Below are 57,671 nucleotides of genomic sequence, written 5' to 3'. Positions count from 1 at the left end.
GTGGTGTGGGCGATAAAATCAGCTTACCATTAGCCGCAGTCGTAGCCGCCACTGGTATTCCAGTGCCTATGATCTCTGGACGCGGTTTAGGCCATACTGGTGGAACATTAGATAAGTTGGAAGCGATCCCGGGCTACAAAGTAGAAATCAGCGAACAAGACTTTATCAAGCAAGTCGCTGCCGAAAAGTTAGCCATTATTGGCGCCACCGGTAACATTGCTCCGGCTGATAAGAAAATTTATGCTTTGCGGGATGTAACCGATACCGTTGATTCAATTCCGCTCATTGCCAGTTCCATTATGAGTAAAAAGATTGCCTCTGGTACTGATGCCTTAGTTATTGATGTCAAAACAGGATCAGGCGCTTTTATGAAGACCTTAGACGACTCCATTGCTTTAGCTAAAGCTTTAGTTTCTATTGGCAAAGGTGTGGGCATGCAATGTATGGCTGTAATTTCCGACATGAATCAACCACTCGGTTACAAAATTGGTAATTCTTTGGAAATCGAAGAATCTATTGATGTCTTAAAGGGCCAAGGCCCCGCAGATGTTACTGAATTAATGCTAACTTTAGGTAGTTACATGGTTGTTTTAGGCGGCAAAGCCAAAGATGCTGCTGAAGCCCGGAAATTACTCGAAGATGCTATTAGTTCCGGCAAAGCTTTAGAGCGCTTTAAAGCAATGATTAAAGCTCAAGGTGGCGATGAGCGCGTTGTTGATGACTATTCCATCATGCCCCAAGCGCAATATAAGATTGAATTACCAGCCCAACAAAGCGGTGTTGTGGCTCAAATAAAAGCCGACGAAGTTGGCATTGCTAGCATGATGCTCGGTGGTGGTCGCCAAAAAGCAGAAGATCAATTAGATTACAGTGTCGGTATTGAACTACACAAAAAAGTCGGTGACGCTATTCAAGCAGGTGAATCATTGTTAACTATTTACAGTAATCGGGAAAATGTCGATGATATCAAAGATTTATTGTATCAAAACATCACCGTGGCCGATCATGCTGATAAGAACCCAATGATTTACAAAATTATTGATTAAATACTGCGACAAGTAACGTTCAGCAGTGGAATATAGCCTAGATAAAGGACTTAAGTTTTGGTCTTTAAACTTGAGATCTTTAGCGTAGCTAGACGCAAACTGTTGCTACTTGGAGCGCTTAACCACTGCGACAAAGGCCGATTTAAAGCTGAGGATTAACCTAGACTAAGGACTTAAGTCGGGCTTTGACTTGAGTTCTTAGTTGTAGTTAAACGTAAGCTTTTAGCTTTTGGAGCGCAAGATCACACTGCGACCAGTAGCCATCTTAGTTAAGGATGCAAGTATTACTTATAAATTTAAAATCTTAACTATTGAGTGTGATTTTACAATCTTTATACAGATCAGATCCATTACCATATTCACAATTCAGAAAGGTGAAAATTATGCGATTTGTTTTCTTGTTAACCGGAATTTTACTCGTTTTGATAGTTGGTTGGTTAGTCAGTAGTGACCGCAAACATATCAAATTCAAAAAAATGGGAATTATGTTTGCCCTCCAATTAATCATTTCTTTCCTATGTTTAAATACTTCAGGTGGTATTAAAACAATGGGAGCCATTTCCAGTTTCTTCAACTGGTTAATGGTTCAAGCCGCCGGCGGAATCAATTTTGTTTTCGGTGGTTTAGTTATCAAAAAAGGCGCTTCCGTCTTCTTCTTAAATGTTTTAATGCCGATTGTCTTTATTTCCGCTTTAGTAGGAATTTTAAATTATCTAAAAATCTTACCCTTTATTATTAAATGGACCGGTTTTATTTTGAATAAATTAGCTGGCATGGGTGAACTGGAAAGTTATTTTGCCGTTTCCACTGCTATTTTAGGACAACCGGAAGTCTTCTTAACCATTAAAGATGTCATCCCCAAGCTTGACGAAAAGCGGCTGTATACCATTTGTGCTTCGGCCATGAGTGCGGTCTCGGCTGCGGTCTTAGCTTCTTACATGCAGTTAGTTCCTGGTAAATTTGTGGTAACTGCGGTTTTCTTGAACATTTTATCGGCGTTGATTGTTTCTTGCATCGTCAATCCCTATGATGTTTCTGATGAAGAAAACAAAGCCATTAATGCCGACTCCGCGACAACTAATCTTTCCCATGAACCTTTCTTTCAAGTTGTCGGTAATTATATTCAAGATGGTTTTAATCTAGCTATTACCGTTGCGGCCATGTTGATTGGTTTTGTCGCTTTAGTAACTTTCTTAAATAGTACTTGTTCAGTTATCTTCCATATCAGTTTTACCAAGATTTTGGGTTATATCTTCTCGCCAATTGCGTACTTAATGGGTGTTCCGAGCAAAGATATCCAACAAGTTGGTAGCTTAATGGCCACCAAACTCTTGACGAATGAATTTGTGGCCCTAGGTCAATTGCATAAGATTGTGCATGTCTTAAGTCCCAAGGCTGTCGCCATTATTTCTTCCTATTTAATTTCCTTCGCAAACTTTAGCGTAATCGGTATTATTACCGGGGCAATTAAATCCATTAGTGCTAAGCAAGGATCATTCGTGGCTAAATTTTCCATGAAGTTATTATTAGGTGCTACATTGGCTTCTATCTTAACCGGAACGATCGTTGGTCTTTACTTCTAAGACTACCAATACACTAACATTAAAAACTCGCTTCGAACTGACAAGCGAGTTTTTTGTTGTCTTATAAATAAAATTTGGTGGTTTGATAATTATAGACATTTTGGGAATAATCAAAAATCCGCCCACTAGTTGAATAAAACACTTCTTGAACGACTAAGCCAAAACTAGTTTTAGCCAAAGCTAATTTTTGCGCTTCTAATTCTGTTAAGGGCCGTACAGCAAAATACTTATCCGAAAAACCCACTTTAATCTGATGAACTTGTTGCAAATAATGAAAGATAGACCCGGTCGCAATGGCAACATTTAAAAACGGTACCTCTTCAGTACTATAATATGAAGTTTCCCAACACGAAATCACGCCTTGTGCTAGCTTGATTCTTTGGACTTGATACACGGGCGTTTTCTGTGAACAATGTAAATATTGGGCGATCTCTACTGTGGGATAGATTTTTTTGACAGTCACATCCGCATTCGTTAATTGATTGTCTTCCAAGTCATTGGTCCAACCATGATTGGTCTTAGAAAAGTTCAGATAACCAGCTTTAGGCGGTTTACGCACAAACGTCCCACTACCTTGCACTTGATAAATTAAGCCCGCTCGTTCTAATTCTGTTAAGGCTTTGAGAATTGTAGTCTTACTCGTCTGATAAGTAGCTTTTAACTCATTTAAGCTCGGCAATTTAGCACCTTGTGGCAACGAATTTTGTTGCATCATTGCAATTAGTTGTTGGGCTAACTGTTGATATTTAAGCATAGAAACCTCCTTAATAATCTAATCATCATTTTAAAAAGCGCTTGCAAAAATTAATTTAGCGTTTTAAACTGTACGTGTACAGTTGTGAAAGCCCTTACTGCTAGTTTAACAGAAAATTGGTATTGATTAAGTCTTGATCTTACTTTGACAATAATGGAGGTTGTTACATATGAAAGACTTTATTAACAAAAAGTTACTACCACCGGTAATGAAATTCGTCAATACTAGGCCCCTCAAAGCGATTAAAGATGGAATGATTTATCCCATTCCCTTTATCATCATCGGCGCTATTTTTTTAATCCTAGGGCAACCACCAATTCAGGCCTTACAAAATTATTTTAATAAAATTGGTATTGCTGCTGTGTTCATGCAAGCAAGTGATGCTTCCTTCGGCATCATGGCTTTGTTTGCCGTCTTCGGCATTGCCTATTCTTGGGTCAAAGATGAAGGCTTTGATGCTGCACCTGCTGGACTCTTAGCGGTCACGGTCGATATCATTTTACAACCTAGTACCATCACTAAAGTCACTAGTATCGCCCATCCCGATAAAACATCCACCGCTTGGCAAGTTTCCGGGATCATTGACAAAAACTGGCTCGGCGGGCAAGGGATGATTATCGCTATCTTAGTTGGACTCTTTGTTGGTTGGCTTTACTCCTGGTTTTTGAAGAAAAATATTACTATTAAAATGCCGGAACAAGTTCCCCCTAATGTGGCAGGTTCTTTTACTGCTTTGATTCCGGCGGCCGTCATTGTTTCGTTAGCGGCTGTTGTGTATGGCATCTTCAAATTAGGCTTCAATACTACCTTAGCCGAATGGATTTATAAGGTTATTCAGATTCCACTGCAACACGCTACTGATGGCTTGTTAGGCGTCATTGTCATTTCTCTATTACCAGTCTTTTTATGGTTCTTTGGTGTACATGGCTCCACGATTGTTGGCGGGATTATGGGACCATTATTATTATCAAATAATGCCGATAATTTGGCTTTGTATAAAGCTGGTAAATTATCTTTAGCTCATGGTGCCCACATTGTCACTCAATCTTTTATGGATCAATGTTTAACAGTCACTGGTGCCGGTATGACCATTGGTTTAGTAGTTTTCATGTTTGTTTTTGCCAAATCAGCCCAGATGAAAGCTTTAGGCAAATTGGAGATTGTCCCAGCTTTATTTAACATCAATGAACCAATCTTGTTTGGTTTACCGATTGTTTTAAATCCCATGCTAGCAATTCCCTTTATTTTAACACCGGTCATCTCAGGACTATTAACCTATGCTGTCATTGCCCTCGGCATTATTCCACCTTTCAACGGAGTCTACGTTCCTTGGACCACACCAGCAATAATTTCCGGCTTAATTGTCGGCGGTTGGCAAGGAGCTGTTTGGCAAACCTTAATGTTAATTATGAGCTTCTTTATTTACTATCCATTCGCCAAAAAGTATGACAGCATTTTATTAGCACAAGAACAAAAATCCGTTGCTGAAGACTAAAATTAATTTAGCTTATAAAAAAAAGAGCCCCGAACGGCTCTTTTTTTATTGGCTTACTCAACTGAACAACAACTATTTGAATCCCCACGATAAAATTATTTATTTTCAGCTGCCGCACTGGGCAAAAAGAATGAGGCCAGTAAGCCAATGACGGCAAACACAATCATTAAAATAAAACTCCATTGATAACCAATTTCGGTAGCCTGAACTTGACCGACACTAGTCTTTAACGTAGCTGACAAAGCCACCAGCAACATTGCTAAAGCTGTTCCCAGTGAACCCCCGATTTGACGTACCGTCGATGAAGCAGCATTGGCATGAGCCGTTAACTGCGGTTCAATCATATTGATACCGGCAGTAAAAGTCGTCATCATTGTAAAGGAAATACCCACCATCCGAACAGCATAGCACAGTCCAATCAAGACTAAACTTGTCTGAGTATTGAACCACAGCATGGGCAAAGTACCTAACAACAACATGGCAAAGCCAAAGAACGCTAACTTCTTAATTCCAAGTTTATCATAGAGTGTTCCCGAAATAGGATTACAGATAATCATCACAATAGCCCCCGGCATCATGACTAAGCCCGCAATCAAGGCCGATTCTTGCCGTGTCGTCTGTAAATACAACGGCAGAACTAATTCAATGCCCACCATTGCAATATTACTAATCGTACTTAACATAGTACATAAGTCAAAACGCCAATTTTTAAAGACGTGAATATCTAATAGTGGTTCCTGCATTTTTAATTGGCGCCAACAGAATAAATAAATGACTAAAATTCCAATAAGGAAAATAACTGCTAAACTCACCGTAATTTTACCCGTATTGCCTATTTCGGATAAAGCATATAGCAATAAACCAAAGCCAATAATTGATTCGATAAAGGATAAAAGATCAGTTGTCTGCAACTTAGGCGTAGTTAGATTTTGAATCGTAAACAACGCTAAAATGGCCACTAAAGCACTCGTCACACTCAAAATAATAAATAACATTTGCCAATCAGCGTATTTCAAGATTAAACCGGATATTGTCGGCCCGACCGCCGGACCAAAGCCAATTACGAATCCCGTAATCCCCATGGCGAAGCCGCGTTTTTCGGGGGGAAACATCATCAAGATAACATTTTGAATAAATGGCATTAACCCCCCGGCCGCCACGGCTTCAATAATGCGTCCAGTCAATAAAACCCAAAAGTTGGGTGCCATTAGACAGACAATGGAACCGACAAAGAAGATTACCATCATTGTCAAAAAATTTTGTTTCAAATTAAAAGAATCAAAAATCCACGCCGAAATGGGAATCATTAAGCCCACCACTAACAAGTATGCAGTCGTTAACCATTGCGCAGTGGCTTGATTGACCTGAAACGCACGCATAATAGTGGGCAAAGCATTATTTAAGAACGTTTCAGCTAACAAGGCCACAAAAGAGCCAAACAATAACACGGCCATCATTAAAGCTCGTTTTTTTCCAGAAATACTTTTAACTGTCGTTTGCAATTTTGCTATCTCCTTTTTGTAGCAAGCTACACTTTTACGTAAAATTTAGAAATTTTGAATGATCTGCGTCAAAATTTTCGCTAATTGAGCCTGCTGCTTCTCCGTTAAGCCGGCAATAATTTGATCATTAACACGACTCATTGTCACGCGAATATCCACAATATGCCGATCTAATAAAGCACTCCCTTGCTGCGTCAACGACAAACTAACTTGACGGCGATCATTCGACAAATGCCCCGTATTAATTAACTGGGCCTGTTCCAAACGTTTGACGATGCTCCGCATTGTTGGGTGACTCAAAGCAAACTTTTGTGCCACTTCGCGTTGCGTAATCGTGCGACCGTTAGATTCATATAAATAAACCAGCAATGTAATCTGCGGACCGGTCAAGTTTTGTTCTGGAATGAGTTTAGCGATTTGATTATTTAATTCTTTTTCAATTAAAGTATTAGCTACTTTAATCTGCGGACCCAATTGCCGTAATAAATCAGCAGTCATTCAACCACAACTCCTTTTCAAAAAGGTAGTTTACTACATTTTTTTAAAAAAGCAAAATTTTTTTGAGCATTAATTTACTGCCTACCAAAGTGCTAAACTAGTACTGGGCAAGTTATGAGGGGGATTAAAAATGAAATTCACTTTTGAAACTGCATTTGGAATTTTTCTATTGTTATTAGGACTATGGGAATTTGTTGCTGTGCATAATCACTTCAAAAGTGTTCAAAAGTATGCCACTGCCAGTACATCACATTTTGTGGCATTAGCCTTATACTCAGGAACCTACTTTGGAGTTTGCTGTTTAATTTTCAGTATATTATTCATTCTGAATCTTGCCTAAAAAATTCGTTTACTGAATCAACTGCCGCTAGGCCCGTTGTTCAATAAACGAATTTTTAATTACTATTTGTGGAGTAAACTTGGAGCATCAATCACTTCTTCAAACGTAAATTGGTGCTGGTTATAAGTAAATTTTAAAATATTACAATTTTTCAATAATGGCATTTGGGCAATATCCTGAGCTTGCGGCCAATGCTTCAATAAAAAGGCATGGCAGGCGCCACCGTGACTAACTGCCAAAACTCGATGATGATCAGGTTGCTCCATAATGTGGGTCAAGGTCTGATCCATCCGTGCTTGGACCTGCGCCACTGATTCACCACCATAATAAACAAAGTAGTCACCATAAGAGTGTTCTTGCGGATCAATTGGTGGATTTAATCGTTCACTTTCACCTTCGTACAAGCCAAAGTTCCACTCTTTAATTCCCTTTAATCGCTGATATGGTTGGCTGGTGACACACTCCAAAGTATCACTGGCCCGTTCTTGTGTAGACGAATAAGCATGATCAAACGTAATTCCTGCTTGTTTGAAATATTGCCCCACCTCTTTGGCTTGGCTAATACCTTGCTGAGTTAATGGCGAATCGCAAGCCCCTTGAATTCGATGAGTTTGATTAAATAAAGTTTCGCCGTGACGCATAAGATATAATTCTGACATAATTAACAATTTCCTTTCCTCAAAAGTTGGAAACGATTAATTAAATTATACCGCTTATTTAAGGAAACTCTGTATTAAATTAACAACATGTAGAATCATTTTTATCAGTCGTCATAGCATCATAGACGGCTTCTAAAGTTTGGTAAACAGTCGTTGCATCTAAATCATGTTGCGCAAACAGTTGTTGCCACCAATCATTCATCACTTGCCGTAATTGGCAAACTTGATTTTGCCCACGCTTAGTCAGATTAATGCGCTTAGCACGGCGATCATCCGCGTCGCATTGGCGTTTAATATAATTCTTTTGGGCTAGAGTTCGCAAATCACGGGCCAACAAGCTCGGATCCATGACCATTTTTTGGGCAATTTCTTGTTGCCTGTAATTAGGATGTTCATCAATAAACAATAGTAGATCGGTTTCGGTCGCCCGCATTTTTAAACAATCCAATTGTTTATTGCACTCATTTTTCGAACCACGATAAATTCCGGCAATAAACTTGCTCAAGTTATAATAGTCCAATCATTTCCCCTTTCTGTTCGCCAACACACTACCACCCACTTTTGGTCACAACTTATTTATTGTTGCCGCTTTAACAATTTTTTAGTAACCCACCGAATGTATTTTTTATATTGATTAGTTGGTAAATCTTCAATCAAAGTCAAGGCTTTTTGGGAATAGTTTTGGGCTAACTGTTGTGCTGCTTTTAAACCGCCCGAAGTCCGAACCCGGTCCGCCACAGCCGTAATTTCCGCTGGCGTTAACTGCTTTTTATCCATTAAAAATTGTTTCAATTCATTATCGAACTGCAAAGCGTAAATCAATGGAATGGAATAGACACCATTTTTTAAATCCTCTAATTGGGGTTTGCCAGTTTGCTTATGACCTTGGTAATCTAAAATATCATCTTCAATTTGAAAAGCCATGCCAATATTGTGGCCGATAAAACGGGCATGATGAATAATTGTCGGATCATCTGTCGCCAAAACAGCGCCAAATTGTGCACTTAGTTCAATTAACTGCGCCGTTTTACCTGCAATTTCGCGCAAATACATTTTCACAGTGGCTTGCGGGTTATAATTAATCCGTAACTGATCTAGTTCACCTTTTAAAATTTTTTTCATACCGCGCGCATTTAATTGTACTTCTTGTTGATTAGTTGCTACCTGGCTGATTAAATCAAAATAGACGGTCATCAAATAATCGCCGGCATAAATCGCATTGCGATCTCCCAAGTGAACTTGGATAGTTTCCACATTGCGCCGTAACTTAGAATCATCAATGACGTCATCATGGATCAAAGTGGCAATATGCAAAACTTCCATGGCCGCAGCTGCTTGAATCTTTGTTTGGTACGCCACATCGCCAAAATCACTAAAAATTAATAGGCAAGCGGGGCGAATCATTTTACCACCGCTAATCACTTGTTCGCGAATTGGTTGAGCAATTGCTTGATCTAGTGGATCAATTTGTTTTAAAATAAAATTTTGAACGTCCTGCAATTGCTGTTTCAATTCAGGAATTGCAGACCACATCGGGTTAATCATTGACAGGCACCTTTTCATGTATAATCTTTATATAGTATATCAAAAATTAAGTGAGGTTTATTGAAAGTTTGAAACCAAAAGTTTTTTTAGAATTAGTTGAAATTAAAGCCAAAACGGCGAGTGTGTTTCCTTTTTTATTAGGTGTGTTTTATACCATTTACCATTATCAGCAGCTGAACTGGCTCAATACCATTCTCTTTTTTGTGGCCATGTTGTTATTTAATATGGCGGTTGATATTAACGACAACTATTGGGATTACAAAAATGCTGATCATGATCAAGGCCAAAACTTCCGCCAAAAAACCAATGTCATTGGAGTTAATCATTTAAATATTCATAAAATTGGTTGGCTCAACTATTCCTTGATGGTTGTGGCAGCTTTAATTGGCTTATTGTTAGTAGTCAGAGTTGGCTGGTTATTACTAGTTATGGGACTCTTTTGTTTTGCCGTCGGATTTTTTTATGCTGGTGGCCCGTGGCCGTTAAACTCCTTACCCTTAGGCGAATTATTTGCGGGCTTTACGATGGGCTTTATGATCTTTTTCATCACGGTCTGGCTCAACGTACACCAATTAGTCAGCCTTAACTGGTCTTTTATTTTACCAATATTATTGGCCTCAAGTCTAGCAATGTGCGCGATTGCTTCCCTACTTTTAGCTAATAACATTTGTGATTATCAAGAAGATTTAGATTTAAAACGTCATACCATTGTCCGTTATCTAGGAGTTAATAGCAGTCTCTGGTTATATGCACTGTTATTAATTGCTGGTTATTTATTGTTATTACTCGCTGTGATTAAGAATTATTTGCCCTGGTTTGTCATGCTGACTTGGCTAACCATTCCGGTCGTCTACCAAAATACCCGACAATTCTTTGTAGTTCATGTCAAACAACAAACCTTTAAACTAGCAGTGCAAAACTTATTTATCATGACTTTCACCCAAGTCGTCACTTTAGGAATCGGTTTAATTATTCCTTAGTTTTTTGTAATCGCGATTAATTTCTTGGGCGCACCGCATAATACACAAAGTAAAAATGGTATCGACAGTTATATCAATTGTCAATACCATTTTTTGATTATTTAATTAATTGATAAGTGTCCCGCACGATCATCAATTCTTCATTGGTTGGAATCACGAAAACTTTAATGGGTGAAGCACTTTGACTAATTAAAGCAGTTTTGCCACGCACCTGATTGGCTTTCGGATCTAACAGCACTCCTAAATGTTGTAATTGTTGACAAACACCCGCACGCACTCCAGCATCATTTTCACCAATCCCCGCCGTAAAGACCAAAGCGTCTGGCTGTTCATTTAGTAAAGCTAAATAAGATCCTACATATTTAACAATCCGATTAATAAACATTTGTTGCGCCAATTGCGCTTGTTGATTACCTTGTGCAGCCGCTTCATCAATATCCCGTTTATCATTAGACAATCCGGAAACACCGAGCAAACCCGAATGATGATTTAAAATATCTAACACTTCCGAGATATCAGAAATCTGTTCTTTTTTCATCAAGTACTCTAAGATCGAGGGGTCAATATCACCACTTCTCGTCCCCATCATTACACCGGCTAAAGGCGTAAAGCCCATCGAAGTATCAATGGCTTGCCCATTTTCAATGGCCGTCACCGAAGCACCACTACCTAAATGCAACGTAATTAAATTGGTTTGCGCAACTGGTTTTTGTAATAATTGGGCGGCTTGCTCTAAGACATAGCGGTGACTAGTACCATGCGCACCATATTTTCGGATGTGATCTTGACGATAATATTTCATTTCTAAGGGATATAAATAATTGACGGGTGCTAGAGTTGTGTAAAATGATGTATCAAACACTGCCACTTGTGTAGCTTGCGGTAATAATTTGGCAAAAACTTGAATATAATAAGCCTCCGTCGCGTTATGTAGCGGCGCTAATTCGGCTAAATTAGCAATTTCTTGGGCAACATACGGGGTTATTTTAGTTGAACGCTTAAATTTTTCACCGCCTGACACAATCCGGTGCCCGACACCTTTAATATCTTCTAAGTGCTCCACAATCCCCAAGCTTTTGAGACGTGTTAAAATTAAGGTAGCAGCAATTTGTTGATTAGTAATCGCTTCTTGTTGTTTAAACTTGTGGCCCTGATATTCTGCTTCAAACACTGCATCAACTTTACCTAGACGATCGATCATTCCTTGTGCTACTTTTTTTTCACTCGGTAAATCATAAATCTGCCATTTCAAACTCGAACTACCTGCATTGACCGCCATTATTAACATAAAATCCAGCCTCCAATTTCTTAGTTGGCTTAATTATACTTCAAAGAAACCGGTTGCACAAAAGTTGTTAATAAAGCCTAGCTAGCGAACAAAATCGCAAACAGCCAGCTAAGAACGCTAAATTATGATTTTTTATCTTTAAGAAATACCGTTTTGGGAATTTGTGGCACACTCTCATTTATACGCATTTCCATTTATCTCAACAACTTCAGAAAACTTTAAAATAAATACAGTATATCGGTTTTCAGAACTTCAGAAAAAGTTTATAATAATTGTTAGAATTACATACAAAGAAAGGATTGGGTTTATGGCTCACATTGTAATTTTAGGAGCAGGCTATGCTGGCTTAGGTACCGCCAGAAAATTAGCAAAAATTGCTCCTGCAGACACACAAATTGATTTAATTGACCGTAACACTAAGCATGTTGAATCAATCGAACTTTATCAAGTTGCTGCGGGTACCGCCAACGCAGACAAAATCAGTTTTGATATTCGCGGAGTATTACCGGATAATGTTAACTTTATTCAAGCGAATGTTTCAAAAATTGATTATGAAAACAAAACGGTTGAATTTGCTGATCATGATGACTTAACTTACGATTATGTTGTTCTTGGTTTAGGTTTCCGTTCTGAAAACTTTGGTATGGAAGGTGCTGATCAATACTCTTACAAACTGCAAGATATTCCTTCCGCCGAAAAGATTTATGAAGTTATCAACTCTAACATTCGTAATTATAAGCAATCCCAAGACCCGAACGACTTAAATATCGTAGTTTGTGGTGCTGGTTTTACTGGTATCGAATTATTGGGTGAATTAATTGACACCGCTAAGATCTTAAAAGCTAAGTATGGTGTTCCCGAAATTAACATTACTAGTGTGGAAATGGCACCGCAAATTTTGCCAATGTTTGACTCTGAGTTGGCACAATATGCTGTTGATTTCTTAAGCAAGAACGGCATTAAAATCATGACCAGTGCGAAAATTAAGAAGATTGAGCCAAATGCTGTTGTTTATACAAAGGGCGACAGTGATGAAGAACAACGCATCTACGCTAATTCTATTATCTGGACAGTTGGTGTTAGTGGTAGTGATGTCATCAAAGACTCCGGCTTCAATGCTCGGCGCAACCGGATTACAGTTACCGACTATCTAAACATTGAAGATCATCCTGAAATTTATGTGGCTGGTGATGATTCTGCTTCCATGGATCCTAAATCCGAACGACCATTACCAACTACCGGCCAATTAGCTTTGGCACAAGCAATTGTTGCTGCAGAAAATATTGTTGCTGACATTCAAGATACTCCAAAGAAGAAGTTTGTTTACCAATCTAAAGGAACAATTGCTTCCTTAGGACCTTCTCATGGTATTGCTGAAATTACCAAACCACACTTGAAATTAAAGGGTGCTGTTGCTGCTATGGCTAAACGCTTCTCCTTTGAACAAGTTTTATATGAAGTTGGTGGCGTTAAGGGTCTCCAAAAGAAATAATTTATCAATCACAATCAGATTTAACAAAAAATTCTAGTTATTTTTCCAATGAGGAAAAGTAGCTAGAATTTTTTATTATAATTTTTTAAAATAGATTCAATAAAACAGTCAATGTTATGACGCTTAGCAACGTGCTCATTAATGTACAGCTCGAAACTAAATCTGGCTCCGTTTTAAATTGAATCGCATATAGTGTAGTATTGGCCGCACTCGGCATTGCCGACATTAACACAACAATCTGTGTCAAAAGCGTGGAAACGCCGACCCAACGACAAATCAATAGTGCCAGCACAGGGGATAAGACCAAGCGCACCAGCACTGCTACACTAATTGTTTTTAACGCTACTGTTTTTGTAGTTACGTCAGCCAATTGCATCCCCAAAATCAACATAATTAACGGAATGGCAATGTTGCCAATCATATTAACACTCTTCATTAAGTTAGCTGGTAATTGGATTTGATAAAAATGTAGTAGAATAGCTGGTAAAATCACGTAATTCATTGGCTGTTTCAAGACGGCCATACCAGCAGCTTTAAATCCAGCTAGGCCGCGTTCATGAGCCGAAGCAGCAATATAGACCCCCACAAAGCCCATCAAAATATTATGAAAAACCATAATCATCATCGCTAGACTAGTTCCTTTAGCTCCAAAAGCAAATAAAACCAAAGGTACCCCGTAATTACCACTATTGGGAAAAACCGTCGCTAACAAAAAGGCATTCACCTGACTCCGCGAAAATTTTAAAATGCGCCCGATTACTACGCCAACTACAATCAAACTCAACATAATTAATGTTGAAGTAATAATAATATTTAAAAAATTTTGATTGAGTGTCTGTTTATAAAAAGTTTGAAAAACCAAAAATGGCAGGAGCAAATAAATTGATAGCGTGGACAATGGTTTAACATCTAAGCGAAAAATTTTTTGAAAAAGATAGCCCGCTAAAAAAATTAATAATACTGGTAGCATTACTTGATTAAAAGCTGTCATTAACTTGATCCTTTCAGGACTTACTTGGTAATTTTTTCAATACTCGCGCTGGTGAACCAGCAAGGACGACGTTACTGCCAAACGATTTGGTCACTGTCGCGTTAGCGCCGACAATTACATTATCACCCAGGCTAACTCCCGGCAAAATTACCGCATTCCCACCGACCCAGACATTGTCGCCGAGCGTAATCGCCTGTCCTAAGCCAATGCCTGCACTGCGCTGAATAGGATCCTGCGGATGCGTGGCCGCATATAGTTGTACCTTCGGCGCCAATAAACAGTTATCACCGATCATCACGGGCGCAATATCTAGAATCGTACAATCATAATTACACAAAAAGTTATCACCAACGTGAATATTATAACCAAAATCACAGCGAAAATTTGGTTGAATGTACGGATTAGTCCCCACTGAGCCCAACAGTTGCCGAATCACCTGATCTTTTTGTTGCGTAGCTTGATCATCCAATTCATTTAACATTTTACATAAGCGCCGTGCCCTGGTTTCATCGGCCGCCAATTCTGGGTCAAAAATATAATACGGTTTTCCAGCTAAAAATTTTTCTTTTTCTGTCTGTGCCATCAAATAATCTCCTCAATCAAAAAACGAGCGGGTAAATCCAGGCCTCATAGCACCGCTAAGCTTGAATTTTCCATCTCGTTTTTATGGTTTTATTCAATTAATTTTATTTTAAAAATTTAGGATTAGCAGTAACATGAAAAGCATCTGCCAAATCATGCAATTGGGCATCAGTAATTTCTTGTTTAATTTGACCGCCCTGCGCACCAATTTGTGAGTAAATCGTAGCTGCTTTTTCAACCGTTTCAATTAAACCAAAAGCTTCATCTAATGTCGTACCCGTACCAAAAATCCCGTGGTGGGGCCACATAACTACCCGAAAGTCCTGCATCTTGGCAGCTGTGGCTTGCCCAATTTCATTCGTCCCTGGTGTCATGTAAGGAATGACTCCCACACCTTCAGGGAACACAACTAATGATTCTGCCTGCATCTTCCATAACAACAAAGAAATGCTCTTTTCATCCAATTCGTGCGTAAAAGACAACGCAATCAAATTCGTTGGATGACAGTGCATCACCACGCGGTGGTTAGGATCAACTTTCAACCGTTCAATATGTGACATTAAATGACTCGGAAATTCAGAAGTTGGGGCCGCACCATCTTCATAACCCCATAATAAATCAGCATGTTGCCCATCAGCAGTGATTTTAACCAAACCTAAATCAAGGTTAGGTTGATGAATAACATTCCGGAAATAACGCCCCGTAGCCGTTACCAAAAAGTAACTCCCTACTAACGCACTAGCATCAAAACCCAGGTCAATAGTCCGCTTAACTACAGCAACATCATCAAATGGCGCCACATCTTCAGCCGTCAAACGTAAGGACACATTACCACCATTACGCTCATCCCAGCCTTCTTGATAAGAGGCTTGTGTTATTTCACAAACTTTTTGTACATATTTAGAATCACCAAAACTTGTCATGCTTACAATTCTCCCTTATTAAGTCCATTAATATTTTTAAAAATGCCAAAATTTACGCTGAACCACGAATAAACAATCGAGTCATTGTGATGACTTAATTGTTTATTCCGAGTTAAAACTCAGTTATTGAGTATCATTCAGTTTTATCTTAGCGCTTAAATTGAACGTCTTTTTCATATTGCCGAATTTCTTTGAGCCAATCCATCCCGACTGGAACATTATTCCGCAAACAAAATTCATCCCAAACTGCACCAAATGGATAAGATTTTAATTCTTCAGTTTCTACTAAGCGTTGCGTAAAGTCATAGTGCAACTCGTCTTCTTTTAATTGAGCTAAAGGTGCCAACATTGCTTGTAATAAAGCCTTTTGGGTTGCCCGGGCACCAATGACCCAAGCAGAAACCCGATTAATCGTAGCATCAAAGAAGTCTAAACCAATATTCGTCTTATCTAATTCGTTATCCCGAACTAGCGAGCGAGTAATCCGTTGCAAAGCTTCATCAAAGATGACTACGTGGTCACTATCCCAACGAACTGGACGCGAAACATGTAACATCAAGCCGCGACCAAATGGCAAAAAGGCAGAAAACTTGTCGGAAACATCTTCAGTTGGATGCCAGTGACCTGCATCAATCGTCCATAATTTGTTACGAGTAATCGCATAGTTGTTGTAGAACAAATGAGAACCTACCGTGTAAGACTCAATACCTGTACCAAATAATTTACCTTCAAAGGATTCAATCGTATTCTTTTCATCATATTTGTCTTTAATAATTTCGTCTAAGGACTCAATCATCCGCAAACGCGGTGTCGCTTTATCAATTGGATTATCTTTAAAACCATCAGGCATCCAGAAATTATTAATTGATTGTTGACCCAATTCTTGACCAAAGTAATTTGAAATTTTCCGTGATTGTTTCCCTACTTGAATCCAAAAATCACGAATATCTTTTTCTGGACTAGCTAAGGTAAAATTATTTTTGACTTTGGGATGAGAGAAGAAAGTAGGGTTCATATCCAAACCAATTTTTTCTTCCTTAGCCCAATCAACCCAATACTTAAAGTCTTCTGGACCAATTTCATCAAAGTCTTTTTTGCGATCTGTGACCGCATATAAAGTATGCAGCTGCACTTTATGATGACCAGGAATTAATGATAATGCTTCATGTAAATCACCCGTTAATTCATCAGGCGTTGTAGCAATCCCCGGATAATCACCGCTGACGCCAATGCCACCGGTTAATTCTTGTTCCGGATTCACAAAGCCATGAATGTCGTCACCTTGCCAACAATGCACAGATAATTTAACTTTTTTCAATTGTTCCATGGCAGCTTCTGTATCTACGCCAATTTCAGCATACCGTTCCTTGGCGGTTTGATAAGCATTTTCAACAGTTTCAGATTTAGTCATAATCACACATCTCCTTAAAAATTTAATTCAAATGAAAAACCTCATGTAAGTCAGTCGTCACTGGACTTTGATCCGGATTCGTATCCATAATCGGTTCCATATATGCCCACCACTTTTTGCAGGCATCAGACTCGGAAATCTGATTATATTTATCAAGGTCATCAACTTCTAAATAAGCAAACAAATTGCCCGTGGCTTTATCCAGAAAAATTGAGTAATTATGCGCACCAGCAGCTTTCAAAGCTTGGCGCATTTCCGGAAACAAATTATTGTGTCTCTTTTCATACTCAGCATATTGATCTGGATAAACATGCATTAATTGTCCCAAACGGACTGTCACTTTTGGTCACTTCCTTTTTATCTAAATTTGCTACGCCAAGTTTTTAAATGTTCTTGCATATCTTGTTGCGGTTGATATTGCTTTAAATCAAAGGAATCAGCTATGATCCGCCGTGCCAAATAAACATTTAAAATATCACCTTGCGCAATCATCTGCACAATCAAATTGCCAATGGCCGTGGCTTCAGTGGGGCCAGCAAACACATTCACACCAGCAATATTAGCTGTTAACTGGTTCATTAAAGCTACATTGGCACCACCACCAACAATATTCAACGTGTCAATTTGATAACCTAAAATTTGGCCCAAAATATCTAATTCATTAGCGTAATACAGTGACAAATTCGAATAAGCAGCCATCGCAATTTCACCAGGAGTTTGCGGGACTTTTTGGTGCGTTTCACGACAGTAAGCTTGAATTTCTGGAATCATCGCTGGTGGATTTTGAAAGCGCTGATCATTGACATCAATATATTGTTGAAATGGCGTTTCTTGTTGTGCTAACTGAGCTAATTGCGCAAAACTATATTGATCATGTAATTCTTTTTTAATATTTTGCACAATCCACAAGCCCATAATATTTTTCAAAAACCGATACGTGCCATACGCACCCCATTCATTGGTGTAGTTGTGTTTAAATGCTAACTGGCCGTTCTCTGGAACATTTAATTCGGCTCCAATCAAAGACCAGGTTCCTGAGCTCAAGTAAGCCCAACGTTGCCCGAGTCCGGGAGTTCCTACGACGGCCGAGGCCGTATCATGAGTCGCTACCGTAATTACTTGAGCTCGGGGTAAATCGTAATCGGGGAATTTATCCGTTTGTAATTCACCCAGCATGGTCCCAGGGTCAACTAACTTAGGAAATTGATCGGCACTGACATTAACCTTTTGCAACAAATGTTCATCAAACAAACCTTCGCGTAAACTTAACATTTGCGTCGTGGATGCATTAGTAACTTCCGTTACTGCTTGGCCCGTTAGCACATAACCCAAGTAATCGGGAATCATTAAAATTTTGTCGGTGTGTGCTAATAAATCTTTGTCTTCTTCAAACAATTGGTATAACGTGTTAAAGTCTAAAAATTGAATCCCGGTTTTCTGATAAATATATTCTTTGGATAAATCAGAGGTTAAATCGTGAATCGCATTTTTAGTCCGCGCATCCCGATAAGAAACCGGATCTTTCAAACGTTGACCATCTGAACCGACCAAAACGTAATCAACAGCCCACGTATCAATTCCCACTGTTACTTCCGCATAACCAGCTTGTTTGACTTTTTGCAGTCCCAGTAAAATTTCTTGAATAATATGATCAATGTCCCAACAATCAGCACCATTTTTGGAGGTAAATCCATTGGTAAAACGGTGCATTTCTTTCAATTGCAATTGGCCATCAATTAATTGACCCAGCATCAAACGCCCACTGGAAGCGCCAATATCAATTGCTACATAAGTTTTACTCACTAACTGCACCTTCTATTCTTCTTTGGTACCATAACGTTCCAAAGTGATTTCATCTAAAGATTTACCTTGAGTTTGTGGCGTCCAAATAACACCAATAATCAAAGATACTAACAGCAAAATAATCATGACCGTCCCAGCAACCTTAAAACCAAGATCTGCTAAAATCATTGGGAAAATGATCGACCAAATCCCAGAGCTACCACGGACAATAAAGAACATAAACCCTTGGGAGCCAGCACGATACTTTGTAGGAAACAGCTCCACTGCCCATAAAGCATACCAAGCTTGGGCACCAATTCCGGCAGATAGTCCCCAAATAATTACAAAAGCAATTAAAGCGGCCCAGCCGAAGCCAATATAAGTTAAAATTACCCAAGAAATAACAGCCATTAAAGCCCCTACAAAGAAGAAGCCCCGGGGATTAAGCCGATCGCCAAATAAGGCAAAACCGAAGTAACCAGATAAAGCGGTACATAACCACAAAACTGCTTGTAAAATATTTGCCTGCAAGGTATTTAAGCCACCGACAGTTTCATATACAAATGGCATAAAGAAGCCCATCGCCCCCGCAACTAAATTCCAGAGAGCATAAACACCGCATAAGAAGAGAATACTTTTAATGGAAACCATATTCGAAAATAATTCTTTATATGGATGCGGCTTAATTCCTGATTGCCGTTCTTTTTCCTTTTGTTGCAACCAATCCTGAGATTCCGGTAAGTTTCTTTGCAATAACCACGCAATAAATGCCACAATTGTTAAAAAGACAAATAATAAGCGGTTACCTAATAAACCAAGTGGTGCAAATAATGATGCTGCCACAAAAACTAACGTCGGTCCCATGGACCAGGAAAATTGGGAAATTCCAATATCATGGGCCCGATTTTTTCCATCAGATGTTTCACCAATATACGTCCAAGAAGCAGGAACCCCCGCACCTACAGCCATACCTGTCACTAAAAAACCAATTAGTAACATCGGAAAATTAATAGAAAACACAATTAAAAGTGTTCCGACCATGTAGACCAACATATCATAGGTATAAATCATTTTGCGGCCGTATTTATCAGACAAATGCCCGCCAATGATGGCTCCCAATGCCGAACCAAAAGCATTAGCACTCAATGCCCCTAATAAACCGACGGCAAAGCTACTCAAACCAAAGTGCTTTTGCCACATTGTTAAACCTGCACCGCCCGCAACGATTGAGCCTGAGTCTAAAAAATTGGTTAAGGATACTGCCCACGTTGAAGCGTGCGAACTTTTAGCCATAACTTCAGATCTCCATTCATAATTCTTAATCGTAAACGTTTACTGTATAGATTGTAAGCGTAATCGCTAGACTAGCGCAATGGCATAATTCTTGATAATCAGTATCATATTAATACATTTTTTAATTTAATGATTTTAGATTCTGGAAATCAACCAGGGGCACAGTTCGTAATTTTTATCTATAAAAGCACTTTTTAGATTATTTTTTTGTAAAAATAAAATATTTAAACCATTCATCGCAAAACTTTATGAATAAAATCACAAGTTTTTATTGAAATCGTTTTTTGATAGTGACATAATCATTGTTGAAAAGGGTGAATTTCAAGAAAGGGGTTTTATTAATGAAAATTACTGCCGCTGTTGTCAAAGAACAAGGAGCACCATTTACCTTAGAAGATGACATTGAACTGCACGAAGTTGGTCCGACTGATCTCCAAATTCACATGGTGGCCAGCGGGATTTGCCATTCTGATGAAGCGATTCGCAAAGGCGATGCTTCGGTAGGCTATCCAGCAATTTTAGGTCATGAAGGGGCCGGTATCGTTGAAAAAATTGGTTCCGAAGTGAAAAACTTTCAAGTCGGTGATCATGTTATTTTATCTTTTTACGCTGATGGAACCTGCGATAATTGTTTAAAAGGGGTGCCCACACAGTGTCGTAATTATGGTGATTACAATTTGTCTGGGGTCCGGGCCGATGGTGAAGATCAATTTACTCAGAACGGTCAGCACATCTCTAATATGTTTAATCAATCCTCGTTTACAACGACTACCGTTGTTGACCAACGTAATGCTGTCAAAGTTGATAAAAGTTTAGATTTACGGAAATTAGGACCATTAGGTTGTGGTTATGTAACTGGTTCCGGTACTGTCTTTAATACTTTGCAACCGAAACCTGGTGATACGATCGCTGTCTTTGGTACTGGTGCCGTCGGTCTAGCTGCTATGATGGCCGGACGCATTTCTGGTTGTATTAAAGTTATTGCCGTGGACGTAGTTCCTCAAAGATTGGCCTTAGCCAAAGAATTAGGAGCTACAGATACGATTAATAGTAATGATGAGGATGCCGTGGCTAAAATTCAACAATTAACTAATGGCTATGGCGTTGATTGGACGGTTGACACTACTGGTATTCCTGCAGTAATCAAAAACAGCGTTTTAGCATTAGCTCAAGGCGGAACGTGTGCTGCGATCGCCGTGACACCAAAATTATTAGAAATTTCTACTTGGAATGATCTCTGCGTTGATGATCGCAAAGTCGTTGGTGTCAACATGGGCGATTCCATTCCTCAAGTTGATATTACCCGCTTGATTGAATTTTATAAGTTAGGTTGGTTTGACTTTGATAAAACTGAAAAGTTCTATGATTTCAAGGATATTAATCAAGCCAATGCCGATTCTGTTTCGGGGAAAACGATTAAACCGGTTTTGATTATTGATCCCGACTACCAACCAGATAAATAATCGTCGTTACTCGACAGTAACTTGGGAATTTAAGAGTATTATAAAAGGAAATGTTTGGCTCAATCTTAATCATTGACCAACATTTCCTTTTTGTTCCGTTATTGATTGCTAATCAGCTTGCGAAAGGATTTTATTATGAACGCACAAGTTATCCAAATGCTCCAACAAAAAACCAGTTTAGAACAACAACAAGAAGCAACTCATCATTTTATTGCCGATTTACCACAAAGTGCAGTCGCTACTTCTGTCGATCATCAAGCACTCCTCACTTTAACTAACGATTACTTTTTTAAGTACCATTCTGTCTATATCAGTAAACATAACCGCTTTGCCCCCTACCCTAAACACACGCATAAATTTTTAGAATTAAATTATATGTTAACTGGCAGTTGCTCTGAAGTCGTCGATGGGCAACTAGTCAAATTACATGAAGGTGATATTCTAATGATGAATGTTGGTTGCAGCCACTCTATCAAAGCACTCGGGACCAACGATTTACTCATCAATGTTTTGTTTCGCGACAGTAGTATTACTTTCAATCTATTAAACAGTATTCACAAAAATAATAGTATTACTTATAGTTTTTTATCTGATATTTCTCTTGGCAAGCATCCTACCCGCAATTATATTTTATTTCCGCAAAACCAAGACATCAAAGAAACCATGGACGAAATTATTGAAGAATATTTTCTTGAAAAATCGTACTCGAGTCGGATCATTGAATCTTATTTAGATATTCTTTTAGCCAAAATCCTCCGTCACCATCCTTTGCCGACAGTAAAAACCACCAATCGCCAACAAGATTTAATCATTCAATGCTTAAACGAAATTGATCAAAACTATGCCACCATTACTTTGGAACAGCTAGCTAATAAATATGGCTATAACAAAGATTACCTGGGTAATTTAATTAAAAAACACACGCATAATACTTTTTCCCAACTAAAAACCAAACAACGGCTCATTCAAGCTAACAGCCTATTACAATCCAGTACTTTACCGATTAATAAGATTATCACTAAAGTCGGGATTAAAAACAAAAACTTTTTTTATCAAAAATACCATGAATTTTACGGCATGTCGCCCGCCCAAAAACGCGCTGACTTTCAAAAGCGCCATCAAGCTTTATAATGCCTATGCAATTGTTAATTGGATTTTAGCTTGTATTATTTGCTGGGCAATATCTGCTGACGGACGTTGATCACAAATGATTTCTGCTATGTTCGTTTGCTGAAAAGAGGACATCAAAATATAATCATGACGTCCAAACTTTGAATGATCCACTAACAACACAACTTTCCGTGCGGTTTGCAACAACATCTGTTTCAAAGCATTTTGTTCTTCATTCGCCATATAAATCCCATGTTCATCTAACGAATTACACGACATAAAAGCAATATCTGGACGGTAATTTTGATCTAAATCACGTAACGCCCGATAACCTAAAATTGAATTTGATTGGTAAGGGACTTCCCCACCTAAGATAGACAGCTTAATATTTTGCAATTGATTAACTTCAGTGGCAATGTGCAAGTTATTCGTAATAATATGCAGTTGGCGTTTGCCAGCAAAATACTTCGGCAAAAAAGCTAAGGTCGAGGAACCGTCCAAGAAAATTGCTTGATTATTGTGAATCCGTTTTGCAGCTAAGGAGCACAGCTTTTTTTTCGCAGCTTCATTCTCACTACGCCTAATAGCATAGGTCATTTCCACATTGGAGTTTTTGAGCAAACTGACATAACCCTGGTCACGTTTGACGGTATTTGTGAGCTCTAAGCCAATGAGATCACGTCGTAAAGTCGAAGTGCTGATGCCCAGCTTTTGTTGTAAAATACTAGTCTTTACTTTTTTGTGATTCGATAAAATCTCAATAATACTTTGAAGTCGTTCTGCTTGTGTCATCTGACAATTCAATTCTTTCAGGTTACTTTTTAATTATTATACAATAATTATTTTAAAAAAATCAGTGAACATTTATGAACATTAACCGTTTTACCAAGCAAAGATTATCTTGTTAAAGCCTTTACTTTAAACTAAAATAAAACTGTAGTCTAATATCAGATGTTTATATTTGTTCATTGAGATGAACGGACGCAGGTGATAATAATGACAGAATACGCCGACCTTTTTAGTAATCAACTGATTTTTTTAAATTCTGAAATATCTGACTTTGCTGCGCTATGCCATCACATTTCACAGAAGTTATTAAAATTAGATTTGGTTACTACTAACTATGAACAAGCCTTGTGGCAACGTGAACAAAAGTTTTCCACCGGCATTAAGACCCCTTATATTACTATTTCTTTACCTCATACTAAACCACAGCACATTAACCATTCGTTTATTACTTTAGTGCGTACGAACAATCCTATTTTAATGCAACAAATGGATCAACAGTTTATCATCCCCGTCCAAAACTTTTTCTTTTTAGGAATTTCGGACAAAACGCCTTCTTTACATAGCCAATTATTAAAGCGCTTTCTGCAACTGTCTAATAGTCCTGATTTTGTGAACGACTTTCTTTATATTAATAACATTAATGATTTATATGATTACTTACTCAACACTTTTTAACTAATGGACAATAATAAGTAGGCCTAGCGGTTCATTTCTCGATATTCTTGCGGGGAATGGCCTTCTTTTTTCTTGAAAAGTTTATAAAAATAACTAGTACTTTGATAGCCAACCTCGCGCGCTATTTCCTCAATTGTGGCCTCCGTTTTTAACAGGCGTTCTTTCGCTTGCTCCAGTTTAGTAGTAACAATCAATTCTGATATATTCCAGCCCGTATGTTGCTTAACATATCTTGATAAATAACTCGCACTAAAATTAAACTGTCGGGCCAATTGCTGAACATTAACCGTGGCATAATTTTGCTCGATATAATTAATGATTTGCATACTGCGATGATCAATTCCCTTAAATGAATAATGAATTTCCTGGGAAATATCGGCTAATAACAATAGAAAATAGCCATATAATTTATACGTATTTTGAAAATTGCTTTGACAATATTCTTGAATAATTTGATTTAAAAAATCCCAAATTTCTAGTTGATGAAAGGTCGGAAAATATAAATATTTTTTGGTTCCGCTTCCTTGCAAAAATTGACTTAAAGGATTAACATCCTGCAAAAATTGTTTAAAAAGCCCCTGCTGAAACAGTGATTGATTGACCCCAATATTAATAACCAATGCATTAGAATCAACAACTTCCAACGCATGTTGACTATGCAAATTCATGATTAAGAGACTATTAGCTAATAAATAAATTCGATCATCTAAAGTTTGATTGATCACTCTCCCATCATTTACAAACACAAATTCATAAAAATTATGTTGATGGAGTGGCGCCGGTTCGTACATTCGGTGGGCGACGATAAAAATATTTTTATCATTAGAGAATAATTGTTCTGAGCGTATTTGACCATCTAAAAAAACTTGCTTATCTACATTCAAGAGAAGCGGTAACTGATTTTTTTGAAAATCCACTGTCATAAGGGTTCCTCCTCAAAGTCACAAAAAAGCAGACATTCATCATAATTGAACATTGTAACCGTTTGCTAAAACGACAAAAATTAAGACTGTAGCTTATGACAGTTTAGTTAGAGCTTCTATGAAAAAATTTTGGGCCAAAATTTTGTTTTTCTATTCGTATCAAGCATACACCCTTTTCAAATTTTATCTCAAGAATAATTTTTAACTGGAGGAACTCTGTATGAATAAAACCAAAATTAAAGTTGGGATTTTAAGTACTACCTCATTATCCATGAGTGCTTTAGCCATTTCTAGTGCTTTAAATTCTATTATTAAAGCTTTTCCCAATGATTCTATTGCCAAGATTCAAATGATTGCCACCATCCCTAATTTAAGCGCTTTGATATCCACTTTGGTGGTTGGGACTTTAGCCACGCATTTTTCTAAAAAAAGCTTAACGCTAGTAGGCACCCTGGTTTTAGCCTTGGGCGGATTAATGCCATTGGTTTTCCACAATAGTGTCAACGAACTATTAATCTGCGCTTTACTATTAGGAATTGGCATTGGCTTCATTAATACATTAGCACCGATGTTGATTTCTTTGTTTTTTGCAGACGAAGAGCGCGCTAGCGTTATGGGGCAATCTACAGCCATTAATAGCTTTGGCTCGATTATTTTAATGATGGGCGGAAGCTTTTTAGGGGCTAAAAATTGGGTTAACACTTATTTAATTTTCTTATTAACCATCCCTGTTATTTTATTAGTTATTTTCTTTTTGCCTCAAGATAGTACTCAAAAAGCTGCAGCTACCAAAAGTGATACGTCACAAGATCATCATACTTGGCAGATTGTCAAAAGTTTAAGCGGCTATGTTTTTGCCTTAGCCACACTAACTTTTTTACTAGCGCTCATTTATAATATTTTTCCCACCAATCTATCGATCATCATTAACACCAAACATCTTGGCGGTACCAGCTTAACCGGCATCATCAATTCGCTAGGAACATTGGGCGGCGTTTTAACTGGTTTTAGTATGAAGTACTTGAATAAGTTATTTAAGAACCAAACGTTAACTGCCGGCTTCGTTGCCTTAGCGCTAACCTTCTTCTTTATTTACTTCTTCAAGAATATAGTTTTAATTATTATTGGTGCCTTGTTATCAGGTTTTGCCATGTCAATGATTATGTCTACCGTTCCCTTTTTAATTTCTTTAGTTTCCAAACCGGCTCAAGTAGCGATGGCCATGGCTATTTTTCAATTTGCCAATTCCTTAGGTGGAACTATTGCGCCACTAGTTTTAAAACTAATTCACATTAATGCCGGCGTTGATTCCTTTCTGTTTGGCGGAATTTGTAGCATTGTCGTTGCAGTTATTTGTTTAGTATCGCAAATTGGTCGCAAAGCAATGAATTTTCCCAACCGAAATGCTAATGTCGAAGCAGATTAATATCTTTGAGAAAGAAGTGTTGTCATTGAAGCAAGAAAAAAGCACCCAAACTAATTGGCAAGGACGCTGGATTAGCGCCAACAACTGTTGGGTTTCAGAAGAACCAGAATTTACACTGGCAGAAATGTTCTCTGGTCAAACTAAACCACAAAAACCAGTTGCCGAACGGTTGCATCCTGTAGTTTATTTTAAAAAAAGTTTTTTCATCGATAAACGAGTTAAAACAGCCCGCCTGAACATGACTGCCCAAGGAATTTATAAAGCATTGATCAATGGTCGCCCAGTAACTCAAGCTCGTTTTACTCCGGATTACACCAATTACAATGAATTTTTGCAATATCAAACTTATGATGTGACTGATCAGATAATTTCTGGACAAAATCACTTTTGCATCATGGTTGCTGATGGTTGGTACGCTGGACGCATCAGTGTTCAAGGTGGCAGTAATCAATTTGGTAATCAATTAGCATTATTGGCAGAACTAACGCTTGAATATCTCGATGGCACCCAAGAAGTCCTTGGCACAGATGATAGTTTCACTGCCGGTTCCGGTAAACATGTCTATGCTGACATTGATATCGGAGAAAAACAAGATTTAAGACAGACGGATGCTTGGCTAACGGACAATTTAAATCTACCTCTTACGACCTTTATCATTGATGCTGATTATTCGCGTTTACAACCACAACAAGGTCCGCTAGTCTATGCACAAAAGCCCTTAGCTTGTCAAAAAGTTTGGTCAGAAAATGACGACTTAATCTGCGATTTTGGTCAAGTAATTACTGGTGTCGTCCGTTTAACAGCCACTATTCCCAAAAATCAGGCAGTTACACTTCAACACTCCGAAACTTTAGATGAAAACGGCCAATTCTTAATTAATATTATTGGACGTAATAAAGACCAAACCGATATTTTTATTGGTAATGGTATTACGCAAACCATGCAGCCCGACTTTACTTTTCATGGTTTTCGCTATGTCAAAATTTCTGGTCTCCAACAAAGTAATCTCCAACAGATTCAAGCTATTCCACTATATTCCAATATGCCAGAAACCGGCACTATTACCACTGATAACCAACAAATCAACCAATTGTTATCCAATATCAAATGGAGTCAGCAAAGCAATATGCTTTCCATTCCCACTGACTGTCCTCAACGTGAACGGGTTGGCTGGACGGGTGATATGCAAGTTTTTGCGCCTGCTGCCACATTTTACATGAATACCAATCAGTTTATCGAACGCTGGCTTAAAAATGTTCGCATTGACCAACGTCCCAACGGTGAAATCTTAGATTACTCACCTTCACCCAAAGATGCCCAAAAGAGCGTAGAATTTACCGGTTCTTATTCTTCGGCCGGTTGGGGTGATGCTATTATTTTAGTTCCTTGGACCTTATATCAAAGATATAACAACAAACAAGTCTTACAAGATAATTATCAAGCCATGGTTAAGTGGTTTGAATTTTCTAAAAACAGTGCCGCCGGCGACAAGACTGATGATCACCAATATCTGTGGGACACGAAATTTCATTACGGCGATTGGATGTTTCCCAGTTTCATGCTCCAAGATCCTGATCCCATGAAAACGGCGCAAGCCACTAAAAATACTGTGGCCACAGCTTTTCTAGCCCATTCCGCAGATCTGTTGGCCCAAATTAGTACTGTTTTACAGCAAGATGGCGCTCGTTTCAAAGCTTACTCTCAAAAAGTTAAGGCTGCTTTTACCAAATATTTGGTAACTGACAACCACCAACTCAAAGAAGATTATCAAGGCTGTTATGTTTTAGCACTCGCTTTCGACATGGTTCCCCAAAAAATGCGTCCAACTTTAATTAACCGCCTAGTTGAATTGATTCATCACAATCATGATCGCTTAGATACTGGCTTTTTAGCCACACCCTATTTATTAGATGTTTTAAGTGATAATGGTCAAGCACCATTAGCTGCTAAACTATTCTTGCAAGAGCAATGCCCTTCTTGGTTATATGAAGTTCAACATGGTGCCACCACGATTTGGGAATCTTGGGCGGGCATTCAACCAGACGGTAAAGTGGGCCAATTGTCCTTTAATCATTACGCTATGGGCTGTGTTTTGGATTGGTTTGTCCGCAAAGTTGCCGGCTTGCAAACATTGAAACCAGGATTTCAAACTTTTCAAATTCATCCATTAGTTCACGTTTGTGACAAAATTCAACTCCAATATGCCTCTCAAAGTGGCTTAATTAAACTAGATTTAACTACACAAGATCAGACCACCGTCTTAAAACTCAGTGTTCCCCAAGACACTTGTGCGCTAGTTTGCTTGCCTTATATCAATCCAACACAAAAAAGACAGCTACTGCAAAACTATCCTGATGGCGCTCTTAATAAACAACAACATTGTTTACAACTTAAAGTTACTGCTGGTGAATATTTTTATCATTATTAAATAATTTTAAAGGAGTGTTATTTATGCAAATCAAAACTATCCAATTAAGTGAAACAAATCCCGCTGTCACTTTAACCGCCTATTTATTAGACGATTCCGAAGAAACTTTGGCCGGTAAAAAACGGCCTGGAGTTATCATTTGCCCAGGTGGCGCTTATATGAATTGTTCTTATCCGGAAGCTGAACCAGTAGCTTTAAAATTTAATTCTTTGGGTTATCATGCCTTTATCCTGCGCTACAGTACCTATAATGAAGGTTCTTCGGATTTTTCCAATATTACCAATATTGCGCCCAAAAAAGAGCGTCTATTTCCCCAACAATTGTTGGAATTAGGACAAGCCATGGTCTTAGTGAAGCAACACGCTGATGCCTGGCAGGTTGATGATCAAAAGTTAGCAATTTGTGGCTTTTCTGCTGGTGGTCATAACGTCGCCTTGTACGCCACCAATTGGCATCAGGAGTGTTTTCAAAAACATTTTGGCGCTGAGGCCCAATTACTCCAGCCTGCTGCTTGCATCTTAGGTTACGCCATTACCGACTACGTTAACCTTAATGAACATATCCAAAATGAGCTGCAGGGGATGGAACAGCAATTTATGAAAGCTTCCATGGTGGCCTTTTTAGGGCAAGAGAACCCGGACCTAGCCGATTTAAAAAAAGTTAGTCCTCGTTTGCAAGTGAACGAGTTCACACCACCAACATTTATGTGGGCCACTGCTGATGATCCTCTAGTCCCGTCACTCAATTCACTCACGTTTGCCCAAGAATTAAAGAACCACCACGTTCCTTTTGAAATTCACCTCTTTGAACATGGTGCCCATGGCTTAAGCTTAGCCACACAAGCCAGTGCTGCTTCTCAAAATCAAATCAAACCCGACATTGCTATTTGGTTTGATTTATGTGCCACCTGGCTACAACGAAGATTTGCTCTACCGTTACCCGAATTAAGTGCCTTTGAAAAAAATCTCAATTTAGCTGACTAACTAATAAAATCATCTGAATGATAAATTTTCTATTTCAATCTTACTAATACTGTCACAAGAGGCGGGGCCAAAAATCGTTTCACAGTTGCGCACTAACCAGATTAAATTTTCCAGTCCGCTCGCGACTGAAAATAATTTGATTCAATTAGGCAAAAACCTTTGACTTTTAAAACGCAATAAAATTACTGCTCAGATATTTCTATCCAAAATGTGAGCAGTAATTTTATTGTCCCGACCTCTTGTTTATTTTTTAAAGCGAATAAAAAAGTGCTGATCCAATCATCAACACTTTTTAAATAACCTTTTATTTTGTTGCTTGTTCCTGCTCTTGACCAATTTTAGCAATCCGCCCACGTTGGATATAAACCATCAAGATACTTAAATCCGCTGGATTAACACCGGAGATGCGGCTAGCTTGGGCCATCGTGGTTGGATTGATTTTTTGTAATTTTTGCCGAGCTTCCGTAGCCAAGCCTTGTACATCATCATAATCCAACCGCTCAGGAATCTTTTTTGATTCCAATTTTTTCAAATGCGCAATCTGCGCTTCTTCTTTTTTAATATAGCCCGCATATTTGAGTGAGATTTCAACTTGTTCCGTAATCTCCGGCGCCAAAGGTTCACTCGTTGGCCCAATAAATTCCACTAACTTAGCATAATCAATTTCGGGACGTTTCAAAAAGTCTGCCGCGACCACACTATCTTTCAGCGGATTCATTCCCAAACCTTCCAAAAACTCATTCACTTTTTTGGATGGTTTAATTCGGGTCATTTTCAAACGTAAAATTTCCGCCGTAACCTGCTGATACTTATTGAGGAAATTTTGATAACGAGTTTCGTTAATTAAACCGAGGTGATACCCCTTTTCAGTTAACCGTTCATCTGCATTGTCATGCCGTAAAATTAAGCGGTATTCGGCCCGACTAGTTAACAAGCGGTACGGTTCATTAGTGCCCTTCGTCACTAAATCATCAATCATTACACCAATATAAGCTTCATTGCGGCCTAGGATTAATGGTTCTTTATTTTGGGCACTTAAGGCAGCATTGATCCCTGCCATAATGCCTTGCCCTGCTGCTTCTTCATATCCAGAAGTTCCGTTCATTTGTCCAGCAGTATACAAGTGACTAATAACTTTTGTTTCCAAAGATTGCTTCAATTGCCACGGTTCCACAATATCATATTCAATAGCATAACCAGGCCGCATCATTTTCGCATGTTCTAACCCGGCTACGGAATGCAACATCTGTTGTTGAATTTCTTCCGGCATAGAGGTCGAAAAATCCCCTACATAATATTCTTGCGTCGTGCGTCCTTCCGGTTCCATAAAAATCTGATGCCGCGGTTTATCCGCAAAACGCACTACTTTATCTTCAATAGAAGGACAATACCGTGGACCAACACCCTCAATTACGCCCGAAAACATCGGAGCCCGATCTAAATTATCCCGAATAATCTGGTGGGTCTGCTCATTGGTATAGGTCATCCAACAAGAGATTTGGTCCTTTAAATAATGAGTCCGGTCAGTTAAATAAGAAAATGACCGGGGCGTTTTGTCACCAGGTTGTTCTTCCATTTGGGAAAAATCAACACTATCCTTAGCTACTCGCGGTGGGGTACCTGTTTTAAAACGCCGCAATTTTAGACCTAAACGTTCTAAATCTTCCGATAATTTAATCGAAGGCAAAGAATTATTGGGACCCGAAGAATACATTAATTCGCCAATAATAATTTTGCCCCGTGAAGAAGTCCCAGCAGTTAAAACCACGCTCTTTGCTCGATAACGCGCACCGGTACTGGTAATCACTCCTTGACAAACTTGGTCTTCCACAATCAACTGGTCAACTAAGCCTTGCCGCAAAGTCAAGTGCGGCGTGGTTTCAATCGTTTCTTTCATGTATTGATGATATTCATTTTTATCAGCTTGTGCCCGTAATGCCCGCACAGCAGGACCTTTACCAGTATTTAACATCCGCATTTGTAGATAGGTTGCATCAATGGCTTTACCCATTTCGCCACCCAAAGCATCGATTTCACGGACAACTACGCCTTTAGCGGGACCCCCAATCGACGGATTACATGGCATAAACGCAATCATATCTAAGTTCAAAGTCAATAATAAAGTTTCTTGACCCATTCTAGCAGCAGCCAAGGCGGCTTCACACCCAGCATGCCCAGCACCGACCACAATCACATCATAACTTTTGGCGGTTTCATACTCTCTAACTTTCCTATCTGCCATCTATTAAACTCCTTATTTTCCCACGCAAAATTGCGTAAATAACTCAGTAATTAACTCATCGGGAGTACTTTCACCCGTAATTTCACCTAATTTGTCCCAACAGTTAGTCATATCAATCTGGACTAGATCAATCGGCATCCCAGCTTTAATGCCTTGAATGACATCACTTAAAGAATCTTGTGCCTGGTTTAACAGCCCGACTTGGCGGGCATTGGTCACCACTGCACCATTTTGTTGTTGATCCATTCCTGCAAAAAACATCGTTTGTATTTTTTGTTCAATTTGATCAATACCTTGCTGCTCCACCGCGGAAATTTGAATCACTTCCTGTGGATCGGCAGTTAAATCTTGCACACTAAACGCTTGTGGCAAATCACTTTTATTAATAATGACAATGCGTTGCTGCGTGGCAGTTTCGGCTAATAACTGTTGATCTTGCTCACTGAGCGGCCGACTGCCATCCAAAACTAACAAGACCAAATCGGCTTTCTTTAATTCTTGCCGACTGCGATCTACACCAATTTTTTCTACTTTATCATCCGTCGCATGGATGCCGGCTGTATCAATGAGCGTTAAGGGAATGCCATTCACATTAGCCATTTGTTCAATGACATCACGTGTTGTGCCCGCCACATCAGTTACAATGGCACGATCTTGCTTGGCCAAGACATTTAATAAACTGGATTTACCAACGTTGGGTTTGCCAACAATCGCCGTCTTTAAACCTTGATTTAAAATTTGGCCTTCTTGAGCTGTCTTTAACAGATTGGCAATTTGTTGCTGCACTTGTTGGGCTTTTTCTAATAACATCTGCGTTGTCAATTCTTCATTATCATATTCTGGATAATCAATATTGACTTCCACTTGGGCCAAAACATCCAAAATTTCTTGGCGTAGATTTTTAATTAAGTGATTTAATGAACCATCTAATTGCTGTAAAGCTTGATCCATCGCACGATCCGTTTTAGCACGAATCAAGTCCATTACCGATTCTGCCTGCGTTAAATCAATCCGCCCGTTTAAAAATGCCCGCTTCGTAAATTCACCAGGTTCCGCCAAGCGCGCACCATGACTTAACAAAACTTGTAAAACTCGGTTAGTAGCTAACAAACCACCGTGTGTATTAATTTCCACGACATCTTCACGAGTAAAAGTTTTGGGTGCTCGCATCACCGAAATCATGACTTCATCAATTGGCTGCTGATTTTGGGGATCAATCACGTGTCCATAATTAATAGTATGCGAAGCCACGGTGGTTAAATCGACCCCCGTCGTCACTTGGTTAGCAATTTTAATTGCTTGATCTCCTGATAAACGCACAATTGCAATGGCCCCTTCTCCAATGGGTGTCGAAATTGCCGCAATTGTATCAAATTCTGTAATTTCCGTCATCAAACTACTCCTTTGAAAGCACAAAAAAAGTGCTACTAATCCAGATTAGTCGGTTACTAATCTCGATAAAAAGCACTTTGACTACTTTTTGATCTCTAATCTTTCAGATCCCAATGATTTTAAATCTAGTTAATACGGTTAATATACTGGTTAAATGCCATTTTGTCAAAAATTACTTCTGCAATTCACGGACTGGGCGAATGACCAAATACTTATCTAAACCGCGTCCTTGTGTCCGCACGAAAACTTGATCATTGTTTTCCAAGTTTTGATAAATAATTTTACGTTCAATCGCTGGCATAGCATCTAAATAAACTGGCCGTTTGGTAGCAGCCACTTGTTCTGCCTTGAATGTTGATAAAGCAATTAACGACTCTTGCCGCCGTTTGCGGTAATTACCAATATCCAACAAAATTGGCTGCTCTCGAAAATCTAAGTAATAAGCATACTCTTGCACAATTGTTTGTAGGGCATTGATATTTTTACCATGTTTTCCAATAATTTTCGCTTGCAATTTCTCAGTGACATCAATATCAAATTTTAAACAATCCGAATTTTTAACATATTTGACTGCTTGCTTAAAACCCATCGTCTGCAAAATATGCGCTAAATAATCTTGAATTTGTTGAATCTTATTTTGCGTGGATTGCGTTTGTTCCACAAGATTTTGAATACTTTCCACTGGCTTCAAATCCACAATGGCTGGTTTCCGCCCAATCCCTAAGAATCCAGTTCGTCCTTCACTGATTACATTAACTGAAACCTGCTCTCGTTTAACCTGTAACTGTTTTAACCCCTCATCAATGGCCTTTTGAATTGTTGTTCCCTTAAACTCTGCCATAGCTACAACCAAGCTCCTCCAAATAATAATTACTTGCGCTTTTTATAAGCTTTTTTACGAGCCTTCCGTAAGGCCTTTTGTCGCTCTCGTTCTTGTTGCGCCTTAGCTTCTTGTTCCCGTTTAAATTTAAACGGATTTTGCAACAATAAAGTTTGCAAAACTTGAAAAGCATTAGAAACCACCCAGTAAACAGAGATTGCCGATGGAAAACTAATGGCTGGAATCAAGACGACAATTGGCATAAACCACATCATCATTTTCGCTGATTGCGGTTGATCCGGCTGTGATAAGTTAGCAATCCAAGTACTCAAGAACGTAAAGATCGCAGCTAAAATCGGTAAAACGTAAATCGGATCTGGTTTACCCAATGCCATCCATAAAAAGCTACCATTCCGTAATTGCGTAGTCCGATAAATAGCTTGATATAAAGCCCACATCACTGGTAACTGAATCAGCAGCGGCAAGCAACCAACAAACGGATTAACCCCTGCTTCAGCATAGAGTTTCTTCGTTTCTTCTTGTAATTTTTGCTGCGTATCTAAATCCTTAGCTGAATATTTATCCTGCAAAGCTTTCATCTGCGGTTGAATATCCATTTGCTTTTTCATACTGCGAGTCTGCCACCAATTTAACGGCAACAAAATAATCCGAATAATCACTGTAAATAAGACAATTGCCCAACCGTAATTATTACCGACTAATTTTGCCAACCATAAAATAAAGCGGGAGCCTTGATATAAGACATAATGATTCCAAAATCCACTACTACTTTTCGTAATCGGTTCGTTCAAATTAGAACAACCGCTGACGACCACTACCAGCATTAAAACTGCAACTAATAGTAACCAACGTCGATTCTTTTTCTTCAACATAGCAACTTTCCTTTATCAGTAGTTGAGACAAATAGTGTCACCAAATCACTGTGCTTTTTAGTAACGTAGCAAATCGTCACACAAAGATTTTAGATAGCTATTAATTAATTAACAATTATTTTTGTCTCGTCCACGTTATTAGTCTTCCTATAACATTTTACCTAATTTTAGAAGATGTATCAGATTTTTTTTAGTTTCAGCCATATTTAATTTAGTAGCCGGCTTGCGAGCAATAATTAAAAAATCTACTTCTGCTGGCAGTTGGGACTTTAACTCCAATAAAGATTGCCGTAAATAACGTTTCATCTGATTTCGTAACACAGCAGTATGGGCAATCTTTTTACTAACCGATAAGCCTACGCGAAAATGCGGTTGGTTGGGTTTTTCAATTTGATACAACACAAACGCCCGATTCGCCACGGAATTATGTTGATCAAAAACTGCTTGAAATTCTTTTTCCTTTTTAATTCGATAACTTTTACGCATTTTTTAACCTCATCTAGTGAAAAGTAAATTCCTTCGGCACCAAGTACCAAGCCGTTAGAAACAGACTTAACCGGCCTAATTTTTCTTAAATTTTCGTAACAGTTTAATCGTGATCGCAGTCTGTTTACAATTTTGACTTGGTGCAACGACCACAGTAGTTAACCATTTTTGACAATTGTAGATTCTGGTCAAGCAAAAGTTGTCTTGGCTTTTGGTGAGGATAAATCTGTAATTTAAGACCTTGATCCACGGCCGTTACACCTCATTTCACAAAAATAATTTTAGCATAAAAAAGGACGCCTGAGACGTTAATTCATCCTAAGAATAATACCTTCCTAGGTTGTCTTAACTGGCGTCCTGTATAAAAAAACCACTGAATCTTCAGTGGCTTAGGCGGATAATACTTTTCTACCTTTTTGACGACGACGTGCTAAAACCTTACGACCGTTACTAGTACTCATCCGTTTCATAAAACCATGAACACGTTGACGATGACGTTTCTTAGGTTGATAAGTTCTTTTTGTAGTCATGTTTAAACACCTCCATAACTAATCTCATCGTTTATTATTCTAATGATAATACCATAGTAGTTTACCACATTTGCCGCCTAAATAAAATTATTTTTCTTAAGCGAAGGACGTTCTCATTCTAATTACTTGTTTAAAAAGTTGTGTATAAATTAAAACAGTTTCTAATCCTCAAACTTTTTCCACAAGTAAATCCGCATTAAATTAACAATTAACTGCTTTGTTAACAGTTTTTCCACAGTTGTTAATATTAAATTAACTTTCTTTTGAAATAGCAAATCTGTTTGCTTTTATCGCTGTGGAAAACTTAAAATATTTTATTTTCTTAATTGTTTTCCACAATTTTCTGGATGATTTATTGTTGACCAGTTTAAAAGTTAGTTTTTAATATCCACTTGTGGAAAACTTTTTTAAAAAATGCTAAAATAATGCAGTTAATTATCTATTACATTTTAGTTGGAGGAGTAATGTGCCCGAAATAACAAATGGTGAGTTGGATTCTTTTTGGGAATTTTTGCAAAAGAAATTTAAACAAGATTTTGCACCGGTTAGTTATCAAACTTGGATCGAAAGCGCCAAACCCTTAAAATTAGAAAACCAAAAAATTTATATTTCCGTTCCATCATCATTGCACAAAGAATATTGGGAACGAAATATTAGTACTAAAGTAGTTGAAACAGCTTATGAGTACAGTAATCAAGAAATTGTCCCCGTCGTTTTATTAGAATCTGAGCTCAAAAAACAACAATTAGAACAAACAATTACCCAACCGCAAACTGTCACTACTAAGACTGCACAGTCACCTATTCAAGCCGCTCATTTAAATAGTAAATATACTTTTGATTCTTTCGTGACTGGTGGGGGTAATCAAATGGCCCACGCTGCCGCTTTAGTGGTTTCTGAAGAACCTGGTACTATGTATAATCCGTTATTTATTTACGGTGGTGTCGGTTTGGGAAAAACTCATTTAATGCAAGCGATTGGACATCAATTACTAGAGCGTGATCCCAGTGCCAATGTTAAATATATTTCCAGTGAATCATTTGCCAATGATTTTATTAATTCTATTCAAAATCGTACCCAAGAACAATTTCGCAATGAGTACCGCACAGTTGACTTACTTTTAGTCGACGACATTCAATTCTTTGCGGATAAAGAAGGTACCCAAGAGGAATTTTTCCATACATTTAATACACTTTACAATACTAAAAAACAAATTGTCCTAACCTCTGATCGGTTACCAAATGAAATTCCAAAATTACAAGAACGGTTAGTTTCGCGTTTTAAATGGGGGTTATCAGTGGATATTACTGCACCTGATCTAGAAACTCGGACGGCAATTCTACGCAAAAAAGCCATCGCCGAAAACTTAGAAATTCCGGATGATGCGTTATCCTATATTGCGAGTCAAATTGACAGTAACGTCCGGGAATTAGAGGGCGCGCTCGTCCGTGTCCAAGCTTATTCAACAATTAACAATGCGGATATTGACATTAGTTTAGCCGCCGAAGCACTCAAAGATCTCAAAGATTCCAAACACCAAGTCGGCTTAACCATCAGCAATATTCAAGATCAAGTTGCTAAATACTATAAAGTTTCTGTGGAAGATCTCAAAGGCAAGCGCCGCAATAAAGCTATTGTCGTTCCCCGCCAAGTGGCTATGTATTTAGCGCGGGAACTGACTGATAGTTCTTTACCTAAAATTGGTCAAGAATTTGGCGGCAAAGATCACACCACCGTTATTCATTCTTGTGACAAAATCGCCAAATTGTTAGAATCTGATCTCAATATCCAACATGATTTGACCAATCTCAAAGCTAGCCTAAAAAATTAACATGTGGATAAAAAAAGCAAAACTCAAGTTTTTCCACAAGAGTTTTGCGCAATTTATTAACAGTCAAAAGTTAAGTAGCTGTTAGCCTTTTAGCTGAAACGCACAGTTTCAACAGCTCCTACTACTATTACTACTATTTTTTTATTAATTATTAAGGAGACCACCATGAAATTCTCAATCAATCGTAATCAATTCAACCGCCAAATCACAAATGTTCAAAGAGCTATCTCAACCAAAACAACAATTCCAATTCTCACAGGAATTAAATTAGATCTAAAAGATGAAGGTTTAACAGTTACCGGCAGCGATGTGGACATTTCTGTGCAAACTTTTATTGATCAACAAAATGCTGATAATGAACTAACAATTGAATCAACAGGCTCTATTGTTCTACCAGCCCGCTTTTTTAGCGACATTATCAAAAAACTACCTAATGACCATTTCAGTCTAGAAGTTTTAGATCATTTACAAGTGGCAATTACTTCAGGTAATTCTGAATTTAAGATTAATGGCTTAGATGCCAATAATTATCCACATCTACCAGAAGTTGCTAATTCCGATCAATTAAAAATTCCAGCCGACCTATTAAAACAAGTAATTGACGAAACCGTCTTTTCTGCTTCTAAAGAAGAAAATCGTCCAATTTTGACAGGTTTACATTTGACAGTTAACCAAGACCAATTATTAGCAGTAGCTACTGACAGTCATCGTCTCGCACAACGGATTATCAAAATTCAAAATCCAAACGCCAACGATTATGATTTAGTCTTGCCCGCGCGTAGCTTAAAAGAATTAGAACATTCAATTGGGGATAATGTCGGTGATATCAATTTAGCAATTTCTGAAAACCAAGTTTTATTCGAATTTGAAAATACTTTATTTTATTCACGGCTCTTAGAGGGCAATTATCCGCGCACTGATCGTTTAATTCCCGAATCATCGACGACCCAGATTGAAATTGAAGCCAAATCACTGTTAGCTTCAATTGAACGGGCTTCACTGTTATCACATGCTAGTCGTAATAATGTTGTACGCTTGGCGATTAATGCTGCCGAACCAAAAGTTATTATCTATGGTAATTCTCCTGAAGTCGGAACCGTTGAAGAAGAAGTGCAATTTGATCAAGTTACGGGTCAAAATTTAGACATTTCGTTTAATCCAGATTATTTAAAAGAAGCCTTACAAGCTTTCGGTGATACAAAAATTAAAGTTGAATTAACCGCAGCACTGCATCCCTTTACGCTGAAACCTTTAGCAGATGATCAAGGCTTTATTCAACTAATCACTCCGGTAAGAACTTTTAACTAAAATTTAAAATTAACTTTTACGTAGAATGTCCGGACAATCGTTTACGGTTGCCGGACATTTTATTTTGCCTTGAAGCTAAATTTTTGCGTAAATTTAAATTTAAATGGTTTTTAGTCTTTTTAGTCTAAATGAGATCAATGAGCTAAAACGGCTTTAAATTGCTAGTTAAACCAAAAAGCGTTATAATTAGCTTAGGTAAGTTTATCTAATTATAAGGATGTGAGTGCAGCAATGAACATCAAATTAAATGGTGATTACATGACATTAACGCAAGCTTTAAAAGAAGCAGGCGTCATCGCCACCGGCGGTCAAGCTAAATGGTACTTACAGGAAAACACAATTTTCTTAAATGGTGAACCAGAAAATCGGCGGGGGAAAAAGCTCTATGCTGGTGATCAACTCCAATTACCAAATGGAGCTCAGTTAACCATTAACTAATGCAATTACAACAATTAGTTCTGAAAAATTTTCGCAATTATCAGCAATTAGCTTTGTCCTTTGGTCAAAATTTAAATATCTTTATTGGCCAAAATGCTCAGGGCAAGACCAATTTATTGGAAGCTATCTCGGTGTTAGCTTTGGTGCGCTCACATCGAACGAATAATAATCAGGAATTGATTCGTTGGGGTTGTGACTTTAGTAAGTTGCATGCGGTGGTGCAAAAAAATAGTGGTCGTTTAACTTTAGATTTGATTTTAAGTACTGCTGGTAAAAAGGCGAGTTTAAATCATTTAGAGCAAAAGAAATTGTCCCAATATGTTGGTCAATTAAATATTATTTTATTTGCGCCAGAAGATTTAACCTTAGTCAAAGGTGCTCCCGGAAAAAGGCGGCATTTTTTAAATATGGAAATTGGTCAAATTAATGCTCCGTATTTAAGTAACAGTTCGAAATATCGGCAAGTTTTAAAGCAGCGGAACCTTTATTTAAAGCAATTACGTTCGAAAAAAGCGCATGATCAAGTATACTTAGAAGTTCTTTCTGATCAATTAGCAGGTTTTGGTGCAGAACTAATTTATGAGCGCCAGCAATTTTTTGAGCAAATTCAGCAATTTTTGTTACCGATTCATCAACAAATCACGCAACAACAAGAAAATTTGCAACTGAAATATTTGCCAGCAGGAGTTCAACAAATTACGACGGTCGAACAAGTTTATCAAGAACTATTGCACCAATTGCAAAAAAATCAAGATCATGATATTTGGTTAGGTTCAACCACTACGGGGCCCCATCATGATGATTTTCAATTTTTGATTAATGATAAGGATTTGCAGAAGTTTGGGTCACAAGGACAACAGCGGAGCGCGGTCTTAAGTCTGAAGTTAGCAGAAATTGAATTGTTTAACCAACAGGTTGGCGAATATCCAATCTTGTTATTGGATGATGTTTTGTCAGAATTAGACCAAGTGCGGCAGACCCAATTATTAAAGGTAATTCAAGATCGCATTCAAACTTTTATTACAACCACAAGTTTAGATGGGGTTGATTTAACTAAAATTGATCATCCGAAAATCTTTCAAATAAAAGCTGGAGGGATAGTATGAGTGATAAAGATTCAAACAAGCAGGAGAGCTTGGCGCAAAGAGCCAAGGAATATGATGCCAGTCAAATCCAAGTTTTATCCGGCTTAGAAGCTGTTAGAAAACGGCCGGGGATGTACATTGGCTCAACGAGTGTGCAAGGATTGCATCATTTAGTTTGGGAAATTATTGATAACGGCATTGATGAAGCGTTAGCTGGTTTTGCCACCGAAATTAATGTGGAAGTAGAACCGGATAACAGTATCACGGTCATTGATGATGGTCGGGGGATTCCGGTAGACATTCAACAAAAAACGGGTAAACCCGCTTTGGAAACGGTCTTTAATGTGTTACACGCTGGTGGTAAATTTGGCGGTGGCGGTTATAAAGTCTCGGGTGGTTTGCATGGGGTTGGCGCTTCAGTAGTAAATGCATTAAGTACGCATTTAGATGTTGAAGTGCACCGCAATGGCCAACGCTATTACATGGACTTTGAACGGGGCAAAGTGAAAACGCCAATGAAAGTTTTGGGGGCCATCACTGATGATCGCCCACATGGTACTAAAGTGCATTTTGCACCCGATCCCGACATTTTTACCGAAACGACGGTTTATGATGATCACACCTTAGTGACCCGGATTCGCGAATTAGCCTTTTTGAATAAAGGTTTGAAAATTACGTTTACGGATAAACGGCAAGACACGGCGGAAAAGCTCGAATTCCACTATGAAGGTGGCATTAAGAGTTACGTTGAGTATTTGAACGAAAATAAAGATGTCATTTTTGAAGAACCAATTTATGTCGAAGGCGTTCAAGACGGGATTACTGTGGAGGTTGCTTTACAATATACGGATGATTATCATTCGAATTTAATGACCTTCGCTAACAATATCCATACTTATGAAGGCGGCACACACGAAGCTGGGTTTAAAGCTGCTTTAACCCGGGTGATTAATGATTATGGTCACCGAAATAATTTACTCAAAGACAACGAAAAATTGTCCGGTGATGATGTGCGTGAAGGTATGACAGCCGTGGTCAGCATTAAACATCCGGATCCACAATTTGAAGGCCAAACTAAAACCAAATTGGGCAATTCTGATGCCCGCACAGTTACCGATCGGACTTTTGCTGATCATTTTAATAAGTTTTTGTTGGAACATCCTGCTCAAGCGCGACAAATTATTGATAAAGGAATGTTGGCTTCTAGAGCTCGAGTAGCGGCCAAACGAGCACGTGAAGTAACGCGGAAAAAATCCGGTTTGGAAATTAGTAATCTGCCCGGTAAATTAGCAGACAATACTAGTAAAGATCCAGAAATCTCCGAATTATTTATCGTCGAGGGAGATTCAGCCGGCGGTTCTGCTAAAGAGGGGCGCTCACGCTTAACGCAAGCTATTTTGCCGATTCGCGGTAAAATTTTAAACGTTGAAAAAGCTTCAATGGATCGGATTTTAGCGAATGATGAAATTCGCACTTTGTTTACAGCGATGGGCACGGGTTTTGGTAATGATTTTGATGTTACCAAAGCGCGCTATCATAAATTAATTATCATGACGGATGCCGATGTTGATGGTGCCCATATTCGGACCTTATTGTTGACTTTGTTGTATCGTTATATGCGTCCAATTTTGGAAGCTGGCTATGTCTATATTGCCAAGCCGCCGCTATATCAAGTCAGACAAGGTAAAATGTCGCGTTATATTGATTCAGATGAAGAATTAAAAGATTTTATGGTGACTTTACAGCCAAGTCCTAAACCCGTCATTCAACGGTATAAAGGTCTAGGTGAAATGGATGCTGATCAACTCTGGGAGACGACGATGAATCCCGAAAATCGGCGCTTGGATCGAGTAGCTAGTTCTGATGCAGCTGATGCCGATCGAGTTTTTTCAATGTTGATGGGTAATAAAGTCGAACCACGGCGAGAGTTTATTGAACAAAATGCGCAATATGCAGAGTTAGATTTTTAATTGAGGGAGCTGATAGTGCATGGCAGAAACTGATGATCGCCGTATTCAAACGGTTGACCTATCCAAAACAATGCGGAGTTCATTTTTAGACTACGCAATGAGTGTCATTGTGGCTCGGGCGTTGCCTGATGTCCGTGATGGCTTGAAACCCGTTCACCGGCGAATTCTATATGGAATGAATGAATTAGGTGTTACGCCGGACAAGCCTTATAAAAAATCCGCCCGGATTGTGGGGGATGTAATGGGAAAGTATCATCCCCATGGTGATTCCGCGATTTATGAGTCGATGGTGCGGATGGCGCAAAAATTTAGTTATCGTTATTTGTTAGTGGACGGACACGGTAACTTTGGTTCCGTCGATGGCGATTCTGCGGCCGCAATGCGGTACACCGAAGCAAAAATGAGTAAAATTGCGACCGAAATGTTGCGTGACATTAATAAAGATACCATTGATTTTCAAGAAAATTATGATGGAACTGAACGTGAGCCCGTGGTTTTGCCAGCACGCTTTCCGAACTTATTAGTCAATGGTGCGACGGGGATTGCTGTCGGGATGACAACTAATATTCCGCCTCACAATCTGACTGAGGTTATTAATGGCATTCACATGTTGATGAAAAATCCGGATGTGACTACTGCTGAGTTGATGCAGGCCATTCCTGGACCAGATTTTCCTACTGGCGGTGTGGTAATGGGTAAGTCGGGGATTCGGCATGCCTATGAAACGGGCCGTGGAAATATTGTTTTACGGGCCAAAGTAGAAATTGAAACGCTAAAAAATGGCCGGGAACGATTAATTATCACTGAATTACCCTACATGGTTAATAAAGCTAAGTTAATTGAACGGATAGCTGAATTGGCACGGGATCACCGGATTGAGGGAATTACTAACTTGATCGATGAATCAGATCGCACAGGTATGCGGGTGACGATTGATATTCGTCGCGACATGAGTGCTAATGTTGTTTTAAACAATTTATATAAGATGACCGCCTTACAAACTTCATTTGGTTTTAATATGGTTGCCATTGTCAAAGGTGCGCCGCAAGTCTTATCGTTAAAAGAGATTTTGCAATATTATTTAAAACATCAAGAACAAGTTATTCGTCGGCGTACCCAATTTGAACTCAAGAAAGCGCAAAATCGCGCGCATATTTTAGATGGTTTACGCATTGCGTTAGATCATATTGATGCGGTGATTGAAGTGATCCGCAGTTCTAAAACGGCGGAAATTGCGAAAAGCACTTTGATTACCCAATTTTCTTTGTCTGATAAACAAGCTCAGGCAATTTTAGATATGCGTTTGGTCCGTTTGACTGGCTTAGAACGAGACAAAATTGAAAATGAGTATCAAGATTTGATGACCAAAATTGCTGATTATCAAGATATTTTAGCGAAACCTGAGCGGATTGACGAAATAATTTATCAAGAATTACTGGAAATTCAAAGTAAATATGGTGATGCCCGCCGCACGGAATTATTAGTCGGCGAAGTATTAAGTATTGAAGATGAAGATTTAATTGAAGAAGAAAATGTCTTAATTGTTTTGACTCATAGTGGTTACATCAAGCGGTTGCCCGCCGACGAATTTAAAGTACAAAATCGTGGTGGTCGCGGCATTAAAGGGATGGGCGTCAATGATGATGATTTCATTGAACAATTAATTTATACATCGACGCATGATGTCTTACTCTTCTTCACTGATGCCGGCAAGATTTATCGTTCGAAAGCTTACGAAATTCCTGAATATGGGCGTAGTGCTAAAGGAATTCCGATTATTAATTTACTAGGAATTGATAACGGTGAACAAATTCAGACGGTGGTTCATTTAAAGAAGGATGCTTCTAGTGCGGATCATTATTTATTCTTTGTCACTAAACAAGGAACCGTGAAACGTACAGCTTTAGATGAATTTCAAAATATTCGCAAAAATGGTTTGCGAGCAATTACTTTAAAAGATAATGACTCGTTAGATAATGTAATGCTAACCAATGGTCAGAATAATATTTTGATTGGCACGCATTTAGGCTATGCTGTTGCTTTTGAAGAGAATGCAGTGCGGATCATGGGTCGCACGGCCGCAGGCGTACGGGGTATTCGCTTACGAGAAGAAGATTACGTAGTTGGTTCAGCCATTTTAGCTGAGCAAAGTGATGTATTGGTCATCTCGGAAAATGGTTATGGTAAAAAAACACCGGCCACAGAATATCCAATCAAAGGGCGCGGTGGCAAAGGAATTAAGACTTCGAATGTGACGGCTAAAAATGGTCCGCTAGCAGGAATTACGACCGTTGCTGGAACTGAAGACATGATGGTGGTAACCAATCAAGGCGTCATGATTCGGTTTGCAGTTAATAATGTTTCACAAACCGGCCGGGCCACTTTAGGTGTGCGGTTAATTAAATTGGATGATGGCGCCAAGGTTTCGACAATGACGAAGGTAGATCCTGAACCGGAAGTCACCGAAACTCAGCCAGATTCAGAAAACTAAAAATTCTTAAAGTTTTTAACGTAATCTAAAAGTGCAAGGCGCTTGGAACGTTAAAAACTTTTTTGGTAGTATTTTTTGGTAAATGATGGTAGAATACTATTCTGTGAGTATTACACTTTAAGATAGTTAATACTCCTTGAGAATAATCTATTTATTCTCCATTAGTCCATAAGGAGGTAAAATAATGGCTCAAACACATTATGAAATCACTTATATCATCAAACCGGATATTTCTGAAGAAGATAAGAAGGCCTTGATTGAACGCTTTGATAAGGTTCTCAAAGACAACGGTGCTGATGTATTAGATTCAAAAGATTGGCAAAAACGGCGTTTGGCTTACGAAATTGGTGGTTACAATGAAGGTACTTACCATATCGTTAATGTTAATGCCCAAGACCAAGCAGCGATCAATGAATTTGACCGGTTATCAAAAATTGATGACAGCATCTTACGTCATATGATTATCAAGCGCGAAGATTAATCTGTTGGAGACAGTCAAAAAGGAGACAGGAGTATGATTAATCGTAGTGTATTAGTTGGTCGTTTGACCCGTGACCCTGATTTGCGGTATACAGCTGCAGGAACAGCCGTTGCTACTTTTACCGTTGCTGTTAATCGGCAATTCACCAATTCGAATGGTGAACGGGAAGCTGATTTTATTAATTGTGTGATTTGGCGTAAATCAGCGGAAAATTTTGCTAATTTTACGCATAAGGGCTCATTAGTTGGTATTGATGGGCGCATTCAAACTCGCAATTATGAGAATCAACAAGGACAGCGGGTTTACGTGACCGAAGTTGTAGTGGAGAATTTTGCACTGCTAGAACCGAAATCGGCGAACCACAATAATGGAAATCAAAATCAAACGGTTGAAAATAATACGACTCCTGGACCAAGCAACTCTAATAATAATTTTAATAATTCCAATAATAGAGCTGCCAATAATTCTGCTCCATCAATGGATGAAGATCCATTTGCGGATAATACGCAGTCGATTGATATTTCAGATGATGATTTACCGTTTTAAATTTTGTGAATAATTGAAAGGAGCGTTCAACATGGCACAACAACGTCGTGGTGGCCGTCGTCGCCGGAAGGTTGACTTTATTGCCGCTAACCATATTGAATATATTGATTACAAAGATACAGATTTGCTGAAACGTTTTATTTCGGAACGAGGCAAGATTTTACCTCGTCGAGTAACGGGAACAAGCGCCAAGAATCAACGCCGTTTAACAATTGCGATTAAACGTGCACGAGTAATGGGCTTATTACCATTTGTTGCTGAAGATTAATAAGCTTCAATCCCAAAGAAGTCTACTCAAGGTAGGCTTCTTTTTTAATGTAAACAGTATGTTAAAATATAGCTAAATTCTAGTTACAAGAGGGTAAGTATGAAAAAAAAGAGCGTAGCTAAGAATAGTTTATTAGCTATTAGTCAGCCACTACGTTGGGGGTTAATTGTCGTAGTGGTTTTGGCTTTAATTTTAGTTAGTTTAATTTTTGGAATTAGTCCAGTTTTAGGTTTATTGGTCTTTATTATTTTTACGTTAATTGTCGCCATTGGTTCTTATTTATTACGCAAGTTTGTGGTGCAAACTAATAAATATCTATACGATTTATCATTTCGTGAAAATCGGGGCAAACAAGAAGCTTTGATTAATATTCCCATTGGGATGTTACTGTATGATAACGACAAACAGCGCACGATTGAATGGGTGAATCCTAATTTACAGCGCCATTTTGTTGATAAGGATTTACTAGGACGTAGTTTAAATCAAGTTAATCCAGAATTAATTCAACTGGTCGAAAAAAATGAACAGCAGCAACAAGCTGCGACGTTATTAACTATTGGTCAAACTCAATTTCAAACTTTTGTGCAACCAAATTTTCGCGTAATTTATTTTTTGGATGTTACGCAGTATGTAGCTATTAAGCAAAAGTATGAAGATGAAAAAATTTCGATTGGGCAAGTTTTTATTGATAATTATGATGAGCTTGTGCAAACCATGGCTGATCGGGATCGCTCAGATTTGAATAGTTATTTAACTAATCAATTAACTGATTGGGCTAATCAAAATGAAATGTATTTAAAACGCGTGGCCAGTGACCGTTTTATTGTGGTGGGCTATGTGAATGCGCTAAAGGCCCTGGAAGCTAATAGTTTTTCAATTTTAGATCAAATTCGTAAGACTACTTCGCAGCAAAATGTGCCGTTAACTTTAAGTATTGGCTTTGCCTATGGTAAAGATAACTTGGCCCAACTAGCGTTAGATGCGCAAAAAAATATTGATTTGGCCTTGGGTCGAGGTGGCGATCAAGCAGTTGTACGTGAGGCGGACGAACCGGCACGCTTTTATGGCGGCAACACCAATCCGATGGAAAAAAGGACGCGTGTCCGGGCACGGATGATTAGCCAAGCCTTAAGAGAGTTATTTAACCAAGTTGATGTTATTTATGTGATGGGGCACCAACAACCTGATATGGATTCTTTAGGTGCCTGTTTAGGCATTCATCGAATTGCACAAATGAATAATAAAACTTGTAAAATTGTGATTGATGCTAACGGAGCGCACACAGATGTTGCACGTTTATTGCAATGGATTGAGCAAGACCAGCATTTATCAAATGATTTAATTACGCCGCAACAGGCGTTAGATCAAGCTAATGCGCAAAGTATGTTGATTATGGTCGACTTATCCAAACCATCACGTTCCGCTAGCCCAGAATTGGCGGCGAAGTTAGCCGATCAAACGGTAGTGATTGATCATCATCGGCGTGGTGAAGAATTTCCTGCTAATCCATTACTGGCCTACATTGAGCCTTATGCTTCCTCGGCTAGTGAATTGGTAACTGAAATGATTGAATACCAACCACAAAGCCAACAGTCTTTATCTAAACTAGAAGCGACGGCCATGCTAGCTGGCATTTTTGTCGATACACATTCCTTTTCTTTACGTTCAGGAACACGGACGTTTGATGCGGCCAGTTATTTACGCTCAGTAGGGGCTGACAGCACGAAAATGCAAAATTTACTGAAAGAAAATGTGTCATCCTATATCCAAAGGAACCATTTAATTGATACCGTACAAATGGTGACGCCACAAATTGCCATTTGCACGGGTGAAGAAGATCAAGTTTATGATTCCGTGATTGCGGCACAGGCAGCCGATACTTTATTGACCTTATCAAAAATTGATGCTTCATTTGTGATTACCAAAAGGTCCGATGCCAAAGTAGCAATTTCAGCGCGAAGCTTAGGTGACTTTAATGTGCAAGTCATTATGGAAGAAATGGGTGGTGGCGGTCATTTATCCAATGCGGCAACGCAATTAGCTGATTATACAATTGCTCAGGCTAAGAAAGAATTGATTGCAATTATCCAACAAAAAGTAGAAGATAAACCTAAGCAAGCAGACAATAACTAGGAGGCATGAAAAGATGCGTGTAATTTTCACACAAGATGTTCGCGGTAAGGGTCGACGTGGCGAAGTCAAAGAAGTCGCTGATGGCTACGCGCGCAACTTCTTAATTAAAAACGGTAAAGCTCAAGTCGCCACTGCTAAGGCCATCAGTGAATTGAATGGTAAAAAGCAAGCTGAACAACGAGAAAAAGATGAAGAACAAGCTAGTGCTCAAATGATTAAGACCGTTTTAGAAAAAGATGAAACGGTGGTTGAACTACAATCGAAAGCCGGCAGTGATGGTCGGTTATTTGGGTCAATTCCCAGTAAACAAATTGCGCAAGCTTTAAAACAACAGTACCAAATTGAAATTGATAAGCGCAAAATTGAATTGGCCGAGCCGATTAAAGTTTTAGGTTATATGAATGTACCAGTGAAATTGTATCCAGGGATTGAAGCTTCCATACGGGTGCATGTCAGTGAAAAGTAATATTATTGTTGTAATGTAAATTACAGTATTAGTTGCAGAATTTTTTGAGAAAAATTATAAAGAAACTAGGTTCTTGTGAATTCTAGTTTTTTTAATAGCTCAAAGATGTAAGGGCTTGCAGATTGTGAAGCAATTATCTTGTGAAATACTTGACAAATTCGTGAAAACGTTATAAACCATATGTAGATAGTTTTTAGTTTTGATTAAACTAAAATTTTATCGATTTTGGGAGAAAGAAAGTGATGATGGAACCAATTTATTGTTTAGGTCTCTTAGACAATAAGTGCGATAAATTTTAAGAATAGGTGATGTGAAAATGAAACCAGAAGATAAGAAGCCAAAAGCTGCACCATTATTGATTCAAATGTTAATTTATGCAGCAATTTTGTTTGTATCACAGTGGATTTCTAATATGATGCCAAAATCATTCCCTGTACCAACGCCGGTTATTGGCTTGATTTTGTTATATTTATTATTGACTTGTCATATTATCAAATTAGAGTGGGTTGATTCCTTTGGAAGTGCCATGATTGGTTTAATTGCCTTTTTGTTTGTACCATCCGGAATTTCTCTAGCTGCTAATTTGAACATTATGGCAAATGAAGGTGTCCAATTAGTTATCGTCATTATTTTATCAACAATCGTTTTGTTGGTAGTAACGGCTTATACAACAAGATTGTTATTATGGATCAGTAAAAAGATCAAACATACTGATACAGATACACAAGAACAAGTAGGAGGAGAGAACAAATGATGGCAGAGTTATTATCGAATCCCTTATTTGGTATCTTACTTTCATTGGGAGTTTTTGAAATTGGGCAATACTTATTTAATTTGACTCATGGCTTTTTCTTATTTCAACCGTTGTTTGTAGCGATGGTTTTGGGAATTTTTCTAATTTTCTTGTTAGGAAAAGGCATGGGAATGACGACTGCAGCAGCTTATACGAAATTCTATAAGCCTGGTGGGGATCTAATCTTCTGGTTCTTAACACCTGCCACAATTGCTTTTGCAATTCCGCTTTATAAACGTAATGATGTGTTTAAGAAGAATTGGCTAGTTATTTTATTGAGTTTGTTAATTGGTACCTTTATTTCCTTATTTGTTATTTTGGGAATTTCCAAACTCTTGGGACTCAGTCGGGTCGGCACAGCTTCCATGATGAGTCAATCAGCTACGACTGCGATTGCTTTACCATTGTCAACAGCTATTGGTGGCAACACTGCTGTTACTGCGATGGCATGTATCCTGAACGCCGTTATCATTTATGCTTTAGGTAAATGGTTAGTTAAGTGGTTCAGATTGGAAAGCGACCCCATCGGTGCTGGTTTAGGTATGGGTACTGCTGGACATACCGTTGGTTCTGCTTTTGCCTTGAAATTAGGTTCTGTTCAAGGTGCGATGGCCGCTGTTTCGGTTGTTATCATTGGTATTGTTGATAATATTGCAGTGCCACTGTTTGCACAAATGATGCATCTGTAAACACTAGTTTATAATTTAAATGATAAAACCTTTTCTAGTTAGTTAATTTAAACGTTGGTAACTAGGAAAGGTTTTTTTGTTTACTTTCGATGGTATTTAATGTTATTTTGAATATTTTAAAACATATATTATCCCTATATTATCCGTGGTAAAATTGTAACTAGATATGAGGTTAATTCATGAACGATACAACAATGCAGAGAATTCCACCTAATAATAAAGAGGCTGAACAATCAGTCCTAGGATCGATTCTATTACGTCCAGAAAAAATTGTTGATGCGGCTGAATATTTGACGACTGAGTCTTTCTATTATCATGCGCATCAGTTAATTTTTGCTGTCATGTTGGAATTAAATGAAGCAGACCAGGCAATTGATGTCGTGACTGTTAAAAATCAACTTGAAGCTAAAAATCAGTTAGCAGATATTGGCGGCGTTAATTATTTAGGGGATTTGGCAACAACCGTCCCCACCGCCGCCAATATTGTTTATTATGCCAAAATTGTGGCTGATAAAGCCGTATTACGGCAGTTGATTAATACGGCAACTGATATTGTGGCCCAAAGTTTTGATGAGCAAGATACTGATGTGGCGAACGTCTTGGACAATGCCGAGCGAGCTATTATGGAAGTCGGCGAAAGCCAGAATAATAACGGCTTTAAAAAATTAGCCGATGTTTTAAATGATACGATTGAAAATATTGACCAGTTAGCTCAAGAAGATTCACAAGTGACGGGGTTAGCTACCGGATACAGTGAATTAGATAGTATGACTGCTGGTTTACATGCTGATGAATTAACTATTTTGGCTGCCCGTCCTGGCGTCGGCAAAACGGCTTTTGCACTCAACGTCGCGGAAAATGTGGCAGTTCATAGTCAGCAAACGGTGGCCATTTTTAGTTTGGAAATGGGAGCTGACCAATTAGCTAGCCGATTATTATGTGCTCAAGGGAGCATTGATGCAAATCATTTGCGCACCGGAACTTTGAACGATGACGAATGGCAAAATTTAATTGTGGCCATGGGTATTTTGTCCAAAACCGATATTTATATTGACGATACTCCAGGAATTAAGATGGCAGAAATTCGAGCTAAGTGTCGCCGCTTGGTTAAAGAGACGGGAAATATTGGTTTAATTATTATTGATTATTTACAGCTAATTGAAGGAACTGGTCAAGAGAATCGGCAGCAAGAAGTTTCGACGATTTCACGACAATTAAAAAAACTAGCGAAAGAATTACATGTACCAGTTATTGCTTTATCACAACTATCACGGGGGGTAGAGCAACGACAAGATAAGCGACCGGTTTTATCAGATATTCGTGAATCTGGTTCCATTGAACAAGATGCGGATGTGGTCGCCTTCCTGTATCGTGATGATTATTATAACGATGGTGCTGATGACGAGGAAGGTAGCGAAGCTAGTGATGATACTAACGCTGGTGAAGTGGAAGTGATCATTGGCAAAAATCGCTCCGGTCCGCGTGGTACAGTGAAGTTATTATTTGTGAAATCATATAATAAGTTTGCTGCAATTTCACCACTGACAGAAGGTTAATTCATGAGTAAAGTACAACAACTGCAACAAGCACAACAAAATCAGCAAATTGTCGATCTGTTTATTCGCCAAACGGGTGACATTTATACTGGTTTTGTCACCGCGTTAGATCATAAGTGGGTCATTGTGCATACCTATAATGATTATGGCTTACTTGATGGTTATGTCTTATTAAAGATTAGTGGCATTGCGTCTATAACCACGGAAGGATTGGATTTAAAGCGGCTGAAACGGCGGATTGATTTAACGGCTACTAATAAGATACATTGGGCAAAAGAACTGGCAGTGCCGCAGTTTGCTGCAAATAATTTGATTCAGCAATTATTGGACTTTTTGCAGCGTCAGCAACAAGCTATTTTGGTAATTTTGGCAGGTTCTAATCGTTATTTGCAAGTGAAGTTACAGGACTTTCGGCAACAACAATTGCACTTGCAACTACTAGATTCCTTTAATTTTGCTAAAATTGGGCAAAATTTAACCGTTGATTTAGAGCACGTTGTTGCCTTGGAATTTGTCGGCGCCCAGTTACAATTAGCCAGTACAATGTTTCAAACGCAGCATTTACAACACACACCTTCGGTTTTGGTGAAAAATAATCCGGAACTAAGGCCAATCTTACAACGCTACCAGCAACAGCAACAATTAATTTTGTTGTACTGTTCCAAAAGTGCGGATGTATTTTTTGCTGGACAAATTATGCAACTAGATCAGCAATTTTTGGTCATGAAATTATTAGATCATTTGGGCTGTTTTGGTGGCTATGCTTTAATTAACCTGCAGGATATTGATTTTGTTTCTCCGAATTGCGATTATTTACAAATGCTGATTCTATATTTTAATTATCAGCGCCAGCACAAAACTTTAGTGCAACCTGTTTTAGATGATCAATGGCAATTTGGAGCTGATTTTGTGGAAAGTGCCTTGCAAAGGTTAGTGCAACAGCAAAATATGGTTCGTTTTCGCCAACGCGATCAAATGTTAGATCAATTAGCTTATTGTCAGGCACTAGATAAGCAAACGTTAACTTTAGCAGTTTTTGAAGATTTACCGGATACTAAAACGTCTAGTCAAAGTTTGTCTTATCAACAATTATCGGTCTTAACTTGGGAATATTTAAATACATTTTTTACTAAAGACGAATTAATAGATTGATCATTGCTATTAATGTTCGTAATTGATAGAATATTACTGGACCGAATTTAGTAAAAAGGGATGACATTTATGACAGGTGTTGTAGTAGTTGGAATGCAATGGGGCGACGAAGGAAAAGGTAAAATTACTGATTTTCTTAGTCACGATAGTCAAGTGATTGCACGGTATCAAGGTGGTGATAATGCTGGGCATACGGTGGAAGTTGAGCAAACTGCTTATAAAATGCGCTTAGTGCCCTCCGGTATTTTGTATCCTGATAAAGTGACAATGATTGGTAACGGAGTCGTGATTAATCCCAAATCCTTGGTTGAAGAAATTGCCCGACTTAAGCAGCAACATGTCAGCTTTGAACATTTTTATATTTCTAATCGGGCCCAAATTATTTTACCGTATCACATCCGCATGGATGAATTACAGGAAAAGAGTAAAGGTGCCAACAAAATTGGCACCACTAATCGTGGAATTGGTCCAGCTTATATGGATAAAGCTGCTCGGATTGGCATTCGGATGATTGATTTATTAGAAAAAGATACTTTTGCTGCCAAGTTACGCCAAAACTTAGATTTGAAAAATAAAGAATTTACTCAAGTTTATCAAGGGCAAGCTTTGTCTTTTGATGATATTTTTGCTTCATATTATGCCAAATTTTAAACTTTACTGTGACAAAAGCGCTTAGCAGTTGAGTATAGTCAAGAATCAGTACTGAAGTTTTGCACTTTAAACTTGAGGACTATTCGTAGCTAGACGCAAACTGCTGCTTTTGGCACTTGGAGCGCTAAATCAACATACTGCGGCAAAGAACGCTTACTCATTTGCTCAAGAACCTGCGGCCTGACAATTTAAGCATCAGTCTTAGTGGTACTATCTTTAACATTAATCGCATTGCTGCGGCAAAGAACGCTTACTCATTTGCTCAAGAACCTGCGGCCTGACAATTTAAGCATCAGTCTTAGTGGTACTATCTTTAACATTAATCGCAGGTTGCTGCTTTAAACCAAAATCCGCTTGCTGAATAATTTTTTTAGGTGGTTGATTTAACATCATATCATCATCACCCACATACATATTAGGGGCTACTTGATAAAATAGTTGTCCTTGATTATTTTTAATCACTTTACCAATTTTCCACGTCGACTGCTTAGAAAATCAACGCCATCGCCCATGTACAAATAACCTTGAGCATTATAAATTTTCGTTGTGGAATTTTTGATGGTTCCAATCAATCCCATATTTTGCGCCGGATGTCCATTAATTCCAAAATCGGGCTGTTGCACAATATGATCTGGCGTGCCATTCACCGCTAAATCATCATCACGCACATACAAGTTGGGCGCAACTTGATAAAACAAATGGCCTTGAGCATTCTGAAGTACTTTGCCAATTTTCCACGTTGATTGATAAGCCAGATCGACCCCATCATTGATGCCTTGTTGACCATCAGCATAATAAGTCGCACTAATCGGATTTTTAATCGTTCCAACCAAACGCTGTTTCAAGCGACCCGATGTTGGTTCAAAATTAGCCCAAACATCACTACTCTTGACCCATTCATTACCCGCAATTTGATAATAGAACAGATTACTCATCGCTTTAATTTTGCCGACACGCCAATCAGTATTAACCGGCACAAAGCGCTGTTTAATCAATTGCCCTTGATTATCGTATAAATTAGTATATGGCCCGCTGGTCGTAGTAACCACTTTATAATTATAATCTTTTGCGTGGACTGTCTCGCCCTTCTGTGCCATGAATACGCCCCAAACACTACTAATTAATAAGAAACTACTGATAATTTTTGATTTTGACATTGCCAAACTCCCCCTCAATTAAAAATAAGTCTCTCTAAGGCTTATTATAGTCGGGCACACCATGAACGCCAAAATTTGTTATTACTCAACTGCAATTTATTTAAAAGAAAAAAATAAGATTTCTGAATTCTAACTTTTTCATAGCAAAGTCAGAGTTTAGAAATCTCATAGTCAGACTAAATTCAATTAAATAAATCGCTGATAGGCAACACATGGTTTATGCATTACATTATCAATTGTCCCACATTGGGTAAAACCATTTTTTTCAATCACATGACGCATGGCCAAGTTATCAAAGTGCGTATCAATACGGACATCACTAAAATTCAACGAAGCGGCAATTGTTAACAGGTGCTGAATAAAAATTGATGATAGACCTTCGCCTTGATGTCCCTGACAAATCGCTACGCGATGAATAATGGCATAATTTTTGTGCGAATCTGGACTCCATTGACCATCATAAATTTGATCATAATTACTTTCACCCTGATCCTCCAAGGCGGCAACACCGGCAATTTGATCATCTTTAATTAAAAAGTAAGCGATACCTCGGTCAATATCATCTTGTAAAATAGCTTGATCAGGGTAACCATCTTGCCACAAGTCGACACCCCGACCGCGAAGGACACCTTTCGCTTCTTCAATAATTTCGACCACTAATTCAATTTCATCAGCGTGAACTTTCCGTAAATATGTGACTGGCATTATCTATCCCTCCCAAAATTGAAACACCAGAACATGGTACATAGGTCAATCACAAATTGCAACAACCTTTAAATAAAATTTTTTTACTTTTGCCACTGCTCAATTTGATTAGCCGCCAAAGCAATTGATAGTACAGCATCTGGCGATAAATTATTCCGCAAATCACTCATTAGTGTATTGCTGGCGACTGCCCCGATAACTTCTAACGCATATTCAATCAGATGTAGATCACTTTGAGCATTATAACTGCCTGTTTGGTAAGGATTTTCGTGATTATAGTCAAAATTAATTTCATTGTTCACAAAACTGCCATCAACATGATTAACTAAAATCCGATCTTGCAGTTGGGCTAAGGTTTGTTGTTCATGTTGCAAAGTTAAGCGATGATCGGATTCATTTTGGTAATATTGTTCTTCGGTCATAGTTAAATAATTTTGCACAGGCTGGCGTAAAATGGCCAAACCATCTAACAGTTCATAGATCTTTTGCACATCTAAAATTTCAGTCTGTGCAACAATTTGCGCACTGTGTTCTTCTAACCAATCGGCTAATTGACTAATCGTTTGTGTTTCCATAGTTTTCCTCCCACAAGCCACAGGCTTTTATTATTAAATTATAACTGTTTCGCCTATGAGATACCAGCAACTATACTGCAACCCCAGTGCTTAAAAGCTGAGCACAGCAAAAGTTGCTTTTACCTTTAGTTTTTGGACATAGTTAGACTCACGCTTTTACTTCTTGGAAAAAATGCTAGATTAATCTGTGCCAAAAACCAATTTAAGCTATGAAAAAAATGTAAAAAGTATGATTTTAAATGTACATATTTACAAATTAGTGTTTTAACAGCACTTAATTTATTACTATTTTTTGCGAAATTTAATTGTAATAATCGCTTTTATGAGCAATAATGCTTTTATTTTTAACCAATATTTCCTAATTACAGAAAATTTATCTTAATTTTACTTTAATTGATATTGTTAATTTTTTTTCTTTAGTATAGAATTAACTTTTAGGTTAAAAACGTTATCAATCAAATATTGATAGCATTACTCTAATAATGGAGGGATTACATTGAACGAAAAGGATTTAGCGGGACAAATCCTTCAGCTCGTTGGCGGTGATGAAAACGTCAACGCTGCTTGGCATTGTGCCACGCGTTTACGCCTTACTTTAAAGGATGAAAGTAAAGCTCAGAAAGATAAAATTGAAAGCCTTGATGGTGTGATTACTGTCGTGCAAGCCGGAGGACAATATCAAGTTGTTATTGGTAACAATGTTGGTAGCGTATACGATGCTTTAGTTGGTATCGACCCCCGCTTGGGTGAAGGTGATGATGCACCTGCTACACCAGCGGCCAGTGAAGGTAAGAAAAAGTTAACTGCTAAGGGCATGTTTGATGCTTTTGTTTCCTTTATTTCTGGTGCTTTCACACCGTTTTTAGGTGCCATGGCTGGTGCCGGTATTTTAAAGGGCTTATTATCTTTATTTGTCGTCTTACACTGGATGACACCCAAGACTGGTGCTTATCAAATTTGGTATGCCGCGGCTGATGGAATCTTCTATTTCTTACCAGTTATTTTAGCGTTTACTGCTGCTAAGCAAATGAAAGTTAACCAATATGTGACCG

The 57,671-nt window shown here is 38.4% G+C and carries 53 protein-coding genes and 2 pseudogenes (1 of these 55 running past the window's edge); 29 read left to right on the top strand and 26 right to left on the bottom strand.

Annotated features, from left to right (window positions below):
- Positions 1–1,046, top strand: the 3' portion of a protein-coding gene (locus tag AC3B6D_RS00275) for a pyrimidine-nucleoside phosphorylase (protein WP_489769341.1). Its footprint begins 253 nt before the window's first position; 1,046 of the gene's 1,299 nt are visible here — the last part of the coding sequence; its start codon lies off the left edge, out of view; its stop codon occupies positions 1,044–1,046.
- A gap of 383 nt (positions 1,047–1,429) precedes the next feature.
- Positions 1,430–2,629, top strand: a complete 1,200-nt coding sequence (locus AC3B6D_RS00270; protein ID WP_489756920.1) for a NupC/NupG family nucleoside CNT transporter — start codon at positions 1,430–1,432, stop codon at positions 2,627–2,629.
- Positions 2,630–2,690: 61 nt separating this feature from the next.
- Here the strand turns inward: AC3B6D_RS00270 and AC3B6D_RS00265 are convergent, their stop codons facing one another.
- Entirely contained in the window at positions 2,691–3,383 is a 693-nt protein-coding gene (locus AC3B6D_RS00265) for a GntR family transcriptional regulator (protein ID WP_489756919.1), read from the bottom strand.
- 169 nt (positions 3,384–3,552) lie between these two features.
- Between AC3B6D_RS00265 and AC3B6D_RS00260 the strand changes: the two genes are divergently transcribed.
- Positions 3,553–4,878, top strand: coding sequence for a PTS sugar transporter subunit IIC (locus tag AC3B6D_RS00260; RefSeq protein ID WP_489756918.1), 1,326 nt, complete (start codon positions 3,553–3,555; stop codon positions 4,876–4,878).
- Between the two features lie 95 nt (positions 4,879–4,973).
- On the opposite strand, the gene AC3B6D_RS00255 is transcribed toward AC3B6D_RS00260, so the two are convergent.
- Both AC3B6D_RS00255 and AC3B6D_RS00250 read right to left on the bottom strand, forming a co-directional pair.
- Positions 4,974–6,380: an MDR family MFS transporter gene (locus tag AC3B6D_RS00255; RefSeq protein ID WP_489774654.1), complete on the bottom strand. Its 1,407-nt coding sequence runs from the start codon at positions 6,378–6,380 to the stop codon at positions 4,974–4,976.
- 45 nt (positions 6,381–6,425) lie between these two features.
- Positions 6,426–6,878 carry a MarR family winged helix-turn-helix transcriptional regulator gene (locus AC3B6D_RS00250; RefSeq protein WP_489774653.1) on the bottom strand — a complete coding sequence of 151 codons (453 nt, stop codon included), beginning with the start codon at positions 6,876–6,878 and terminating at the stop codon, positions 6,426–6,428.
- Positions 6,879–7,008: 130 nt separating this feature from the next.
- On the opposite strand from AC3B6D_RS00250, the gene AC3B6D_RS00245 reads away from it, so the two are divergent.
- A complete protein-coding gene (locus AC3B6D_RS00245) occupies positions 7,009–7,218 on the top strand; it encodes a hypothetical protein (RefSeq protein WP_489774652.1) in 210 nt (69 codons plus the stop codon).
- A gap of 62 nt (positions 7,219–7,280) precedes the next feature.
- Here the strand turns inward: AC3B6D_RS00245 and AC3B6D_RS00240 are convergent, their stop codons facing one another.
- The 3 genes from AC3B6D_RS00240 to AC3B6D_RS00230 form a co-directional block, all read right to left on the bottom strand.
- The gene (locus AC3B6D_RS00240) at positions 7,281–7,877 is read right to left on the bottom strand and encodes a histidine phosphatase family protein (protein ID WP_489774651.1); all 597 of its coding nucleotides are present in this window, start codon (positions 7,875–7,877) and stop codon (positions 7,281–7,283) included.
- 79 nt (positions 7,878–7,956) lie between these two features.
- A complete protein-coding gene (locus AC3B6D_RS00235; protein WP_489774650.1) occupies positions 7,957–8,397 on the bottom strand; it encodes a MarR family transcriptional regulator in 441 nt (146 codons plus the stop codon).
- Positions 8,398–8,453: 56 nt separating this feature from the next.
- Positions 8,454–9,422 (bottom strand): polyprenyl synthetase family protein, encoded by a 969-nt coding sequence (locus AC3B6D_RS00230; protein ID WP_489774649.1) that lies wholly within the window; start codon positions 9,420–9,422, stop codon positions 8,454–8,456.
- 68 nt (positions 9,423–9,490) lie between these two features.
- Between AC3B6D_RS00230 and AC3B6D_RS00225 the strand changes: the two genes are divergently transcribed.
- Positions 9,491–10,402, top strand: a complete 912-nt coding sequence (locus AC3B6D_RS00225) for a 1,4-dihydroxy-2-naphthoate polyprenyltransferase (RefSeq protein WP_489756912.1) — start codon at positions 9,491–9,493, stop codon at positions 10,400–10,402.
- A gap of 97 nt (positions 10,403–10,499) precedes the next feature.
- Here AC3B6D_RS00225 and AC3B6D_RS00220 read toward each other — a convergent pair whose 3' ends face one another.
- Positions 10,500–11,690: an acetate/propionate family kinase gene (locus AC3B6D_RS00220; RefSeq protein ID WP_489756911.1), complete on the bottom strand. Its 1,191-nt coding sequence runs from the start codon at positions 11,688–11,690 to the stop codon at positions 10,500–10,502.
- A 307-nt stretch (positions 11,691–11,997) separates the two neighbouring features.
- On the opposite strand from AC3B6D_RS00220, the gene AC3B6D_RS00215 reads away from it, so the two are divergent.
- On the top strand, positions 11,998–13,182 hold the full coding sequence (locus AC3B6D_RS00215; protein ID WP_489756910.1) for an NAD(P)/FAD-dependent oxidoreductase: 1,185 nt from the start codon (positions 11,998–12,000) through the stop codon (positions 13,180–13,182).
- An 85-nt stretch (positions 13,183–13,267) separates the two neighbouring features.
- On the opposite strand, the gene AC3B6D_RS00210 is transcribed toward AC3B6D_RS00215, so the two are convergent.
- From AC3B6D_RS00210 to AC3B6D_RS00180, 7 genes are all read right to left on the bottom strand, one after another.
- The gene (locus tag AC3B6D_RS00210; RefSeq protein WP_489756907.1) at positions 13,268–14,173 is read right to left on the bottom strand and encodes an AEC family transporter; all 906 of its coding nucleotides are present in this window, start codon (positions 14,171–14,173) and stop codon (positions 13,268–13,270) included.
- Positions 14,174–14,186: 13 nt separating this feature from the next.
- A complete protein-coding gene (locus tag AC3B6D_RS00205) occupies positions 14,187–14,756 on the bottom strand; it encodes a sugar O-acetyltransferase (RefSeq protein ID WP_489774648.1) in 570 nt (189 codons plus the stop codon).
- Positions 14,757–14,859: 103 nt separating this feature from the next.
- The gene (gene rhaD / locus AC3B6D_RS00200; RefSeq protein WP_489756905.1) at positions 14,860–15,678 is read right to left on the bottom strand and encodes a rhamnulose-1-phosphate aldolase; all 819 of its coding nucleotides are present in this window, start codon (positions 15,676–15,678) and stop codon (positions 14,860–14,862) included.
- Between the two features lie 148 nt (positions 15,679–15,826).
- Positions 15,827–17,089, bottom strand: coding sequence for an L-rhamnose isomerase (locus tag AC3B6D_RS00195; protein WP_489756904.1), 1,263 nt, complete (start codon positions 17,087–17,089; stop codon positions 15,827–15,829).
- Between the two features lie 22 nt (positions 17,090–17,111).
- A complete protein-coding gene (rhaM, locus tag AC3B6D_RS00190) occupies positions 17,112–17,429 on the bottom strand; it encodes an L-rhamnose mutarotase (protein WP_489756903.1) in 318 nt (105 codons plus the stop codon).
- A 17-nt stretch (positions 17,430–17,446) separates the two neighbouring features.
- Entirely contained in the window at positions 17,447–18,892 is a 1,446-nt protein-coding gene (gene rhaB / locus AC3B6D_RS00185) for a rhamnulokinase (protein ID WP_489774647.1), read from the bottom strand.
- A gap of 12 nt (positions 18,893–18,904) precedes the next feature.
- Positions 18,905–20,164, bottom strand: coding sequence for an MFS transporter (locus tag AC3B6D_RS00180; RefSeq protein WP_489756901.1), 1,260 nt, complete (start codon positions 20,162–20,164; stop codon positions 18,905–18,907).
- Between the two features lie 341 nt (positions 20,165–20,505).
- Here AC3B6D_RS00180 and AC3B6D_RS00175 point away from each other — a divergent pair, with 341 nt between their 5' ends.
- Together AC3B6D_RS00175 and AC3B6D_RS00170 are read left to right on the top strand one after the other, a co-directional pair.
- The gene (locus AC3B6D_RS00175; RefSeq protein ID WP_489756900.1) at positions 20,506–21,627 is read left to right on the top strand and encodes an NAD(P)-dependent alcohol dehydrogenase; all 1,122 of its coding nucleotides are present in this window, start codon (positions 20,506–20,508) and stop codon (positions 21,625–21,627) included.
- A 135-nt stretch (positions 21,628–21,762) separates the two neighbouring features.
- Positions 21,763–22,758, top strand: coding sequence for a helix-turn-helix domain-containing protein (locus AC3B6D_RS00170; protein ID WP_489756899.1), 996 nt, complete (start codon positions 21,763–21,765; stop codon positions 22,756–22,758).
- Between the two features lie 3 nt (positions 22,759–22,761).
- Here the strand turns inward: AC3B6D_RS00170 and AC3B6D_RS00165 are convergent, their stop codons facing one another.
- The gene (locus AC3B6D_RS00165; protein ID WP_489774646.1) at positions 22,762–23,529 is read right to left on the bottom strand and encodes a DeoR/GlpR family DNA-binding transcription regulator; all 768 of its coding nucleotides are present in this window, start codon (positions 23,527–23,529) and stop codon (positions 22,762–22,764) included.
- A 204-nt stretch (positions 23,530–23,733) separates the two neighbouring features.
- On the opposite strand from AC3B6D_RS00165, the gene AC3B6D_RS00160 reads away from it, so the two are divergent.
- Complete coding sequence (locus tag AC3B6D_RS00160; protein WP_489774645.1) at positions 23,734–24,201, top strand: PTS sugar transporter subunit IIA; 468 nt, start codon at positions 23,734–23,736, stop codon at positions 24,199–24,201.
- A 23-nt stretch (positions 24,202–24,224) separates the two neighbouring features.
- Here AC3B6D_RS00160 and AC3B6D_RS00155 read toward each other — a convergent pair whose 3' ends face one another.
- A complete protein-coding gene (locus AC3B6D_RS00155) occupies positions 24,225–25,124 on the bottom strand; it encodes an AraC family transcriptional regulator (protein ID WP_489756896.1) in 900 nt (299 codons plus the stop codon).
- A gap of 220 nt (positions 25,125–25,344) precedes the next feature.
- Between AC3B6D_RS00155 and AC3B6D_RS00150 the strand changes: the two genes are divergently transcribed.
- From AC3B6D_RS00150 to AC3B6D_RS00140, 3 genes are read left to right on the top strand one after another with little or no spacing between them, the layout of a single operon-like run.
- Complete coding sequence (locus AC3B6D_RS00150; protein ID WP_489774644.1) at positions 25,345–26,550, top strand: MFS transporter; 1,206 nt, start codon at positions 25,345–25,347, stop codon at positions 26,548–26,550.
- A 16-nt stretch (positions 26,551–26,566) separates the two neighbouring features.
- Positions 26,567–28,978: a family 78 glycoside hydrolase catalytic domain gene (locus tag AC3B6D_RS00145; protein WP_489774991.1), complete on the top strand. Its 2,412-nt coding sequence runs from the start codon at positions 26,567–26,569 to the stop codon at positions 28,976–28,978.
- Positions 28,979–29,001: 23 nt separating this feature from the next.
- Positions 29,002–29,961, top strand: coding sequence for an alpha/beta hydrolase (locus AC3B6D_RS00140; protein WP_489774643.1), 960 nt, complete (start codon positions 29,002–29,004; stop codon positions 29,959–29,961).
- A 307-nt stretch (positions 29,962–30,268) separates the two neighbouring features.
- On the opposite strand, the pseudogene mnmG reads toward AC3B6D_RS00140, so the two are convergent.
- The 6 genes and pseudogenes from mnmG to rpmH all read right to left on the bottom strand — a co-directional run.
- Positions 30,269–32,203 (bottom strand): annotated as a pseudogene (gene mnmG, locus AC3B6D_RS00135) (tRNA uridine-5-carboxymethylaminomethyl(34) synthesis enzyme MnmG); the annotation flags it as partial.
- A 12-nt stretch (positions 32,204–32,215) separates the two neighbouring features.
- Complete coding sequence (gene mnmE / locus AC3B6D_RS00130) at positions 32,216–33,598, bottom strand: tRNA uridine-5-carboxymethylaminomethyl(34) synthesis GTPase MnmE (RefSeq protein ID WP_489774642.1); 1,383 nt, start codon at positions 33,596–33,598, stop codon at positions 32,216–32,218.
- Between the two features lie 169 nt (positions 33,599–33,767).
- Complete coding sequence (gene jag / locus AC3B6D_RS00125; protein WP_489756892.1) at positions 33,768–34,436, bottom strand: RNA-binding cell elongation regulator Jag/EloR; 669 nt, start codon at positions 34,434–34,436, stop codon at positions 33,768–33,770.
- A 29-nt stretch (positions 34,437–34,465) separates the two neighbouring features.
- Positions 34,466–35,308 (bottom strand): membrane protein insertase YidC, encoded by an 843-nt coding sequence (gene yidC, locus AC3B6D_RS00120; RefSeq protein ID WP_489756891.1) that lies wholly within the window; start codon positions 35,306–35,308, stop codon positions 34,466–34,468.
- Between the two features lie 147 nt (positions 35,309–35,455).
- Positions 35,456–35,794: a ribonuclease P protein component gene (gene rnpA, locus AC3B6D_RS00115; protein WP_489774641.1), complete on the bottom strand. Its 339-nt coding sequence runs from the start codon at positions 35,792–35,794 to the stop codon at positions 35,456–35,458.
- Between the two features lie 389 nt (positions 35,795–36,183).
- Entirely contained in the window at positions 36,184–36,324 is a 141-nt protein-coding gene (gene rpmH, locus AC3B6D_RS00110) for a 50S ribosomal protein L34 (RefSeq protein WP_249512191.1), read from the bottom strand.
- 475 nt (positions 36,325–36,799) lie between these two features.
- On the opposite strand from rpmH, the gene dnaA reads away from it, so the two are divergent.
- From dnaA to AC3B6D_RS00030, 16 genes and pseudogenes are all read left to right on the top strand, one after another.
- Entirely contained in the window at positions 36,800–38,155 is a 1,356-nt protein-coding gene (dnaA, locus tag AC3B6D_RS00105; protein ID WP_489757697.1) for a chromosomal replication initiator protein DnaA, read from the top strand.
- Positions 38,156–38,320: 165 nt separating this feature from the next.
- Entirely contained in the window at positions 38,321–39,463 is a 1,143-nt protein-coding gene (gene dnaN / locus AC3B6D_RS00100; protein ID WP_489774640.1) for a DNA polymerase III subunit beta, read from the top strand.
- A 231-nt stretch (positions 39,464–39,694) separates the two neighbouring features.
- Positions 39,695–39,901 (top strand): S4 domain-containing protein YaaA, encoded by a 207-nt coding sequence (gene yaaA / locus AC3B6D_RS00095; RefSeq protein WP_489756888.1) that lies wholly within the window; start codon positions 39,695–39,697, stop codon positions 39,899–39,901.
- Positions 39,901–41,007, top strand: a complete 1,107-nt coding sequence (recF, locus tag AC3B6D_RS00090; protein WP_489774639.1) for a DNA replication/repair protein RecF — start codon at positions 39,901–39,903, stop codon at positions 41,005–41,007. The genes yaaA and recF overlap by 1 nt, the downstream gene beginning before the upstream one ends.
- The gene (gyrB, locus tag AC3B6D_RS00085; RefSeq protein ID WP_489769359.1) at positions 41,004–42,956 is read left to right on the top strand and encodes a DNA topoisomerase (ATP-hydrolyzing) subunit B; all 1,953 of its coding nucleotides are present in this window, start codon (positions 41,004–41,006) and stop codon (positions 42,954–42,956) included. Before recF ends, gyrB begins: the two co-directional genes overlap by 4 nt.
- A 19-nt stretch (positions 42,957–42,975) precedes the next feature.
- On the top strand, positions 42,976–45,447 hold the full coding sequence (gyrA, locus tag AC3B6D_RS00080) for a DNA gyrase subunit A (RefSeq protein ID WP_489756885.1): 2,472 nt from the start codon (positions 42,976–42,978) through the stop codon (positions 45,445–45,447).
- A gap of 184 nt (positions 45,448–45,631) precedes the next feature.
- On the top strand, positions 45,632–45,928 hold the full coding sequence (gene rpsF / locus AC3B6D_RS00075) for a 30S ribosomal protein S6 (protein ID WP_489756884.1): 297 nt from the start codon (positions 45,632–45,634) through the stop codon (positions 45,926–45,928).
- Between the two features lie 33 nt (positions 45,929–45,961).
- Positions 45,962–46,474: a single-stranded DNA-binding protein gene (ssb, locus tag AC3B6D_RS00070; protein WP_489756883.1), complete on the top strand. Its 513-nt coding sequence runs from the start codon at positions 45,962–45,964 to the stop codon at positions 46,472–46,474.
- 31 nt (positions 46,475–46,505) lie between these two features.
- A complete protein-coding gene (gene rpsR / locus AC3B6D_RS00065) occupies positions 46,506–46,742 on the top strand; it encodes a 30S ribosomal protein S18 (RefSeq protein ID WP_489754979.1) in 237 nt (78 codons plus the stop codon).
- Positions 46,743–46,841: 99 nt separating this feature from the next.
- The gene (locus AC3B6D_RS00060) at positions 46,842–48,875 is read left to right on the top strand and encodes a DHH family phosphoesterase (protein WP_489756882.1); all 2,034 of its coding nucleotides are present in this window, start codon (positions 46,842–46,844) and stop codon (positions 48,873–48,875) included.
- Positions 48,876–48,888: 13 nt separating this feature from the next.
- Positions 48,889–49,341: a 50S ribosomal protein L9 gene (gene rplI, locus AC3B6D_RS00055; RefSeq protein WP_489756881.1), complete on the top strand. Its 453-nt coding sequence runs from the start codon at positions 48,889–48,891 to the stop codon at positions 49,339–49,341.
- A gap of 316 nt (positions 49,342–49,657) precedes the next feature.
- Entirely contained in the window at positions 49,658–50,095 is a 438-nt protein-coding gene (locus AC3B6D_RS00050) for a CidA/LrgA family protein (protein WP_489756880.1), read from the top strand.
- Positions 50,095–50,823 carry an LrgB family protein gene (locus AC3B6D_RS00045; RefSeq protein WP_489757696.1) on the top strand — a complete coding sequence of 243 codons (729 nt, stop codon included), beginning with the start codon at positions 50,095–50,097 and terminating at the stop codon, positions 50,821–50,823. Before AC3B6D_RS00050 ends, AC3B6D_RS00045 begins: the two co-directional genes overlap by 1 nt.
- Before the next feature lie 179 nt (positions 50,824–51,002).
- Positions 51,003–52,379, top strand: coding sequence for a replicative DNA helicase (gene dnaB / locus AC3B6D_RS00040; protein ID WP_489756879.1), 1,377 nt, complete (start codon positions 51,003–51,005; stop codon positions 52,377–52,379).
- Between the two features lie 3 nt (positions 52,380–52,382).
- The gene (locus AC3B6D_RS00035) at positions 52,383–53,531 is read left to right on the top strand and encodes a hypothetical protein (protein WP_489774638.1); all 1,149 of its coding nucleotides are present in this window, start codon (positions 52,383–52,385) and stop codon (positions 53,529–53,531) included.
- A gap of 69 nt (positions 53,532–53,600) precedes the next feature.
- Positions 53,601–54,173 (top strand): annotated as a pseudogene (locus AC3B6D_RS00030) (adenylosuccinate synthetase); the annotation flags it as partial.
- 294 nt (positions 54,174–54,467) lie between these two features.
- On the opposite strand, the gene AC3B6D_RS00025 reads toward AC3B6D_RS00030, so the two are convergent.
- From AC3B6D_RS00025 to AC3B6D_RS00010, 4 genes are all read right to left on the bottom strand, one after another.
- The gene (locus AC3B6D_RS00025; RefSeq protein ID WP_489774637.1) at positions 54,468–54,644 is read right to left on the bottom strand and encodes a hypothetical protein; all 177 of its coding nucleotides are present in this window, start codon (positions 54,642–54,644) and stop codon (positions 54,468–54,470) included.
- Positions 54,641–55,339, bottom strand: a complete 699-nt coding sequence (locus AC3B6D_RS00020; RefSeq protein WP_489774636.1) for a hypothetical protein — start codon at positions 55,337–55,339, stop codon at positions 54,641–54,643. Before AC3B6D_RS00020 ends, AC3B6D_RS00025 begins: the two co-directional genes overlap by 4 nt.
- Positions 55,340–55,525: 186 nt before the next feature.
- Positions 55,526–56,044, bottom strand: coding sequence for a GNAT family N-acetyltransferase (locus tag AC3B6D_RS00015; RefSeq protein WP_489756757.1), 519 nt, complete (start codon positions 56,042–56,044; stop codon positions 55,526–55,528).
- A gap of 83 nt (positions 56,045–56,127) precedes the next feature.
- Positions 56,128–56,619 carry a hypothetical protein gene (locus AC3B6D_RS00010; RefSeq protein ID WP_489774635.1) on the bottom strand — a complete coding sequence of 164 codons (492 nt, stop codon included), beginning with the start codon at positions 56,617–56,619 and terminating at the stop codon, positions 56,128–56,130.
- Between the two features lie 496 nt (positions 56,620–57,115).
- On the opposite strand from AC3B6D_RS00010, the gene AC3B6D_RS00005 reads away from it, so the two are divergent.
- Positions 57,116–57,671: PTS transporter subunit EIIB (locus AC3B6D_RS00005; protein WP_489774634.1), on the top strand; the 556-nt coding region annotated here is incomplete at its 3' end.

The sequence above is a fragment of the Bombilactobacillus sp. ESL1097 genome, assembly GCF_058107205.1.
The sequence above is the reverse complement of the archived record's forward strand: the minus strand, read 5'-3'. Positions and strand labels throughout refer to the sequence as shown.

Bases quoted from the DNA above. Each gene is read 5' to 3' on its own strand.
- AC3B6D_RS00270 (WP_489756920.1), top strand. From the start codon at position 1,430: ATGCGATTTGTTTTCTTGTTAACCGGAATTTTACTCGTTTTGATAGTT.
- AC3B6D_RS00265 (WP_489756919.1), bottom strand. From the start codon at position 3,383: ATGCTTAAATATCAACAGTTAGCCCAACAACTAATTGCAATGATGCAA.
- AC3B6D_RS00260 (WP_489756918.1), top strand. From the start codon at position 3,553: ATGAAAGACTTTATTAACAAAAAGTTACTACCACCGGTAATGAAATTC.
- AC3B6D_RS00250 (WP_489774653.1), bottom strand. From the start codon at position 6,878: ATGACTGCTGATTTATTACGGCAATTGGGTCCGCAGATTAAAGTAGCT.
- AC3B6D_RS00245 (WP_489774652.1), top strand. From the start codon at position 7,009: ATGAAATTCACTTTTGAAACTGCATTTGGAATTTTTCTATTGTTATTA.
- AC3B6D_RS00240 (WP_489774651.1), bottom strand. From the start codon at position 7,877: ATGTCAGAATTATATCTTATGCGTCACGGCGAAACTTTATTTAATCAA.
- AC3B6D_RS00230 (WP_489774649.1), bottom strand. From the start codon at position 9,422: ATGATTAACCCGATGTGGTCTGCAATTCCTGAATTGAAACAGCAATTG.
- AC3B6D_RS00220 (WP_489756911.1), bottom strand. From the start codon at position 11,690: ATGTTAATAATGGCGGTCAATGCAGGTAGTTCGAGTTTGAAATGGCAG.
- AC3B6D_RS00215 (WP_489756910.1), top strand. From the start codon at position 11,998: ATGGCTCACATTGTAATTTTAGGAGCAGGCTATGCTGGCTTAGGTACC.
- AC3B6D_RS00210 (WP_489756907.1), bottom strand. From the start codon at position 14,173: ATGACAGCTTTTAATCAAGTAATGCTACCAGTATTATTAATTTTTTTA.
- AC3B6D_RS00205 (WP_489774648.1), bottom strand. From the start codon at position 14,756: ATGGCACAGACAGAAAAAGAAAAATTTTTAGCTGGAAAACCGTATTAT.
- rhaD (WP_489756905.1), bottom strand. From the start codon at position 15,678: ATGACAAGTTTTGGTGATTCTAAATATGTACAAAAAGTTTGTGAAATA.
- AC3B6D_RS00195 (WP_489756904.1), bottom strand. From the start codon at position 17,089: ATGACTAAATCTGAAACTGTTGAAAATGCTTATCAAACCGCCAAGGAA.
- AC3B6D_RS00180 (WP_489756901.1), bottom strand. From the start codon at position 20,164: ATGGCTAAAAGTTCGCACGCTTCAACGTGGGCAGTATCCTTAACCAAT.
- AC3B6D_RS00175 (WP_489756900.1), top strand. From the start codon at position 20,506: ATGAAAATTACTGCCGCTGTTGTCAAAGAACAAGGAGCACCATTTACC.
- AC3B6D_RS00170 (WP_489756899.1), top strand. From the start codon at position 21,763: ATGAACGCACAAGTTATCCAAATGCTCCAACAAAAAACCAGTTTAGAA.
- AC3B6D_RS00165 (WP_489774646.1), bottom strand. From the start codon at position 23,529: ATGACACAAGCAGAACGACTTCAAAGTATTATTGAGATTTTATCGAAT.
- AC3B6D_RS00160 (WP_489774645.1), top strand. From the start codon at position 23,734: ATGACAGAATACGCCGACCTTTTTAGTAATCAACTGATTTTTTTAAAT.
- AC3B6D_RS00155 (WP_489756896.1), bottom strand. From the start codon at position 25,124: ATGACAGTGGATTTTCAAAAAAATCAGTTACCGCTTCTCTTGAATGTA.
- AC3B6D_RS00150 (WP_489774644.1), top strand. From the start codon at position 25,345: ATGAATAAAACCAAAATTAAAGTTGGGATTTTAAGTACTACCTCATTA.
- AC3B6D_RS00140 (WP_489774643.1), top strand. From the start codon at position 29,002: ATGCAAATCAAAACTATCCAATTAAGTGAAACAAATCCCGCTGTCACT.
- jag (WP_489756892.1), bottom strand. From the start codon at position 34,436: ATGGCAGAGTTTAAGGGAACAACAATTCAAAAGGCCATTGATGAGGGG.
- yidC (WP_489756891.1), bottom strand. From the start codon at position 35,308: ATGTTGAAGAAAAAGAATCGACGTTGGTTACTATTAGTTGCAGTTTTA.
- rnpA (WP_489774641.1), bottom strand. From the start codon at position 35,794: ATGCGTAAAAGTTATCGAATTAAAAAGGAAAAAGAATTTCAAGCAGTT.
- rpmH (WP_249512191.1), bottom strand. From the start codon at position 36,324: ATGACTACAAAAAGAACTTATCAACCTAAGAAACGTCATCGTCAACGT.
- dnaN (WP_489774640.1), top strand. From the start codon at position 38,321: ATGAAATTCTCAATCAATCGTAATCAATTCAACCGCCAAATCACAAAT.
- yaaA (WP_489756888.1), top strand. From the start codon at position 39,695: ATGAACATCAAATTAAATGGTGATTACATGACATTAACGCAAGCTTTA.
- recF (WP_489774639.1), top strand. From the start codon at position 39,901: ATGCAATTACAACAATTAGTTCTGAAAAATTTTCGCAATTATCAGCAA.
- gyrB (WP_489769359.1), top strand. From the start codon at position 41,004: ATGAGTGATAAAGATTCAAACAAGCAGGAGAGCTTGGCGCAAAGAGCC.
- gyrA (WP_489756885.1), top strand. From the start codon at position 42,976: ATGGCAGAAACTGATGATCGCCGTATTCAAACGGTTGACCTATCCAAA.
- rpsF (WP_489756884.1), top strand. From the start codon at position 45,632: ATGGCTCAAACACATTATGAAATCACTTATATCATCAAACCGGATATT.
- ssb (WP_489756883.1), top strand. From the start codon at position 45,962: ATGATTAATCGTAGTGTATTAGTTGGTCGTTTGACCCGTGACCCTGAT.
- rpsR (WP_489754979.1), top strand. From the start codon at position 46,506: ATGGCACAACAACGTCGTGGTGGCCGTCGTCGCCGGAAGGTTGACTTT.
- AC3B6D_RS00060 (WP_489756882.1), top strand. From the start codon at position 46,842: ATGAAAAAAAAGAGCGTAGCTAAGAATAGTTTATTAGCTATTAGTCAG.
- rplI (WP_489756881.1), top strand. From the start codon at position 48,889: ATGCGTGTAATTTTCACACAAGATGTTCGCGGTAAGGGTCGACGTGGC.
- AC3B6D_RS00050 (WP_489756880.1), top strand. From the start codon at position 49,658: ATGAAACCAGAAGATAAGAAGCCAAAAGCTGCACCATTATTGATTCAA.
- AC3B6D_RS00045 (WP_489757696.1), top strand. From the start codon at position 50,095: ATGGCAGAGTTATTATCGAATCCCTTATTTGGTATCTTACTTTCATTG.
- dnaB (WP_489756879.1), top strand. From the start codon at position 51,003: ATGAACGATACAACAATGCAGAGAATTCCACCTAATAATAAAGAGGCT.
- AC3B6D_RS00035 (WP_489774638.1), top strand. From the start codon at position 52,383: ATGAGTAAAGTACAACAACTGCAACAAGCACAACAAAATCAGCAAATT.
- AC3B6D_RS00020 (WP_489774636.1), bottom strand. From the start codon at position 55,339: ATGTCAAAATCAAAAATTATCAGTAGTTTCTTATTAATTAGTAGTGTT.
- AC3B6D_RS00015 (WP_489756757.1), bottom strand. From the start codon at position 56,044: ATGCCAGTCACATATTTACGGAAAGTTCACGCTGATGAAATTGAATTA.
- AC3B6D_RS00010 (WP_489774635.1), bottom strand. From the start codon at position 56,619: ATGGAAACACAAACGATTAGTCAATTAGCCGATTGGTTAGAAGAACAC.